Consider the following 53,646-nt stretch of genomic DNA (forward strand, 5'->3'; position numbering starts at 1 on the left):
CATCCTGCCGCCGTTGCGATTCCGTCCACCTCGGCGATCACCGGTTTGGGGCAGGCAACGATAGCCTGCATCACGCCCGAGCACATCGCCATGACCTTGGAAAAATAGGCCCGGCCACGATCCGGTCCGGCGCGGCCTGCGGTCATTTCCTTCAGGTCATGGCCGGCGGAAAACACCGGTCCATTGGCTGCCAGCACGATAACCCGCACGCTGGTATCGGACCCTGCCGTGTCAAAGGCGGTGGCAAGCGCGTCGAGCATCGCTTCGGAGAGCGGGTTGCGGCGGGCCGCGTCATTCAAGGTCAGACGCAGAATGCCGTCGGGATCCAAGTCGCGCAGAAGGATATTGCCGGTTTGCATGTGTACGGGTTCTTTCAGGGGTCACAGGATATTGATTTCGACGCTATCGGCGAGCGTGTTGGCGATGAAGCAATAGCGATGGGCACGCTCCTGCATCTGGCCCAGTTCGGTGTCGCTGACCGAGAAACCGGTGTCGAAACGCACCACCGGGTGCAGGTCGATGCGCGTTACCGACATTTGCCCCTTGGGGTTCTTGCCCAGATGCGCCACGGCATAGTCGTGATAGCTGGCCACCGGCCAGCCGGCTTTGGCACAAAGCGCCAGGAAGGTCATCATGTGACAGCTCGACAGGGCCGAGGCCAAGGCCTGTTCGGGGTTGGTGTTGGCGGGATCTCCGCCCCAGTCAGGGGCGGAGTCCACGGTGACGTCGTACTGGCTGTTGTATTGAACCACATGCGCGTTCGAATAGGCGCCGGTCTGAAAGACCGGGGTCGCCCGATGCCAGTGCAGCTGGATCGCGAGATCGGACATGTCAGGTCACTCCCTTCCGGATCCGGCGCTCAGGCAGCGGCGATTTGCTTTTTCGGGTCGTAGAACGGGCGTTCGACCACGGTGGCGCGGGCCGGGCCGGATTTGGTCACGACCTCGACTTCGGTTCCCAGCGTGGCGTGTTCGACCGCTACCATCGCCAGCGCGATGTTCCGTTCCAGACGCGGAGAGTAAACCGCCGAAGTGACCTTGCCGATCGTTTCGCCGCCCTTGTTGATCGCCCAGAAGGTGGTGTTGGGCCCGCTGAACGGGTCACAGTCGATAATCAGGCCAACTTGCTGGCGGGCAATGCCCTCGGCCTTGATGCGACGCAGCGCGGCCTTGCCGATGAACTCTGCTTCCAGGTCCAGGTTTACCAGACGATCAAAGCCCAGTTCGAACGGGTTCGTGTGAATGTCGGCATCGGCATGGTAGGATAGCATCCCGCCTTCGATCCGCCGGATTGACGAGGTGTGGCCGGGCTTCAGGCCAAAGGGCAGGCCGGCGGCCATGATCCGTTCCCACAGTGCGTCACCCATCGACCCGTCGCGCAGATAGATCTCGTAGCCAAGTTCACTGGACCATCCGGTGCGCGACACGATCAGCGGCATGCCGTCCAGGTCCAGTTCGCGTAGCCAGTAGTATTTCAGGTCCATGATGTCGTCGCCAAAGAGCGCGCGCATGATCTCGCCTGACTTGGGGCCTTGCAGTTGCAGCGGCGACACGTCCGGCTCGGAGATCGTGATCTCCATGCCGGAATGCACGGCCACACCTTGTGCCCAGAGCAGGATGTCGCTGTCTGCCAGCGAGATCCAGAAGTGGTTCTCTGCCAGACGCAGCAGGATCGGATCGTTCAGGATGCCACCATCGGCATTGGTGATCAGGATGTACTTGCACTGGCCCACGGCCATCTTGGTCAGGTCGCGCGGGGTCAGCATCTGGACAAAACGCGCCGCGTCGGGTCCGGTGATCTCGACCTGCCGCTCGACCGCAACATCGCACAGGATGGCGTCATTCACCAGGTTCCAGAAATTCTGTTCCGGGTTCCCGAAATCGCGCGGAATGTACATGTGGTTGTAGACCGAGAAACCTTTTGCACCCCAACGCACTGTGGCGTCGAAAAAGGGAGATTTGCGGATTTGGGTGCCGAAGCCGAAATCGTCTGCCTGGGTCATGTCTGTCGCCTTTTTTGCACGGGACCGGTGTGATTGGCCGGTGTGGAAAACTGACGAGTGTCTAGTCCGAGACTTGGCAGGGATGTGGTCTGAAAAACGCGTATCACTCAGTCTGAACGGACTGTTTTTGCCACCGGTTCCGGACCGTTCAGACGCGCGATGTCAGTTCGCGGCACGCGCTAACAGCATTGCGACACCGGGCGGCTGCGACTTGATTCTGCGGGTGGCGATATAGGTCATGTAGCGGTCGATCCCGAGATCCGCCGCCAGCAACTGCTCCATCAAATCCTGAAACGCGGCGAGATTGGCGGTGAACACGTGCATCACGTAGTCCATCCCGCCTCCGGTTGCGACACAATGGGTGATTTCGTCGATACCCTTGATCAGGGCCTCGAAGCGATCGAAATCGGCCTTGCGGTGATGGGTGAGCGAAACCGTGACGATCACCTGGGTAAAATCGACAACCCGGTCCAGCGCAATGTCGGCATGATAGCCCAAGATGTAGCCCGCCTCTCGGAGACGGGTCAAACGCGCCCAGCAAGGCGTGGGTGACAGGTTGACGATCTCGGCCAGTCTGGTCTTGCTAAGCTGGCCGTGTTTCTGCACCGCACTGAGGATGCGAATATCGGTTGCATCAAGGCCAGGTTTCTTCATCATTCTTGGCTTTCTTCATCAGGTGCCAAAGCATTCCCCAAGCACACCGCCGTGGCAACCGCTGAATGCCGCGGGCTTTGCGGTGATAGCTTTTCCAGCTGCGCCCGTTTCACGGTCGCGCTACAGCGATTGCGCCGCCGACCCGGCCATAATGCACGGTTCGTGTCCGGGGGCGTGCAGCCCCCGGTCCATGTGCGTCAGGCCGCGATGCTTTTCACAACGGCAAGGAAATGGGCGACTTCCTGGATGCTGTTGTAATGGCACATCGACACGCGCACGCAGCTGTCCATGCCCAGCGGGGTCAGGATGTTGCCCGAGTAGTGGTCTGCCTTTCTCAGGTGGGTGCGAATGCCCTGTTCGTTCAGCGCCCTGACCACATCCACCGAGGGCACGCCCTCGACCCGCAGCGACACGAGACCTTCGCGCGCGGGGTTGTCGGCGCCCCCCAGGATGGTCACTTTCTCCATCTCCGCCAGGCCGGACAGGTTGCCGGTGCCATGGATCATGGCATCGGTCAGGGCCTTTTCCTGGTCATGGATCGCTTCGGCCGCCGCCTTGAACTTGCCCCGTCGGTCGGTGGCATCGCTGACCTCGCCGCCCAGCCATTCGAAATAGGAAACGACGTCCGACATGGTCGCATAGGCACCGGTGTCGCGGGTGCCCATTTCCCAGTTGTATTCCGGCCCGTCGAGCAGCGCGTTATGGGGCAGGCGGGTCAACCGGTCCGAGATCCAGGCAACCCCGTAGCCATGGCGCGAGAACACTTTGTAAGGCGAGATCACGTATCCATCCACGTCATGGTCGGTCAGGTCGATGCCGCCATGGGCCGCGTGCTGAATGCCGTCGACGATGATGATGCAATCGGGGGCCACCGCGCGGATCGCGCGGCTGATGGCGGTCACATCCACGCCCATGCCCGTCACGGGCGAGGTATGTATGATCGTGGCTACCCTGGTGTCCGGGGTGATGGCGGCGGCATAGGCATCGGCCCCGATCGTGCCGGTGGCGTTGTCATGTGGGATCAGAACATGCTGCTGACCGGCGATGCGCGCCCAGCGGTCACAGGCCGAACGCGAGGCGGGGTGCTCCAGCGTCGATCCCAGAACCTTGCCCGTGCCGGTACCCAAACAGGCGTTCATGATCAGGCGGAACAGCAATTCGGTGCCGCTTTCCCCCACAAAGAACTGGCCTCCGGGGGCGTTCATGAAATCGGCCATGTCCTGCCTGGCCTTGTTGATCGTCGCCACCAGTGCATGACTGCCGGGATTGTCGCGTCCCTGGTTGTCGGGGATGGCGGCATGGATGGCAGAGCTTTCCAGGACGGATTTCAGCGTCAACGCACCACCGGCGTTTTCAAAGAAGATGCGCCGCCCCTGCACCGGGCAGCTTTCGACCTGGGCAAAACGGTCACGGATTTGCGCCAACAGGGGATCGGATATCTGGGTCATCTGAGGGGTCAGGCTCCTGAATCGGGTGCTTCGGGCAACTTAGGGGATCCCTCGTCGCATGACATCCAGAGAAGTGATGCTCATCTGCCATTTCAAGAATGGATTGCCAGCCGCGTTTTCGCGCCCCATGCTTGGCTGACATGGCTTCGGTTGAAGGAGAGATACCGATGGCACTGGAAATCATCGGCGCCGGTCTTGGGCGGACAGGCACCGACTCCCTGAGAGCAGCATTGACGATCCTCGGCTTCGGTCCCTGCCACCATATGTACGAGATCCGCGACAATCCCGAAAAGATAGAACCATGGCACGATCATTTCTGCGGCGGCGCTCCGCTGGATCTGGACGTGCTTTTCGACGGGTACCGGTCGCAGGTCGACTGGCCCGGTGCACATTTGTGGCGCGAGTCGGCCGAAAGATACCCCGATGCCAAGGTGATCCTGTCAGTTCGTGACGCCGAAGGCTGGTACAATTCCTACTCAAAGACCATCAAGGCCTTTCGCGAGACGGAGATGCCACCGGAGGCCGTACATCAGCGACGCATGCAGGAATTCATCGAAGTGTTTCTCGCAGACCGCTTCGATAGTCGCGAACGGGCCATTGCCGAATTCCATCGGCATGTCGCCGAGGTGAAATCCGCAATCCCCGCGGATCGCCTGCTGGTCTATGAGCTTGGAACGGGTTGGGAACCGCTGTGTGCGTTCCTCGGTGTCCCGGTCCCGGAGCAAGACTATCCGCATACCAACTCTTCGGCGGCCTTTCGGCAGAACAATATCGGTTTGGACGGCACCCAGAGCTAGGTCCGGGGGGCCGAGACCAGGGCCTGATAGTCGGCGGCAACCCCTCTGGCCGCTGCCTGCAACAGCTGTGCGCCGTATTCCGGGGTGGCAAGCGCCGAATGAGAGCCGACCCGGCCATCGGGAAACTCGCGCCGGTGCAGGTCGGGGGGGCCATGCCGGTCGCCGGCCCGACTGGCGATGTCCTCGGCCGTCAGCAGGCGGGGTGGGGTGGCCGCGGCACCCGGCGCCACGCGCCGGCCCAGGAATTGCGTGATCGAGATTTCCGCGGGCGTGGCATGCATGCCCTCCCACTGTCCAAAGAACGACTGGCGCAGGGCGTTGACCTCGTCGAACTCCCACCAGCTGCGGATGTGCACCGTGTCGAGAGACCGGGCAACCCGGCGCATTGGTGCCAGGTTCGCCCCATGCGCGTTCAGGACATAGACGTGTCGGAACCCCTGCGCCTGAAGCCCGCGCACGATCTCGGCGAAGAGGTCGGCAAAGAGCTGTTCGGAAATCGATACGGTGCCGGGAAACCCGGTGTTGAACGGGGCAGGGGTATAGGCCAGCGTCGGCGCCACAAAGGTCGCGACGATCTCTGCCGCCGCCTCGGCAATCGCCTGGGCACAGGTGGCGTCCGTCCCGATCAGGCCCATCGGGCCATGCTGCTCGGTCGAGCCGACCGGCAGAATGATTCCGTCATGATCGGCCAGATAGGCATCCACCTCGGGCCAGGTCGCGTGATCCAGTCGCATGTTTCCACCTGTCCGATTGAAAAGGGGGCATGGATCATGCCCCCCGTCACATTGACCTCGCGACCGCTTACGCGGCGCTCAGAGGCCCCACTTGGCCTTGGTCGCTTCGAAAAACCCCTTGGCCTGTTTCACCTTGACCCAGTTGTTGACGTAGTTGATCCAAACCTGGTCGTCCTGCGGCAACAGCATCGCGATCGGCGAGGGCGAGCGCGGTTCGGTATTGGGAACCTGCACCACGCCGTGCTTGGCCTTGAGCGTCGAGCCTTCGATGTTGGAGGTTATGAACACATCCGCGCGTCCGGCCAGAACCTCCTGGAAACCACGAGCCGGGGCCTCGACAACCTTGATGTCGGCATTGGGGAACCATTCGCGGGCCAGTGCCTCGAACGTGGTGCCCAGCGTGGTGGCTACCTTCACATTGGGCTGGTTGATGCTGTCATAGCCATCGAAATCGCCCGCCTTCGACGGGATGGTAAAGGGCATGATCTCGACCGCGATATAGCTTTCCGAGAACCCGGCGACCTTCATCCGGGGCGGGCTGATCGAGGCGGAGCCGGTCATGTGGTACTTGCCGGCAACCACGCCGTTGACCAGCGTTTTCCAGTCGGTCGGCACGAACTCGACCGTGACGCCCAGATCGTTGGCCAGTTCGTTGGCAACATCGATATCGAAGCCCTTGTAACTGTTCGTGGCCGGGTCGCGGACCGACATCGGGTTCCAGTCCCCGGTGGTGCCGAATTTCAGAACGCCGCTGTCGAGGATATCGTTCAGCGCGGATTGCGCCTGTGCCGCAGCAGCCAGGCCAAGGCTCAGAACGCCCGCCGCGGCGATTGTCATCCAGTGTTTCATGGTCGTCTCCCTGTTTCTCGCGCTTGTTTTTTTTGAACGCTTTGACACTTGAACTTGTGGCCATTCCCCTTCAGCCTCAAGAAAAATCTTCCCGCAGGGGAGGGCCGGGGAGGGGAAATGACCGATATCGCCATCGAAATGGTCAGTGTAAACAAATGGTTCAGCGATTTTCACGTGCTGAAAGATATCGACCTGACGGTGAAAAGTGGCGAGCGGGTGGTGATCTGCGGCCCAAGCGGATCGGGCAAATCCACGGTGGTCCGGTGCATCAACCGGCTTGAAACCCATCAAAAAGGCAGCATCCGCATCTATGGATCCGAGGTGACCGAGCGCCCCGAGGATCTGCGCGGCGATGTCGGCATGGTGTTCCAGCAGTTCAACCTGTTCCCGCATCTGAGCGTGCTGGAGAACCTGACGCTTGGCCCTATGAAGTCGCGTGGACTGAGCCGCAGCGAGGCCGAGGACCGGGCGCGCCGTTATCTGGAGCGGGTGAAAATCCCCGAACAGGCTGAAAAGCGCCCTGGCCAGTTGTCCGGTGGCCAGCAACAGCGTGTCGCCATTGCCCGCAGCCTGTGCATGGAGCCCAAGGTGATGCTGTTCGACGAGCCGACTTCGGCCTTGGACCCGGAAATGATCTCGGAGGTGCTGGACGTGATGGTCGAACTTGCCGAGGAGGGCATGACCATGATCGTGGTGACGCATGAGATGGGCTTTGCCCGCAAGGTCGCCGACAAGATGGTGTTCATGGATGCGGGCGAGATCGTTGAAACCGGGGCGCCGGCCGAGTTCTTTGGCAACCCGAAATCGCGCCGCTGCCAGACCTTCCTTAGCCAGATACTGAGCCACTGATGCGCCTTCTTCTTCCCCTTGTCGCGCTGGCCCTGCTGTCGGGCTGTTCCTCGTCCACGACCTGGGGCTGGTATGTGATCAACCCCTGGACACCGTCGGGCTGGGTCAACATCAAGTTCCTGATCGGCGGCATGGGGGCGACGATCCTGATCTCGGTCATCGCGGCGGTGCTCTCCATCGTCCTGGGGCTGCTCGTCGCGCTGCCCGGCCTGTCGTCGCGCTGGTATGTCCGGCTGATCAACCGCGTTTATGTCGAGTTCGTCCGGGCGATCCCGCTCTTGCCCATGCTGTTCTGGGTGTTCTACGGCCTGCCGATCATCTTCCGCTCGATGGGGCTGGATATCCCGATCGACCCGTTCTGGGGCGCGATCATAACGCTGGCGATCTCGGACAGCGCGTTTACCGCCGAGATCTATCGGGCCGGGATCCAGTCCATCGCGCGGGGGCAGACCGAGGCGGCCCAGACCATCGGGCTGAACTATCTCCAGACCATGCGCTATGTGATCCTGCCGCAGGCGATCCGGCGCATCCTGCCACCGCTTGCCAACCAGTTCATCTATATCGTCAAGATGTCGGCCTTTGCCTCGGTGATCGGCATGCAGGAACTGACCCGGCGGGCCAACGAACTGGTGGTGACAGAGTATCGGCCGCTGGAAATCTATTCGTTGCTGATCCTCGAATATCTGGTTCTGGTGCTGGTGATCAGCGCGGGCGTGCGGTGGCTGGAACGCCGCATGGGGTCGGACGAAAGGGGATAGGAATGGATTGGGAAGCCTTCATGGACGGGATCGTTGCGGATATCGCGGTGCTGAACCCCGAGATACCCGAGACGGTCAAGGGGTTCGGAATCATGGGCGCCGCCGCCAAGAAATCCGGCGCGCTCGACGAAAAGACCAAGGAGATCATGGCGCTGGGCATCGCCATCGCAACCCGCTGCGACAGTTGCATCGGGTTCCATGTGAAATCCCTGATCCGCCTTGGCCTGACCCGGCCTGAACTGTGCGAGGCGCTGGCCATGGCGACCTATATGGGCGGCGGGCCGTCCTATGCCTATTCCGCCAAGGCGCTCAAGGCCTATGACACGTTCAAGGGAGGCAGCTGATGCAATCGGACCGTTTCATCCGCAACACCTGGTATGTCGCCGGGCGCAGCGAGGATTTCACCGACCGGCTCAAACCGCTCAGGCTGCTGGATGAGGCGATCGTGTTCTACCGGAAAACCGATGGAACCCCGGCCGCGCTGGAGGATGCCTGCCCGCACCGGAAACTGCCGCTGTCGATGGGCAATCTCAAGGGCGATACGGTGGAATGCGGCTATCACGGGCTGACCTTCGATTGCTCGGGGGCCTGTGTCTCGGCCCCGACCCAGGGCGACCCGATCCCCAAACGCGCCCGCGTGCGCAGCTATCCGGTTGCGGATCGCTATGGGTTTCTCTGGATCTGGATGGGCGACCGGGAACCGGGACCGATCATAGAGATCCCCAATTTCGACAATCCCGCCTGGGGCCGGACCGAGCGCGGCGCGCTCGATATCGCCTGCAACTATCTCTACGTGATTGACAACCTGCTTGATCCCAGCCACGTCGCCTGGGTCCATGTCACCAGCTTTGCCGGGGCAGGGACCGACAGCCGCCCGCTGGATATCGAAGAGCTGGACGACGGGGTCATCGTCTCGCGCTGGATCATGGCGGAACCGGCGCCGCCCTATTACCGGGCGATGCTGGCCTTTGGCGACAATACCGACCGCAAGCAGCATTACGAATGCCGCCTGCCGTCCACCGCGATCAACATGAGCGTCTACACCCGCGCGGGCACCGGCGGGCCCGACGCCATCCTGCCCAATGATGCCTATCTGAACATCTCCTATAACTTCATCACCCCGGTCGATGCCGACAATTCGCTGTATTTCTGGTTTCAGCACCGCAACACCGATCCGGGCGACGAGGCCATCAACAAGCGGATGTTCGAAGGCGCGACCATGGCGTTCAACGAGGACAAGGCGGTGCTGGAGGCGGTGCATGAGGGCATGAAAAACCGCAAGACGCCTTATATGAACCTCGGTCTGGATGCCGGTGCGATGCGGTTCCGGTCCAAGGTGGACAAGGTGATTGCCGCCGAGACCTCAGACGAAGCTTAAGGCCCCGTCCGGCCCAAGCCCGCAGTCTTGCGCGGGCGCGTCGTAAGCGGCGCGCAGCTCCGGGTGACGGTCGAGGATCTCGGTTGCCCCCGGAATGGCCTCGGGCACCAGCCGACCGGCCTGCCACAGGGCGATACCGTCGACGGTGACGGTCGGGTCGAGGATGTTGAGCGAGATCTCACCCGGCGCATAGGCGCCGCAGGTATGCACGTGCAACAGCCGCGGGTTGCCAAAGGCGCTGCCGCTCCAGCGTTCGAAACTGTCCCGCGCCGGGTCCCGGAACGCACAACCGGGATGGATGCCGCAATGCCAGGAATGGACGAAATAGGGGTCGATACCGTATCTTTCACCGATCCCGCGATAATGCGCCCTGGCGCGGGCCACATCCGATGCGGAACCGGAAAACCCGGTGATCCGGTTGCCTTCGATTTCGACGAACAGCACGTGCTCAAGCGGGCAGGCATAGGGTTGATAAAAGCGCGATCCCGTTCCCACCAGGAACCCGCGTTGTGCGATCCGGCCGCTGAAGCTTACGGCAGGCACCGGGGAATGCACCGACAGCGGAAACCGGATCGTGTTGGTGTCCTTGGGCTTTGCGTCAATCGGCGCGACATGGCCGGTGAAATCGGTTCCGGCAGGGCAGGTGACCGTTATGCTCCGGGCCTGTCCCATCGCGTTGTCGATACGGTCGCGCAGTTGCACCATCGCCGCGTGGTCCAGCCGACCAAAACCCGATCCCAGCATGATCCCATCCAGCGCATAGCACACGATGGCGCGTATGGCGCCCGGCAGGTCCTGAAACCTGAGCTGATCGCCCAGCCGCGCCAGAAACACGGTCAGATCCGCCGCCCGCATCGCGGTGACCAGCGCCTCGTCCGGCGCGGTCGCGGTTTCCGTGAACGGGGCCTGAACGACCGTGGCACGGATCCCGAGACTTGCCGCCGCTTGCGTCAGCCCATCCACGATGCATTCGCGGTAATACCCCAGCCCCGGCGGCTCGCGCACGATCAAGACCGAGTCCCCAGCCAACAGGCCGCCGCACCGGGTCAGCAGGTTGACCGCTCCGGCGTGCAGGTTTTCCTTATGGTCAAGCATATTGGCCTCTTGCATGCGAAGATGCTAGCAAGGGCTGCTGGCGATGAACAGCGGCAAGGGAGATACGAGATGAGCGCTTGGATCGAGATGATCGGGGATGACGCGGCGGATGGGCGCCTGAAAGAGCTGCTCGACCGGGCGCGCACGCCCCATGGCACGGTCGATACCGTGATGCGGGTGCATTCGCTGCGCCCCGAAACGATGAACGGTCATGTCACCTTGTATCGCTCGGTCCTGCATTCCGACGACAATACCTTGCCGTTCTGGTTTCTCGAAGTCGTGGCCAGCTATACCTCGATCCTGAACGACTGTACCTATTCGCTGACCCATCATTTCATGAACGTGCGCAACCTGCTCCGGGATCAGCCGCGATCCGACCGCATTTTCATCGCGCTCAAGGCGCAGCGCCCCGAGGACGTGTTCGAGGGCAAGGAACTGGCCCTGTTGCGCTATGCCGCCAAGCTGACCACCGGGGTCGGCAGGATGGTCAGATCGGATTTCGAGGCGCTGAAACTGGCAGGCTGCGACGATGGCGAGATCCTGGAGGTGAACCAGGTCTGCGCCTATTTCAACTATTCGAACCGCTTGCTGAACGGTCTGGGTTGTACGACCGACGGCGATGTCATCGGCTATTACAAGGGCGACGAGGGCTAGGCCCGCCGCCGGTCAGACCATCATCTCCTTGGTCGCGGTCAGCTTCAGCTCGGGGTAATCGCGGATCACCCGGTCGATATCCCATTGCAGCCGCGTCAGATAGACAACGTCGCCGTCATGGTCATGGGCGATATGCTGCTTGTTGGCGTTGATGAACTTGTCCATCGCCGCCTTGTCGCCTGCGACCCAGCGGGCGCTGGTGAATTGCGAGCCGTCGAACCGTACCGGCAGGCCGTATTCCAGCTCGATCCGGCTGGCCAGCACCTCGAATTGCAGCGCGCCAACGACGCCCACGATAAACCCCGAGCCGATCATCGGCTTGAACACTTTGGCGGCGCCTTCCTCGGCAAACTGCATCAGCGCCTTTTCCAGGTGCTTGGCCTTCATCGGGTCGCCCGCGCGTACGCCCTGCAACAGTTCCGGAGCGAACGAGGGGATGCCGGTCACCCGCAGCGCCTCGCCCTCGGTCAGGGTGTCGCCGATGCGCAATTGCCCGTGGTTGGGGATGCCGATGATATCGCCGGCCCAGGCCTCGTCCGCCAGTTCCCGGTCCGAGGCAAGGAACAGTACCGGGTTCGACACCGCCATCGGTTTCTTGGTGCGCACATGGGTCAGCTTCATGCCGCGCTTGAAATGGCCCGAGGCCATGCGGACAAAGGCAACCCGGTCACGATGCTTGGGGTCCATGTTCGCCTGAACCTTGAAGACGAACCCGGAAACCTTTGTTTCCTCTGGTGAAATCTTCCTTGGCTCGGCGCTTTGCGCCTGGGGTTCCGGACCGTAATTGCCGATCCCGTCCATCAGTTCCTTGACCCCGAACGAGTTGATCGCCGAGCCGAACCAGATCGGTGTCATATGGCCTTCAAGCACTGCCTGCGGATCGAGCGCGGGCAAAAGCTCGCGGGCCATTTCCAGCTCTTCGTGCAGCTTCTCCAGCAGATGCGCGGGCACGTGCTGCGCCAGCTTGGGGTCGTCAAGCCCATTGATTTCAATGCTTTCTGCAACCTTGTTACGGTCGGCGCGGTCCATCAGTTCCAGCCGGTCGCGCAGGATGTCGTAACAGCCGATGAAATCGCGGCCCTGGCCGATGGGCCAGCTTGCGGGCGTCACGTCGATCGCCAGCATCTCCTGGATCTCGTCGATGATCTCGAACGTGTCGCGGCTTTCGCGGTCCATCTTGTTGCAGAAGGTCAGGATCGGCAGGTCGCGCAGGCGGCAGACCTCGAACAGTTTCTGCGTCTGGCTCTCGACCCCCTTGGCGCCGTCGATCACCATCACCGCCGCATCCACCGCCGTCAGCGTGCGATAGGTGTCCTCGGAAAAGTCCGAGTGGCCGGGCGTGTCGACAAGATTGAACCGGAACGTCTTGTAATCGAATGACATTGCCGAGGCTGAGACCGAGATGCCCCGGTCCTTTTCCATCTGCATGAAGTCCGAGCGCGTGCGCCGTGCCTCGCCCTTGGCGCGCACCTGTCCGGCCATCTGGATCGCGCCGCCGAACAGCAGGAACTTTTCGGTCAGCGTGGTCTTGCCCGCATCGGGATGCGAGATGATGGCGAAGGTGCGGCGCCGCGCGATCTCGGGCGGCAAAGCAGGGCGGTTCGAGGCGATATCCAACATGCAGGCGCGTATATCAGGTTGCGCCGCCCTTGCAAGAATGCGCGTTTATGAGGGTTTGCGGAAATCCTGATGACAGGATTTGCAGGTGCCGCCGATCCGGGCGAGCGCCGGTTTCAGATCGGCCTCGGTCTCGATTGCCGCCGCCGCCTCGGCGGCGGCCAGTGTCAGTGCCTCGGACCTCTGGCCGAAGGTGTCGAAATCCTGCCAGATCGCGGGCAGCGCCTCGGATTTCGGGTCGTGCTCTTCGGCCATGAACAGGGCCGGCACGCTGGCGGCGTGGGCGGCAATGGCGGCGGCGGCGGCCCGGGCCTGATCGGCATCGAACGCAGCCTCGCCCTTGGCCATGGCGCCCAGGATCTTGGTATTGTCGGCGATCTGCATCATCGCGTGCATCCGCGCCTTGACCGCCGGGTTGCTGACGCCGCTATGGGCCAGCGCCGCGCTTGCGGCAAACAGGGCGACAACAAGGGGGAAGGGGCGCAACGGCATGAGGCTTCTCCTGTTCACGGGTCGCGGCAGGATAAGCAGAGAGGGCAACAGGTCAAGACGCAGGGGGCGTCGTGGCGGTCGCGATGCCGTGAGCGACCCGGCCAGACAGATCAACGCTGGCGTGACGCTCAGCGTTTGGTCGAGGCGCGTTTCAAGAGGTCGATTGCATCGGGCCGGTCGAGCAGCGCCTTGGCCACATCCATTCCGTGTCCCTCGCCACTTGCATGCTGATCCAGCAGCGGGCTGACCTGTTCCAGCATCTCTTGCGGCAGGGCGGGCCGGGTGCGCGGGTCGAGCAGCATGGTTTCGGCCGCGATCCCCTCGGCATAGATGATGTGATGGCGGTCGAACAGCAACTGGAAATAGTCGACAAAACCGCCCTCTTGCACGAACACGGTATCGCCATTGACCAGATGCCGGGCCTTGACCAGCAGTTCCGGCCGGCCGACGCCGATCTCGTCACGGCGCTGATAGACAAAGAGCCGGTGATCGGGGCTGACCACCAAGTCATTTTCATTGTTCAGCGTGCCGGCGCGGATCACGATGGGGGCAAATTCGCCCATTGCCCGCACCGTGGTCTGACCGATCCAGCGCACCTCGCGCACACCGTCGTCACGGGTTAGCACCCGGTCGCCGACCTTCAGGTCCTCGATGCGGACCTGCGCGCCTGACCCCAGCGTGATATGGGTGCCGCGGGTGAACGAGACACAGGCGACCTGGGCGAATTTCTGGCCTGCGCGGTCGCGGTCAACGCCCACCAGCGTATAGTCGGTCTTGGGCAGCAGAGGTGCCAGCGGCAACAGGTAGAGCTCGGCGATATGGCCGGTCGTGTCGAGTTCGACCAGCACGATGGCGTCGGTGGTATGGCCGTCGGGACTCATCAGGCTCAGCGCGCAATCCAGATGCAGCGCGGCGCCCGGCTGCCCGGTCTCGGTGTCCCCGGCGATCCGGAACCCGCCGTCCTCCATGGCCTCGATCCCCAGCCGCCAGGTCCGCGCGTCTGTCGCCATGCCATAGACATCGTCCAGCATCAGCTCGTCCATCGGGGCAACCGCATCGCCCAGATTGGCGCCATTGGTCACCGAGAAATCCTCGGCAAGGTAAACGGGAACGGATTGGATCGGGGCGTATCGGGTCACGGAGATGGTCCGGATGTTGGTTAACAGGGTACCGGTTGAAAGAAGTCTAGCACCCGGTTGGACGCTTCAACAGAGCATGCACCGAAAATGTGGCGTGGATCCGCCGCTCGGGTGGTGAAGTGCGGGCAAATGATGTTAGCTCCGAACAACAGAGCATGAGGGGAGAACGCGATATGGATCTGGGGATTTCCGGCAAGCGGGCGCTGGTCTGCGCCTCGTCCAAGGGGTTGGGCCTGGGCTGTGCCAAGGCGCTGGCGGCGGCAGGTGTCGATCTGGTGATGAACGCGCGCGGCGCCGACGCGCTGGAGGCGGCAGCCGAGGCGATTCGCGGCGCGCATGGGGTGACTGTGACCACCGTCGCCTGCGACGTCACCTCCGAGGCGGGGCAGGCGCAGGTGATCGAGGCGGCCCAGGGTGTCGATATCCTGGTCACCAATGCGGGCGGCCCGCCGCCGGGCCTGTGGTCGGACTGGGACCGCGACGATTTCATCCGCGCGCTGGACGCCAACATGTTGACGCCCATCGCCTTCATGAAGGCGCTGTTGCCCGGCATGATCGACAAGGGCTGGGGCCGGGTGGTCAACATCACCTCGCAATCGGTGCGCGCGCCGATCCCGGCGCTGGGCCTGTCCAACGCCGCCCGCACCGGTCTGACCGGCTATGTCGCGGGCACCTCGCGGCAGGTGGCGCCACATGGCGTGACGATCAACAACCTGCTGCCCGGCATCCATGCCACCGACCGCGCCAATGCGCTGGACGGCCCGGTGGCAGAGCAAAAGGGCATCTCGCTTGACGCCGCGCGGGCCGAGCGCGCCGCCACCATTCCCGCCCGGCGCTATGGCACGCCCGAGGAATTCGGCGCCGCCTGCGCCTTTCTCTGCTCGCAGCATGCGGGGTTCATCGTCGGCCAGAACCTGCTGCTGGATGGCGGCGGCACCAATCTGACGATGTAAGGCATGACACAGGGATTTTCGCTCAAGGATCAGCTGTTCAACGCGGACAAGGTGGCCTATCTGGCCGGGTTGTTCGACGGTCCCGGCTTTGACGCGCCCGGGTTCCGGGCCCGGGTCATGACACGGCTGCCCGAACTGGAACTGAAGGCGCGCATCGATTGGATTGCGGCCTGCCTGGCCGACATGGTGCCGGGCGAATTGCCCGAGGTGGCGCCGGTGATCCTGCGCGCGCTGCCGCCGCCACTGGATCCGACGCTGTCAGATGATGATTTCGGCGATTTCATCTTTGCCCCGCTGGGGGAATGGGTCGCGGCGGTGGGGATAGAGCATCCCGACCTTGCGTTTGATGTGCTGGCAGAGCTGACGCAGCGGTTTTCGATGGAATGGGCGATCCGCCCGTTCCTGAACCGCTGGCCGGATCAGGTGCTGGCGCGGATGGAGCTGTGGTGCGATCACGACAGCTATCACGTGCGCCGGCTCGTCAGCGAAGGCACCCGCCCGCGGCTGCCCTGGGGGTTGGGCGTGTCACTGGATCTGGAGGCGGCGCTGCCGTTGCTTGACCGGTTGCACGGCGATCCCACCCGCTATGTCACCCGCTCGGTTGCCAATCACCTCAACGATATTTCCAAGAAGGTCCCCGATCTGGTGCTGACCCGGCTGGCGGACTGGCGCGAGGCGGCGCGGCAACGGCCCGAGGAGCTCAGCTGGATGACCGGTCACGCGCTGCGCGGCCTGGTCAAGGCAGGGCACCCGGGCGCCATGGCGGCACTGGGCTATGATCCAGACGCCGCACTTGACGTGGCGCTGAACCTGCCCGGAGAGGCCCGGATCGGCGACGCGGTCGAGATCGGCGTGACCCTGAGCGGCGCGTTGGACGTGCCGGTGCTGGTCGACTATATCGTGCATTTCCAGCGCCCCGGCGGCAAGAGCTCGGCCAAGGTTCACAAGTTGAAACAGGGGCGCCTGAGCGGTGGGCGTCTGCATCTGTCCAAGCGGCACAAGCTGAAGGGAGATGCCAGCACCTTTACCCTGGTGCCCGGACCCCACCGGGTCGAGGTGCAGGTCAATGGGCGGGTACGCGCCGCCGGAAGCTTTGCCCTGCTTGAGTGAGCGGGCAGGGGGCGCTGCCCCCGTCCTGCGGACTCCCCCGGAGTATTTTGGGCGAAATGAAGAGCGATCACGCTTGGTTCAGAGAGGGTGCGGCGCCGTTGTCTATGGTTGCGGTGCGGGTTAGGTCAGGGATGGATGGACAGGAGGGTGTGACATGACTCACGAAGCGGTTCAGAGCTATTATGGAGAGGTGCTGCAAAGCAGCGCCGATTTGCAGACCAATGCATGTTGTACCCCCGACGCGGTGCCTGCGCATCTGAAGCCGGTGTTGGGCAAGCTGCATGACGAGGTGATGGCGCGCTATTACGGTTGCGGGCTGATCGCGCCGCTGGCGCTGGAGGGCGCGCGCATCCTCGATCTGGGCTGTGGTGCCGGGCGCGATGTCTATGCGCTGTCGGCGCTGGTGGGCGAAAGCGGCGCGGTGGTCGGCGTCGACATGACGCCCGCACAGCTGGAGGTGGCGCGGTCCCATCAGGCCTATCATGCCGAGGTATTCGGTCACGGCGCGCCCAATACCGCGTTTCACCAGGGCTATATCGAAAAGCTGGACGAGCTGCCGCTGGAGCCTGGCTCGTTCGACATCATCGTGTCGAACTGCGTGCTCAATCTTGCTACCGACAAGGCGGCGGTGCTGCGTGGTGCGCAAAGACTGTTGAAGCCGGGGGGCGAGATGTATTTCTCGGATGTCTACGCCGACCGGCGCATCCCCGAGGCGCTGGCGCGCGACGAGGTGCTTTATGGCGAATGCCTGTCGGGCGCGCTTTACTGGAACGATTTCCTGAGCCTGGCGCGCGGCGCGGGATTTGGCGATCCGCGCATGGTCGAAAGCCGGTTGCTGACCATCGAGAACCCAGAGCTGGAGCGCCGCGTCGGCCCGATCCGCTTTCTGTCGGCGACCTACCGGCTGTTCAACCTTGCCGGGCTGGAGCCTGATTGCGAGGATTACGGACAGGCGGTGATCTACAGGGGCACGGTGCCGCATGCGCCGCATGAGTTCGTGCTGGATGATCATCACGTCATCGAGACCGGCAAGGTGTTTCCGGTTTGCGGCAACACATGGCGGATGCTGGCCGAGACACGGTTTGCGCCGCATTTCCAGTTCATCGGCGATTTCTCGACCCATTACGGCATCTTTGCCGGATGCGGTGGCGCATCGCCGTTCAATGGGCTTGAGGCCGCGGCGCCCGCGGTATCCGGGGGCTGCTGCTGACGCGTCCCGCCTTGCGCAGCGGGGGCGGGGTTGTTATCCCCGGACCAACTCCCGACCAAAAGGCTTGGGATAGGCAGTGAGGCCCGGCAGGTGAACGCAGGACAGACACCTCCACGATTGGAGATCCGCAATCTGGTGCGCGTCTTTGACGGGCGCCGGGTCGTCGATGACGTGTCGCTGCACATTCGCGCGGGGCAGGTGACCTGTCTGCTGGGCCCGTCGGGTTGCGGCAAGTCCACCACCCTGCGGATGATCGCCGGGGTCGAGATGCAGGACAGCGGCGAGATCTACGTGGACGGCAAGCTGATCTGCGACACCGTGTTCCGTGTCCCGCCAGAGCGGCGCGCGATCGGGCTGATGTTCCAGGATTTCGCGCTGTTTCCCCATCTGAGCGTGGCGGGGAACGTCGCTTTTGGCCTGAAAGGCAGCCGCGAAGAGAAGCGCGCCCGGGTCGAGGAACTGCTGGCGCGGGTGTCGCTGAGCGGTCATATCGACAGCTATCCGCATCAGCTTTCGGGGGGTGAACAGCAGCGGGTGGCGCTGGCGCGCGCGCTGGCGCCGCGGCCGCGCATCATGTTGATGGACGAGCCGTTCTCGGGGCTCGACAACCGGTTGCGCGACGGCATCCGCGACGACACGCTGGCGCTGCTCAAGGAAGAGGATGCGGCGGTGCTGCTGGTCACGCATGAGCCGGAAGAGGCGATGCGCATGGCTGACGAGATCGCGCTGATGCGTGGTGGTCGGATCGTGCAGCAGGGCGCGCCATATAACGTCTATACCCGGCCCGCGGACCGGGCGGCGGTTGCCTTCTTCAGCGATATCAACGTTCTGCGGGCAACTGTCACCGGCGCACTGGCGCAGACGCCCTTTGGCCAGTTCCTCGCTCCGGGTATCCCGGACCGCACCGAGGTCGATATCGTGTTCCGGCCGCAGCATGTGAAGCTGGATTTCGACCGGGGTGGCAAAGGACCGCTGCCGACGCCCAGCGACGGCGTCGCCGCGCGCGGGGTGGTCGAACGGGCACGGTTTCTGGGCAGCGAGAGCCTTGTGGAGTTTCGCATGGATTTCGACGGGTCGCTGCTGAAGGCTACGGTGCCCAATGTGTTCATCCCTGAAACAGGGCGGGTGATGTGGCTGACCATCCGGCGCGACCGCTGTTTCGTGTTCCCGGCGGATCGCAGGCGCTGAGCGCGTGCCCCGGGCGGTGGCAAAAAATGTCCCATTTTTTGTGCCAGAATTTCGGCGAAATTCTGGGCGTTCGCCGCGAGCTGAACGGGTTTCCTCGTAAGGGGTTTTTATAGCAGGCAGGGCACAGGTGCCGCAGGCGTGCAACAGTCCGTCGGCGCGCGCTTGCCGCGCGGTGGAGGGGCGTCTATCAAGGGCCAAACAGGGCGGGGCGACATGCGCATACTCATCACCAATGACGACGGGATCAACGCGCCGGGGCTGGCGGCGCTGGAGCAGGTGGCCGAGGAACTGGCGGGGCCGGAGGGCGAGGTCTGGATCGTTGCGCCTGCGTTCGAGCAATCCGGTGTCGGCCATTGCATCAGCTATACCCATCCGATGCTCATCGCGCGCCTGGGCGAGCGCCGCTTTGCCGCCGAAGGCTCTCCCGCCGACTGCGTTCTGGCCGGCCTGCATGACGTGATGAAAGAGGCGCTGCCCGATCTCGTGCTGTCCGGTGTGAACCGGGGCAACAATGCCGCCGAGAACGCGCTCTATTCCGGTACCCTGGGGGGCGCGATGGAGGCGGCGCTGCAGGGCTTGCCCGCCATTGCGCTCTCGCAATTCTTTGGCCCGCGCAACTATGGCCGCACCGACCCTTTCGAGATTGCCCGAAGCCATGGGGCGCAGGTGATACGGCGTATCCTCGACACCTGGCCTGACGAACGGCCGGATTACCGGCTATTCTACAACGTCAATTTCCCGCCCGTCCCCGCGGCCGAGGTCAAGGGAATCCAAGCCGCGCGCCAGGGCTTTCGCGAGGGTACGCGGTTTTCCGCCGAGCCGCATCTGTCGCCCGCGGGCAAACGGTTCCTTTGGATCAAGGGCGGCGACCAGCAGCAGCGTACCGCGCCGGGCACCGATGCGGCGGCCAATCTTGACGGTTATGTCTCGGTCACGCCGATGCGCGCGGACCTGACCGCCGACGATGCGCTGGAGGCCTTGCAGGCAACTTTATGAGCGGCCCCGATCCCGAAACCAAGATGCAGTTCCTTTTCGCGCTCCGCTCCAAGGGGGTGACCGACAAACGGGTGCTGGCGGCGATGGAAGAGGTGGATCGCGGCCTGTTCGTGCGGGGCCTGTTCTCGGGACGCGCCTATGAGGATATGCCCCTGCCCATCGCCTGCGGCCAGACCATCAGCCAGCCCTCGGTGGTGGGGCTGATGACACAGGCGCTTGAGGTTACGCCGCGCGACAAGGTGCTCGAGGTCGGCACCGGATCGGGCTACCAGGCGGCGATCTTGGCGAAACTGGCGCGTCGGGTCTATACGGTCGACCGCCACGCCCGGCTGGTGCGTGCCGCGCAATTGGTGTTTCAGCAATTACAGTTGGTCAATATCACCACCATGACCGCCGACGGTTCTTTCGGTCTGCCAGATCAGGCGCCCTTCGACCGGATCATCGTTACTGCTGCGGCAGAAGATGCGCCCGGCCCGCTCTTGGCGCAGCTCAAGATCGGGGGTATCATGGTTTTGCCCGTGGGGCAGTCGGACACGGTTCAGACCTTGATCCGGGTGCGCCGTACCGAACAGGGTTTCGACTATGATGAACTTCGTCCGGTTCGGTTCGTACCACTGCTCGAGGGGCTGGGCAAGGATGGCTGACGGGGATGTCCCGTGCCTGACAGGATTGAACGACGCAAACCCCTGGACCACATGGGGGGGCGACTTTGAGGATTGCAAAATGAGCCGATTGTTCCGAACTCTGCCACGCCCGATGATGGGCCTGTCCGCGCTGGCCATGCTGGCCGCCTGCGAGGCGCCTTTGGACTATGATCTACGGGGACAAATCGGGGCTTTCAACACAACCGAGGCAGCGCAAACCGCCCGAACCACCGCGCGACCGCAACCGGACCCGCGCGGGGTGATTTCCTATCCCAATTATCAGGTGGCTGTGGCTAAGCGCGGCGATACGGTGACGACGCTTTCAGACCGGGTCGGTTTGCCGGTCGGAGAGGTGGCTCGGTTCAACGGGCTGCAACCGGCCGACGGGTTGCGCGAGGGCGAGGTGCTGGCGCTTCCACGCCGTGTCGCAGAGCCGACCGGGCAGGGTAGCAATGTGGATATCGCCAGCCTCGCCGGCAGTGCCATCGACCAGGCGCCAGAGACCACCCCCGTCGAAACCACGGCGCTGGAGCCGGCCAAACCGGTGGCCCAACCCGCGCCGAAACCGAAAGCGCCCGAGCCGGTGCGGCACAAGGTGGCGCGCGGCGAAACAGCATATACCATCTCGCGGCTCTATCAGGTGCCGGTCAAGGCGCTAGGTGAATGGAACGGACTCGGCCCCGATTTTGCGATCCGCGAGGGTCAATACTTGCTGATCCCGATCAAGGATCAGCCGGCTCCGAGTACTGCGGCCAAACCAGCTGCGACCGCTGCAACCACCACCGCCGCGGTCAGTGCCCCCGGAGTCGGTTCGCCGACGCCAACCCCGCCCAGTGCGACCAAGCCGCTGCCCGAGGAAAAGGTGCCCGCCGCCAAACCGCAAGAACCTGATGTATCGGTTGGTCAGCCCACCGCGAGTAGCTCTGCGCGCCTCGCCTTCCCGGTAAAAGGCAAGATTGTGCGCCCGTATTCAAAGGGTAAGAATGACGGGATCGACATTGCTGGCGCTGCGGGCAGTCCGGTCAGCGCCGCCGAGGCGGGTACAGTGGCGGCGATCACCGCCGATGCCGACCAGGTGCCGATCGTGGTGATCCGCCATGCCGACAACCTGCTGACGGTCTATGCCAATGTGGACGGGATCGAAATCAACAAGGGCGATACCGTCAAACGCGGGCAAAAGATCGCCCGCTTGCGCGACGGCGAGAACGCCTATGTGCATTTCGAGGTGCGCAAGGGGTTCGACAGTTTCGATCCCGAACCCTATCTGAAATGACGGTTACGGGCCCTGCGGCCCGTGCCTCCGGCGGGAGTATTTTCGACCAGAAAGAAGCGGCAGAGAGTCCCGCCCCTTCATTTCGCTGAAAAAACTCCGGGGGAGTCCGCAGGACGGGGGCAGCGCCCCCTGCCGCGCTCAGGGCTGGTAGTCGGCCAGGGTCTTGCCCGGCTCGTCGCGGAAGAGTTCGGGCAGGGGGCTGAGCGTTTCGATCAGGTCGATGCGGAACACGCGGAAGCCCGCGCGCAGTTCACACCAGGCGGTGAGCGTCCAGACCCGGCCCCAATACTCCATGTGCAGCGGGCGAATGGTGCGTTCGGTCAGTTCCCCGTCGATCCGACGATAGACGAGCCGCAGCTTCTGGCGCGCCTTGATCGCGGCGCGGATCGGCGCCATATGCGCCAGCCCGCGGGCGGCATCGGCAAAAGGGTAGACCGCGAATTTCCAGGCATCGGCCTCGGCCACGGTCTGGGTGGGCAGCACCGCGTCGATCTTTTCCGCCAGGCGCTGGGCGGCGGCTTTCAACTCGGGATCGGCGGCCTCGGCCACGATGGCCATGCCGAGGTTCAGCGCCTCGAGTTCCTCGGGCGTCAGGTTCAGCGGCGGCAAGGTGATCTGCTCGCGCACCATGTAACCCACGCCGCGCTCGCCCTCGACCGGAATGCCCGAGGCGGCCAGCGTGTCCATGTCGCGATAGATGGTGCGGACAGAAACCTCGAGCCGCGCGGCGATGTCGCGCGCGCGGTGCAGCTTCCCGTCGCGCAGGATCTGGATGATGTCGAACAGGCGGTCGGTGCGGCGCATGGCCTACCCTTCGCGCGGGCCGGGGGCGCTGGTCAAGGCGCAAACGAGCGCCCTGACCCAGGCGTCTACATCTGCCAGAGCACGGTTTCATGCCGCATGGAAACGCTGTCGGGCGCGATTGCACCCATCAGCGCTGCGGCGCAATCGGCGCTTTCAAACGCCTTGGCCGCGGCTGTGGCAGCCGCTGCGTCGGACCAGACGACATAGTCGGTCCAGCGGCCATCGGCGCCCAGGCTGAGCCTGCGATGCTGAAAGCCGGGCAGCCCGCGCACGAAGCGTTCGGTCTCCTGGCTCAGGGTGACGAATTCGGCCTCGGTCACACCGGGCGCCAGTGCGAAGGTGACGATTTCCGCGGTTTGTTTCATGGTCTGCTTACCTTGTGTCCATGTTGCGATGGGCTGGATCTAGCCCCCTGCAACTGACATAAACCTGTCAGTTGATTGTGGCCGCCCCGGCGTTTTGTCGTTTTTTCGGGTTTTGCGTGGCTTGCCGGACCCTGTCCCGCTTTGCCGCGACAGATCAGAAGAGTAGACCGGGGCAGAGACATTTGCGCGGGCCGGCAGGCCCCAACGAGATCAAGGAGAGATCACATGCTCAACAATATCGGTCTTCCCGGCCTTCTGCTTATCGCCGTTGTGGTGCTGGTCCTGTTCGGACGCGGCAAAATCAGCTCGCTCATGGGCGAGGTCGGCAAGGGCATCACCGCCTTCAAGAAGGGTGTGAACGACGGCACCAAGGAGCTGGAGGACGACGCGGCCCAGGTGGCCAAGGACGTCACCCCCGAGGCCGACAAGGACAAGGCATAACCGCGCATGTTCGATCTGGGCTGGAGCGAGCTTCTGGTGATCGGCGTCGTGGCGCTGATCGTCGTGGGGCCAAAGGACCTGCCGGTATTGTTCCGCAATATCGGGCGCTGGGTCGGCAAGGCCCGCGGGCTGGCACGTGAATTCAGCCGGGCCATGAACGACGCCGCCGACGAGGCGGGGGTCAAGGATATCTCCAAGGGGCTGAAAGCGGCGACCAACCCGGTCAGCACCGCGATGGACGGGGTGCGCAAGGCGGCCACCGATTTCAAGACCGATCTGGACCCCACCAAATACGACCCTGACAGCGAAACCGGCAAGCTGGCGACCGAGCGGGCCGAGCAGGCAAAGAAGATACAGGCCGCCACCGCGCGCGTCGCTGCCGAGCGGCGTCTGCGCGAGGCCACGGCCGAGCTTGAAAAGGCGCAAGAGGCCGAGGCGGCGTTGAAACCCGGAACCGAGACATGAGCAAGACAGACGAGATCGACGATACCTCTGCGCCGCTGATCGAGCATCTGGCCGAGTTGCGCACCCGGCTGATCCGGGCGGTTCTGGCCTTTATCGTGGGGATCGTGCTGGCCTTTACGGTGGCCGAGCCGATATTGCAGTTCCTCTTGGCGCCGATCGAGGCAACGCTGCGCGACCTGGGCGATCCGTCGCCCACGCTGCAATATACCTCGCCGCAGGAATATCTGTTCACGCTGTTCCGCATTTCGATGGTGTTCGGCTTTGCACTGTCCTTTCCCGTGATCGGCTATCAGCTGTGGCGCTTTGTGGCGCCGGGGCTGTACCGGTCCGAAAAGGGCGCGTTCCTGCCGTTCCTGATCGCCTCGCCCTTCATGTTCCTGCTGGGGGCGTCGTTCGCGCAATTCGTGGTGACGCCGCTGGCGATGCAGTTCTTTCTGGGCTTTGCCGATGTCAGTTCGATCTTTGCCAACCTGCTGACGGGGGGCGGGGGCACGGTGCCCTCGGATGTGGCGGTGGTTCCCGAAACCTCGGAAGGGGTCAAGATCACCTTCTTCGGCAAGGTCAACGAATCTCTTGATATCACGCTGAAATTCATCATGGCCTTCGGCCTTTGCTTTCAGCTGCCCGTTCTGTTGACGCTGATGGGCAAGGCCGGACTGGTCAGCGCCGAGGGGCTGGGCAGCGTGCGCAAATACGCCATGGTTGCGATCCTGACCCTGGCCGCGTTGGTGACCCCGCCCGATGTGGTGACGCAGATCATTCTGTTCACCGTGGTCTATGGGCTTTACGAGATCTCGATCTTCCTAGTGGCTCGCGTCGAGAAGAAGCGCGAGGCGCAGCTGCGGGCCGATGGCTATTTCGACGACGACGAGGAAGAGTTCGACGACCCGCTGATGGCCGAATTCGACGAAGAGGAAGCCGCGCAAGAGCGCAAGGAATAACTCCGCAGTTCAGGTTTCAACTGGCGCCCGGGCATCTGCCCGGGCGTTTTCGACATGCCATCTTGCCGCCCGTGCAGGAACATGGTTTCTGTCCCGGACGCAAATGGAGGCGACGATGACAGAAGACGCGCTGAACCGTATCGCCGACGCTTTGGAGCGCATGGCGCCCGCGCCTTTGCGCGCGCCCGATTTCAGCAGCGCGCCAGCCTTTGTTTGGCACGTTTCCCCCGACCGGCTGGAACCGGTGGCCCAAGTCAATCGGGTCGATCTCGACCTGTTGGTGGGTATCAACCGCTCGCGTGATACGCTGCTCGACAACACCCGTCGGTTTGCCTCTGGCCACGGCGCCAACAACGCCCTGCTCTGGGGTGCCCGTGGCATGGGAAAATCCAGTCTGGTCAAGGCAGTGCATGGCGCACTTCAGGCTGAGTTTCAGGAACTGAAACTGGTGGAACTGCAGCGCGAGGACCTGCCCTCGGTTGCGCGCCTGCTCAACCACCTGCGTGTAGCGCCGCAGCGCTTCATCCTGTTCTGCGACGATCTCAGCTTCAGCCATGATGACCAGCATTACAAATCGCTCAAGGCGGTGCTGGATGGCGGCATCGAGGGGCGACCTGAAAACGTGGTCTTCTATGCCACCTCGAACCGGCGCCACCTGATGCCGCGCGACATGATCGAGAACGAGCGTTCCAACGCCATCAATCCCTCCGAGGCGGTCGAGGAAAAGGTCTCGCTCAGCGATCGCTTCGGTCTCTGGCTGGGGTTCCATCCCTGCGATCAGGATGAATACCTGGCGATGATCGACCGATACTGCGCCGCCTATGGGGTAAAGGTCGCCCCCGATACCCTGCGCGCCGAGGCGATCGAATGGCAGGCGACCCGCGGCGCCCGCTCGGGCCGGGTGGCGTGGCAGTTCTTCACCGATCTGGCGGGCCGTCAGGGCATCGCGCTGCGCTGATCCCTTTCATTCCGCCGCAAATACTCCCGCCGGAGGCGGACCCGTCCGCGCGGCTCAGAGCAACGCCACGATCCGCGTTGCCTCGTCCGCACACGGGGTCAGCGCCGCGCGGTCCTCGCCCGGATGGAATCGGGCGCGCAGCGCGGTCGCCATCGGCGCCGGTTCCACGATGGTGACGCGCGGACCAGTGCGTTCGGTCTCTGCCGCCCAGCTTCGGGCCAGCGACATCTGCGCCGCCTTGCTGGCCCCATAAGCGCCATAGAACTTGGCACCGGCCTTGGGGTCGTCAAAGAACACCACCTGTCCGGCCTCGCCCAGCAGCGGTGCCACATAGGGGATCAGGACCGAGGTCGCGGTGGCGTTCACCGCAATGGATTTGGTCCAGTCCTTGGGGTCGACGAAGACTGCCGGGCTCAGGGGCGCTGCGTGAATCGCGGTGTGCAGCCACAGGTCGAGCCGCCCCCAACGGTCGTGGATGCCACGGCAGAGCGTTGCCATGGCGGCCGGATCGGTGATGTCCATCGGCGCCAGCGTGGCGCTGCCACCGCGCGCCTTGATCCGGTCATCGAGTTCCTCCAGCGCGCCCGACGTACGGGCGACGGCGATGATGTGATGGGTGGGCGCCAGCGCTTCGGCCAAGGCCGCGCCCAGGCCGCGCGAGGCACCGGTGATCAGGGCCAGTTTGGTCTCTTGTGTCATGGCTGCGGTTTGACGGTGGCAGGCGGTCGCGTCAAGGGGGGATCAGCCTCCGGCGATATCGACCCGCCGGGTCCGGCCGCCATGCCGCAACACCACACCCTCGGCGTCGATGCCAAGCACCTCACCCGCGCGTGTGCGGTCACCGGGAGAGACTTCCTCGACCTTGCCACCCGGCAGCCGCACCAGAGCGCGCAGATCACCCGAGGGGCCGAACACGCCCAGCACGGTCAGGGTGTTCGCACGGATTTTCGCCGCCTGGGTGGCGGCCTCTTCGACGATTCCATTTGCCATGATCTGTTCTGCCCGTTTGTTCGACAGCGCGCTCTATCAGGAGAGCGCCTTGGGCGAAAGCCGCCAATCCATGTCCCGGCAGTATCCCGCCGGTGCGGTGGCCAAGAAAATTCGGCGAATTTTCTTGGGGCGTTGCGCCCGGCCTATTCGGCGGCTTTCAGCGAAAAGCCCTTTTCGATCATGTCCGAGGGCCGCACCGGGTATTCGCCCGAGAAACAGGCGTCGCAATATTGCGGACAGGCGCTGTCACGGCCATTTGTCTCGCCCACGGCGCGATAAAGCCCGTTGAGCGAAATGAATTTCAGGCTGTCCACCCCCAGATGGGTGCGCATCTCGTCCTCGGTCATGGTGGCGGCCAGCAGTTTCTCGCGCTCGGGCGTGTCGACGCCATAGAAACAGGGCCAGGCGGTGGGCGGGCTGGCGATGCGGAAATGCACCTCCTTGGCACCGGCATCCAGGATCATGTCCTTGATCTTGCGGCTGGTGGTGCCGCGCACCACCGAATCGTCGACCAGGATCACCCGCTTGCCGCGGATCAGAGCGCGGTTCACGTTCAGCTTCAGCCGCACGCCCATGTTGCGGATCTGCTCGGTGGGCTCGATGAAGGTGCGGCCCATATACTGGTTGCGGATGATCCCCATCGCATAGGGAATGCCGCTTTCCAGCGAAAAGCCGATCGCCGCCGGGGTGCCGCTGTCGGGCACCGGGCAGACCAGATCGGCTTCGACCGGGCTTTCCTTGGCCAGTTCGCGGCCGATCGCCTCGCGCGTCTCATAAACGCTGCGCCCGCCCAGGATCGAATCGGGGCGCGAGAAATAGACATGTTCGAAGATGCAGAACTTGGACGGCTGCGGGCGGAAGGGGAAATGGCTTTCGACGCCGCCGTCGGTGATCACCACCATCTCGCCCGGTTCGATCTCGCGGATGAACTCGGCACCGATGATGTCCAGCGCGCAGGTCTCGGAACTGAGACACCAGCCGTCGCCGATCCGGCCCAGCACCAGCGGCCGCACGCCCAGCGGGTCACGGACGCCGATGAGCTTGGTCCGGGTCATCGCCACCACCGAAAACGCGCCCTCGACCCGGCGCAGCGCATCCTCCATCCGCTCGGGGATATTGCGCTGCAACGAGCGGGCCATCAGGTGGATGATGCATTCGCTGTCCGACGAGGACTGAAAGATCGAGCCACGCTCGATTAGCTCGCGCCGCAGCGCATTGGCATTGGTGATGTTGCCGTTATGGGCAATCGCCGCGCCGCCCATGGCAAACTCGCCGAAAAAGGGCTGCACGTCGCGGATCTGGGTCTGACCTTTGGAGCCGGCGGTGGAGTAGCGCACATGGCCGATGCCGAGCGGGCCGGGCAGGGTCTCCATCACCGATTGCGAGGTGAAGTTGTCGCGGACATAGCCAAAGCGGCGGGCCGAGTTGAACCCCTGTTCCGGGTCATGGGTGACGATACCGCCCGCCTCTTGCCCCCGGTGTTGCAGCGCATGCAGGCCGAGCGCCACGAAACTGGCGGCGTCCTGAACGCCGATCACCCCGAATATTCCGCATTCCTCGCGCAGCTTGTCGTCGTCAAAGGGGTGGGCAATGGGAAAGCGCGGGGCGGGCATCTGCGGGCTTTGCACGGGGGCAGCTCCGATTCCGTTTCAGGTCACGCCCCACATACTGCCTCTGGCCCCGGCTGTCACGAAAGGATCATAAATTCTTTCGTGACAGGCCGCGGCAAAACGGGTGCTTGCCCTTTCTGATCACGCCGCCAGGTCGGGAGCCAGATTGCCACCGCTGCGCAGCATCAGCAGGGCGCGGGTCTGACCATAGTCGAGGCGATGGAAATGGCGGGCGGGGGTCTCGCCGGGCATCAGGATGCGGGCCCCGGTCTGGGCCCAGACAACCTCTTCCTCGGCAAAGCGCAGGGCATGGGCGGGCAGCGGCGCGGCGGGTCGCTTGTGAATGCCCGCGAACCCGGCCAGCGCAGCCACCGGGGCCAGCACGGTGGGCAGGCCGAACAGGCGGCGGCAGTCGGGACCGTTCAGGGCCAGGAAATGCCCCTCGGGCAACAGCAGGTCCGAGCAGGTGCCCAGCGTGCCGCCGGGAATACACCAGAGCGGCACGGGCGCGGCAGTCACCGCATGGGCAGCGGTGACCTTGCAGAACCCGCCGTCGATGGTGGCCACCCGGTCACCGGCGCGAATGTCCTCGATTGCGGACCAGCCGGTTTCGGTTTCCAGCAGGGTTCCGGCAGGCAGGCCGGGAACCGCGGGCGTCAGGGCAGGGGTTACGGCGGCAAAGCGGGCAAAGGCAGTATCATGAGAGAGCAGCATCGGGGGTCCTCCTGTCGCTGACGTCTGTTCTGGACTGCCGCCAGAATGGGGTCCGAATTCCGCCGAATTTTCGACACGATTAAGGCCAAATCCGAGAACCGTTGCCAGCACCGGAACAGTCATGCCTCAGCTGCGGGATTCCCCCAAGCCCGAGAACGTGGGGTAAGGTCCTGTTAACCAAGAGAAAGCCCGCGCGGCGGGGCCGGGCGGGCTTTCGAATGCGATTCGTGGCGGCCGCGCGGTTACTGGGCGCAGGTGCCGACCAGTCCCTCGTATTGCTGGGTGACCCAGCCCAGCGCGGCCTCGGGGTTCTGCTGCTCGATCTTGCCGGTCATGCGGGCAAAGACCTGGGCCGAGCGGCTTTCATCGACGATGGTGAAATTCTGCCCGGTCATGACCGTGTCGTAGACAAAGAAGGCAATCGCCACCAGCAGCACACCGCGCGCCACGCCAAAGATGAAGCCCAACCCCTGGTCCAGCCCGCCCAAAGCGGAACGCTGTACCAGCGAAGAGAACAGCGGCGTGAAGAAGCTGACCACCACCAGCGCCAGTGCAAACACGGCGGCGAAGGCGGCGATCACCGACAATTCGCAACTGTCGGTCAGAAACTCGCCCACCACCGGCAATTCGCGGATAAGCGGCATCGCCTTGGGCGCAAACAGAAAGGCAAGTACCGCAGCCGCGATCCAGCCGGCGATGGCCATGGCCTCGCGTACGAAGCCGCGCGCATAGGCCAACAGCGCCGAAAGCACGATGATCAGGGCAACGACCCCGTCGATGATGGTGAAACCTTCCATGGCCCTCGCCTGTCCGTTCCTTGCTGCCCTTTGGGGGCGGTGTTATCCGGCTCCGAAGAACTCGCCGACAAAGCCGACCAGATCGGTGGGTCGGGTCATCGCCAGCCCCTCAAGGGTGCCGGTCTTGCCGCCCGCCGGAGCGATGGCTGAGGTGAAACCAAGTTTTTGCGCTTCTTTCAACCTGTTTTCCGTCTGGCTTGCGGGTCGAAGCGCGCCCGAGAGGGAAATTTCGCCGAAAATCACCGTATCGGCGGGCAGCGCGCGGTCCTCGCGCGCGCTGAGAAGCGCGGCGGCAACCGCCAGATCGGCAGCGGGCTCCGAGATTTTCAGCCCGCCCGCCACGTTCAGATAGACATCGAGCCCGGCAAAGGGGATGCCGCAACGCGCCTCGAGCACGGCGAGGATCATCGCCAGCCGCCCGCCATCCCAGCCCACCACGGTGCGGCGCGGCTGGCTGTGGGGTGAGGGTGCGACAAGGGCCTGCAACTCGACCAGCACGGGGCGGGTGCCCTCGATCCCGGCAAAGACCACCGAGCCGGGGCTGGGGGCGCCGCGCTCGCTGAGGAACAGGGCCGAGGGGTTGGTGACCTCAGAGAGCCCCGCGCCGGTCATCTCGAACACGCCGATCTCGTCCGCCGCGCCGAACCGGTTTTTGACGCTGCGCAGGATGCGGAACTGATGGCCGCGCTCGCCCTCGAAATAGAGCACGGTGTCGACCATGTGTTCGACCACGCGGGGGCCGGCGATCTGGCCCTCCTTGGTGACATGGCCCACCATGATCACCGAAATGCCGGTGCGCTTGGCAAAGGTTGTCAGCTCATGCGCCGAGGCGCGCACCTGGCTGACGCTGCCCGGCGCGCTGTCTACATTGTCGGCCCACATGGTCTGGATCGAATCGATGATCACCAGTCCGGGTTTCTCGGCCTCGAGCGTGGTGAGGATGTCGCGCAGGTTGGTCTCGGCGGCCAGTTGCACCGGCGCATCCGCCAACCCCAGCCGACGGGCGCGCATGCGCACCTGCGCGCTGGCCTCTTCGCCCGAGACATAGAGGGTTTTCAGACCCTTGCGGGCAAAAGCGGCTACCGCCTGCAATAAAAGCGTGGATTTGCCGATACCCGGATCGCCGCCCACCAGAATCGCCGAGGCGGGCACCAGACCGCCGCCCAGCACCCGGTCCAGCTCGTCTATCCCCGACAGCGCGCGGGGCGGCGGGGTCTCTTCCGAGGCGAGATCGGTGAGGGCGACGGCCCGGCCTCGCCTGGTGCCGAGCGATGTCTTGGCCGGACCCACCGACAGGCCCGCATCCTGGGAGATGGTGTTCCATTCGCCGCAGCCTTCGCAGCGGCCCGACCATTTGGTGAAGGACGCTCCGCAGGCGGAGCAGGAGAAAGAGGGTTTTGCCATACGCGCTTAGTGCCCTGTCTTTGGCGACACCTCAAGAGCGGAGCGCTCCCGCCCCCCGTCGGGCGCCCCTGGCGGGACGCCCGCGGGCGTTGGGCCGGGCGCCGCTGTCGAGGCGGTTTCTTGCGAGGCTCTGCCTCGCGCTCCGGGATATTTGGGGCAAGAGGAAGGGGTTATGGTGTTTGTTTTTGCCGGCGTTCGGTCAGCAGGCCCAGCGTGATGGACGCGAGGATGCAGCCGGTGAAGAGATAGAGGCCCCAGGCGACCTCGATGGTGGCATAGGAGATGCCCTTGGCCAGGGTGATGTAGAGCGCGATCAGGAAGATATCGGCCATGGCGAGCTTGCCCAGCACGTGCAGCGCGGGCTGTGCCCGGGGATCGAGCAGTTCCCACTGGATCAGGGCGGTGCCGATGGTCTTGATATACGGGGCGAAGAGCGCGAATGCGGTGACGATCAGCGCCAGCGCCACGTCCGAGGCCCAGAGGCTTTGCAGCCCGGTGATCACGCTGATTTCGCTGAGGCCGAAGATCGGCAGCAGCCCTGCGCGCATCAGCGGCGCGAACCAGGCGATGGGATAGAGGATCAGCAGCGAGAGGGTGGCGAGGCGGAGGGTCATCGGAATGTCTCGTTGTTTGCGACGACCGACCTAATCAGCCATCCACATGGCCACAAGCCTTGAGCGGTGTGAAACCTGCTATCATGAACGGGGAAAAGGGGAGGTGGTCATGTCAGATTTTGTTTCGTTCCGGTCTGTTGTCGACCCGTCGGATTGCGATTTTCTGGGTCACATGAATGTGTCGCGCTATTTCGCGGCCTGTTCCGATGCCGTGTTCGCGGTGCAATCAGAAATGGGCATGACCGCCGAGGACATGCGAAGCGGGCGGCGTCTGTCCTTTGCGGTGGTGCATGCGGACAGCAGCTTTTTGTCTGAACTGGCGGCTGGTGACGCGATCTACATGCGGACCAGCGTGGTCGAATGCGGTGGCAAGTCGGTGACCTTTCGCCACCGTTTGTTTCGGGCGGGGGATGGCAAGGAGGCCTTTCAGAGCGTTTTCAAATGCGTGCTGCTCAACCTCGACACCCGGCGGGCAGAGATGCTGCCCGATGAGATACGGATCAAGGCGCAGGAATGGGTCGAGGAGGGATGTACCGGGATGCCCGGAGCCTAGCAGCGCGCACCGAAACACTTGCCGCGGGGCGCTCGGCTCAGCGCACTGCCTCGATCGGGCCTTCGGCCCGGCCATGGATGAACTGATCCAGATAGGGGTCGCCGCTGTCGTCCATCTGCGCCACCGGGCCGGTCCATTGGATCACGCCGCCATGCAGCATCGCCACGTTGTCGGCAATCGCGCGCACGCTGGTCATGTCATGGGTGATGGTCATCGCGGTGGCGCCCATCTCGGTCACGATCTCTCGGATCAGCTCGTTGATCACGCCGGCCATGATCGGGTCGAGGCCCGTGGTGGGCTCGTCAAAGAAGATGATCTCGGGCTCGGCGGCGATGGCGCGCGCAAGGCCCACACGTTTCTGCATGCCGCCGGAGAGTTCCGCCGGAAAGCGGTCGGCCACGTCGGGTTTCAGCCCGACACGGCGCAGTTTCTCGATGGCGATTTCGCGGGCTTCGGCCTGGGGACGCTTCAGCGAGCCGCGTAGCAGGCGAAAGGCGACGTTCTGCCAGACCGGCAGCGAGTCGAACAGCGCGCCGCCCTGGAACAGCATCCCGAACCGGGCCAGGAACGCATCGCGGTCGCTGGTATCGGCGGCATCCTTGCCATCGACATAGATCTTGCCGCTGTCGGGCTTGATCAGCCCCAGCACGCATTTCAGCGCCACCGACTTGCCGGTGCCCGAGCCGCCGATGATCACCATCGAGGTGCCGCGCGGTACATGCAGGTTCATCCCCTGCAACACGCGATTGGGGCCAAAGGCCTTGTGGACATTCTCCATCCGGATCATATCGAGAAGAACACCCCCGTGAGAACAAAGTTGGCCGCCAGGATCAGCACGGCGGCCGCCTCGACCGAGCCCTTGGTGGCGCGACCCACGCCCTGGGCGCCGCGGCCGGAGTTCATGCCGTAATAGCAGCCCATGACCGCCGCGATGACGCCGAACACCGCCCCCTTGACCAGCGACGAGACCACGTCGCGGGTTTCCAGGAAATCGACGGTGTTTTGCAGATAGGCGGCGGCGTTGAAGCCGAGGTTCTGCACCGCCACCGTATAGCCGCCCATGATGCCGATGATATCGCCGATACCCACCAGCAGCGGGACCGTGATCAGCGCCGCCAGCACCCGCGGCGCGGTCAGGTATTTCATCGGATGGGTCGAGAGTGTCACCAGCGCGTCGATCTGCTCGGTCACCTTCATCGTGGCGATCTCGGCCGCGATCGAGGAGGTGACGCGGGCGGCGATCATCAGCCCCACCAGCACCGGACCCAATTCGCGTACCATGCCGATGGCGACGATCTGCGGCACCACGGCCTCGGCGTTGAACCGGGCGCCACCGGCATAGATCTGCAAGGCCAGCGCGCCGCCGGTAAAGATGGCAGTCAGGCCAACCACCGGCAGCGACAGCCAGCCGATATTCAGCAGCGCAACCGCCAGTTCACGCGGGTAGTAAGGCGGGCGCAGGATATGACTGACCGCGTCGAGCGCAAACAGCGTTACCCGGCCAAAGCTGGCCAGAACAGACAGGACCAGCCGGCCCAGCCGAGCCAGGAGTGCAAGCGGGCTCATTCCGCGATGCTCTGCGGCAACAGGTCGGGGCGGCGCTGCAACTTGTCACGGATCGATTCGACGGCGCGCTCGGCGCTGGCCGAGCGGCTGACATAGCTGCGGCGATAGCGTCGGCCCATCGAAGTCAGGATTTCATAGCCGATGGTGCCGGCGGCCTCGGCCAGATCATCAACGGTCTGAAGCCGGTTGAGCAGTTGCAGGCTGGCGGGTTCGTGGTCCAGTGCGCTGACATCGACAGTGATCAGATCCATCGAGATCCGGCCCACCACCGGGCAGGCGACCTTGCCAGCATAGAGCGAGATGCCACGCCCCATCGCGCGGTGCAGCCCGTCCGCATAGCCCGCCGCCACCGTGGCGATACGGCTGGCGCGCGGGGCGGTCCAGCTGTTGCCATAGCCCACCGTTTCGCCCTGAGCCACGTCGCGCACCTGGATCACCGGCAGGTCGAGGGTTACGACCGCCTTGGCCTCGTCGAACGGTTCGCCCCCATAGAGGCCGACGCCGGGGCGGCAGAGGTCAAAGTGATAATCCGGCCCCAGCAGGATACCACCCGTGGCCGCCAGTGAGCGCGGAACTTTAATTCCGTCCGTCATCTCTTTGAAAACGCGCAATTGTTTGCGGTTCATATCATGGTCTGGTTCATCGGCGCAGGCCAGGTGCGACATGATCAGAACCGGGTTCTGGCGCAGCGCGATCTCGCGCAGCTGAGCCCAGTCTTCGGGTTCCAGCCCCAGCCGGTTCATTCCGGTGTCAAGCTGGATGCCAAAGCGGTGGCCCGGCAACTGCTCCACATGGCGGAGCATCTGATCGACCGAGTTGATCATCGGGGTCAGCCGGTTGGCGCGCAGGATGCCCGCGTCGCCCTCCATATGGCCCGAGAAGACACCGATCATCGGTTCGGGACCGACCGCCTTGCGCACCGCGGCGCCTTCCTCGGCGGCGGCGACAAAGAACTTGCGGGCCCCGGCACGGGCCAGGCGGGCGGCGACACGGCCAGACCCAAGGCCATAGCCATCGGCCTTGACCACGGCAGCGGTCTCGGTGGCGGTGCGGGCATCCAGCGCCCGCCAGTTGTCGGCAAGCGCGTCGAGGTCGATGGTCAGATGTGCGGTACTCATGCCCCGTTCATGCCATGGGGGACGCGGGGGTCAAGGGGAATTGGCGGTTGCGCACGCGGGTTTGTGGGCGTCATAGGCGGCTTCAAGCTCGGATCTGAGGAAATCGCCAAAAACCAGCGGCGGAAATTTCGGCGCGCCGGTTCCCGGAAGCGGTTCAATCACCGTATTCACATGCGGATCGTAGAAGAACGCGCAACTGAACCGTTCGTGTCCCGAACGGTTGATCACCCGGTGCGGGGTCGATTTGAGCCGTCCGTTCGACATCCGGAGCAGCATGTCACCCACATTGACCACCAGCGCGCCGGGGCGATGGGGCACGTCGACCCACTGGCCCGCCGGGGTGCGCACCTGAAGCCCGCCGACACTGTCCTGCGCCAGCAGGGTGAGGCAGCCGAAATCGGTATGAGGAGCAGAGCCGTAGAGATCGTCCGGGCTGGCCGGGGGCTGCGGTGGGTAATGCAGCAGGCGCAGCCAGACGGTCGGGCGGTCAAAGGCCGACAGAATGGACAGGTCAGTGACACCAGCAGCCGCGAGCGCGATGGTCGTCAAACGGCGACCAAGCGCGCTCATCGCTGCGCTGTAGCGTTCCAGGACATCGCGGAACCCGTCCAGGTCCGGCCAGCGGTTCGGCCCCGACAGATACTCCTCCGGGATCGCCACCGGGTCCTCTCGCATCATCATGAAACTGGCCGACTGGTTCGGCTTGGTCACGGTGGCAAGGGTCGAGTTCACGTCGGTCGAACTGTTGATCGGGATATAGCCGCGATGGCTGCGGTCGACCGCGATGGCCATCTTCTGCTCAAGCGGCAAGGCATGAAACCGGCGCGCGGCCTCGAACAGCGCTTCGGTCAGGGCGGGGTCGATGCCGTGACCGGTGACATACCCGAAACCTGTGGTGCCATAAGCCGCAAGGAAATCCGCGGCGCTCTCTGTGTCGGGACGATCACCCAGATGGATGACGGGAATCTCGGTGAATTCGGTCATGTCCTTCTCGCGTTGCGGGACCGGGAAACAGCTGGGTCGCAGGTTCTGTCCGTTTCGATTTGTCGACTTGCCGTCTCTCTCGCGGCGCACACCATGGATCGGGCCGGGAAAGATGTTTGGCTGGTGCGCCACAAGCCCTTGGTTTTGCGTCTATTCTCCAGGCATTTGCTGGTGACGCGGCACGGGGGGGCGATACCCGTGGACGCGCCCTCAGTATTCCGCGATTTCGCCGCCCTGTTGCCAGGGCTTCACGAGATTTCCAAATCGGGTGAACTGCGCCTCGAAGCTCAGTTCGACCGTGCCGATGGGGCCGTGACGCTGTTTGCCCACGATCACCTCCGCCTTGCCGTGCAACCGTTCCATCGCGGTTTTCCACTCTTCCATCCGGTCCAGCTCGTGATCGCCCGGCTTTTCGCGTTCCTTGTAATATTCCTCGCGGAACACGAACATCACCACGTCGGCATCCTGCTCGATCGAGCCCGATTCCCGCAGGTCGCTGAGCTGTGGCCGCTTGTCGTCGCGGTTCTCTACCTGACGGGACAGCTGGGACAGCGCGATGACCGGAATGTTCAGCTCCTTGGCGATGGCCTTCATCCCCATCGAGATCTCGGCGATCTCGTTCACCCGGTTGTCAGCCATCCCCCGGCACAGCTGGAGATAGTCGATCACCAACAGGTCCAGCCCATGTGTCCGCTTCAGCCGCCGCGCGCGTGCGGCCAGCTGGCTGATCGGCAGGGCGGGCGTGTCGTCGATGAACAGCGGGCAGGCCTCCAGATCCTTGGCGGCGTTGACGAAGCGTCGGAACTCGTCCTCGGTCATGTCGCCCTGGCGGATCTTGTGGCTGGAGATTTCCGAAGCCTCGGCCAGAACCCGGCCCGCCAGCTGCTCGGCGCTCATTTCCAGGCTGAAGAAGCCCACCACGCCGCCATCCACCGCGCCCTCGGTGCCGTCATGGCGCTGGCCACGCTTATAGGCCTTGGCCACGTTGAACGCGATGTTGGTCGCCAGCGAGGTTTTCCCCATCGACGGACGCCCGGCCAGGATGATCAGGTCGGATGGGTGCAACCCGCCCAGCTGCTTGTCCAGATCGACCAGCCCGGTCGAGATGCCAGCCATGCCGCCGCCGCGCTGATAGGCCTGGTTGGTGACATTGACTGCCTCGGTTACAGCCTTGAGAAAGCTCTTGAATCCGCTGTCGGTCTGGCCCTGTTCGGACAGCTTGTAGAGCTTCTGTTCGGCCTCGACGATCTGCTCCTTGGGCTCGCTGGCCACATCGACGCGCGCCGCCTTGTCCGAGATGTCGCGGCCCAGCCGGATCAACTCGCGCCGGATCGCCAGATCATAGATCATCTGCGCATAGTCGCGCACGGCAAAGGCGCTGATCGAGGCACCGGCGAGATTGACCAGATAGGCGGCCCCGCCCAGTTCCGCCAGCCCCGCATCCTCGGCCATGAAGGATTTCAGCGTCACCGGCGAAGCCAGCGCGTTCTTGGCGATGCGGGCGGCGGCCACCTCCCAGATACGGGCATGCACCGGGTCATAGAAATGTTCGGGTCCGATGATTTGGGCGACCCGGTCATAAAGGTCGTTATTGGTCAGGATCGCGCCCAAGAGCTGCTGTTCGGCCTCGACCGAATGCGGCATGGTGTCCGGGTTTTGGACTTCGGCAGTTGCCTGTCCGATTGTGGTGATCTCGTTCATGTCTGCTCTACCGCCTCTTGGGTCAGAGGTCATAGCCGAGCGTCGCGAGTCGGCCAAGTTGTATGTTTTCTGGGGATATGCTGTGCATATCTCCGCACCCCCCGTATCTTGAAGGAGCGGCGGGGGGTACGTCAATATCTGGTGGAGCGGCGGCGCCTTTCAGCCAAGAGACGCCCGGGTGCCGTCGCGTCGGGTGTCAGCGTTTGTTGGCGGCCTGCCAGGCGCGCGGATCCTTGAGAAAGGCCTCGACCCCGCTCAGCGTGACCTCGTCAAAGGCCCCTTGTGCGCGGGCCTCGGCCAGCACATCCCACCATGTGCAAAGGTAATGCAGCGCAACCCCGTGATCGCCCAGCGTCTTTTCCGTCTCGGGGAAGATGTCGTAGTAAAAGATCACCGCCGTATGGCCGCAGCTCGCGCCCGTCTCGCGGATCGCATCGACGAACGAGAGCTTGGAGCCGCCATCGGTGGTCAGATCCTCGACCAGCAGAACCCGCTGGCCCTCGCTCATGGCGCCCTCGATGCGGGCGTTGCGGCCATAACCTTTCGGTTTCTTCCTCACATAGGTCATCGGCAGCGCCATCCGCTCGGCCACCAGCGCGGCAAAGGGGATGCCCGCCGTCTCGCCGCCAGCGATATTGTCGAAGGCCTCAAACCCTGCGTTCCGCATCACGGTGACAGTCAGGAAATCCATCAGGGTAGAGCGGATACGCGGAAACGAGATCAGCTTGCGGCAGTCGATATAGCTGGGCGAGGGCAGGCCCGAGGCCAGGATATAAGGTTCTTCGGTGTTGAAATTCACCGCGCCGATTTCCAGCAGCATGCGGGCAGTCAGAAGGGCGATTTCTTCGCGGGTCGGGTAGGCAGCAGGGATCATGGTCAGGTTCCGTTTTTCATGGGCGGGACCAGAATTTTGTGGAAAATTCTGGGGCAAATTCTTCGTTGAAGAATTTGTTACCCGGTCACCCTCCAATGCAGCGGGAAGCCGGGATCGAAGACGGTGACGGTGTGGTCCGCGACGGGCAGGGTCTTGGGGATGTCGAGCGGGTCAAGCTTGCTGAGTGTGATCGTGTCGGCATTGATAGGCAGGCCATAAAAGGCGGGACCGTTCAGCGAGGTAAAGCCTTCCAGCTTGTCCAATGCTCCCGCCTGTTCGAATACATGGGCAAGGCAGGAGAGTGCTATGGGCGCAGTGAAGCAGCCTGCGGCACAGCATTCTGCCTCCTTGGCATGGGTGGGATGAGGTGCGCTGTCGGTGCCGAGGAAATAGCGCGCATCGCCCGAGGTGGCGGCAGCGACCAGCGCCTCGCGGTGCTGGCGGCGCTTGAGGATCGGCAGGCAATAGTAGTGCGGGCGCATACCGCCCACCAGCATGTCGTTGCGGTCGAACATCAGGTGCTGGACGGTGATCGTCGCCCCCAGGCCCTCGGGGTTGGCCGCCACGTAATCGGCACCGTCCTTTGTGGTGATGTGCTCCATGATCACGCGCAGCCCCGGCGTCGTGCGGCGGATCGGGTCCAGCACCCGGTCGATGAACACCGCCTCGCGGTCGAAGATGTCGATCTCGCGATCCGTGACCTCGCCATGCACGCAGAGCGGACAGCCGATTTCGGCCATGCGTTCGAGTACCGGGCGCACCTTGTCAAAGTCCTTCACGCCGCTCGCGGAATTGGTGGTGGCGCCCGCCGGGTAGAGCTTGACCGAGGTGATCAGCCCGCTTGCATGGGCCGTCGCCAGATCGTCGGGATCCGTGTCTTCGGTCAGATAGAGCGTCATCAGCGGTTCGAACGTCATGCCCTCGGGCAGCGCCGCCAGGATCCGTTCGCGATAGGCGGCCGCCTGCGCCCCGGTCACCACCGGCGGCACCAGGTTCGGCATGACGATGGCGCGGGCGAAATGGCGCGCGGTTTCAGGCAGGACGGCGGCCAGCATGGCGCCGTCGCGCAGATGCAGGTGCCAGTCGTCGGGGCGGCGGATCGTAAGGCTTTGGGTCATGCCGCCCCGCTAGCACAGGTGCGGCATTCGGGAAAGGGGGCGAGGCAATTTGCGCGGTTCTCAGGTGCGCGGTCGCGCGGCAGTCTTGAGGCTCTGGGGGACAATATGCGCCGGACTCTGACACTCGATCATATTTACGACGCCGATCCCGATCGGCTGTTTCGCCTCGTCACTGATCTGGACACGCTGGATGCGGTAATTCATCCCTGGATGCGGCTGGATCATCTGCCCTCGGGGCCAGTGCATCAGGGGCAGGTAATCGATGTTGACCTGTCGCTGCTGGGTCTTTTTCCGTCACAGCCCTATCGGATGGAGGTCACCCTGTTCGACGCCACCACCCGACGCATGATATCCGAGGAAACGGGCCATGGTCTGCGGTGTCTGGTGCACGCTTTACAGGTTCTGCCAGCCGGCGCGGGCGCGCGACTGGTCGACCGGATCGAGGTCGAGGCGGGTTGGCTGACACCGCTGCTCTTGTTCTGGCTTCGGGTCACCCATGCCTGGCGTCATCATGTGCGCAAGCGGCTGTTGCGGACTCAGGCCTGACCGGGGGGCGGCGCGAACTTCCCTGCGCGCGCGTCCTCTTCCAGCTCTTCCAGCCGCCGCCGAAACCGGCGCGCGGGCATCCGGGCGATCACGTTTCGGCAAAGTACCATGTTCAGATAGGGCCGGTTCTGCCGGTCAAGAACGGCCACCAGCCCCTTGAGATAGCGCGGATAGGAGCGGCGGGCGCGATAGACCTGAAAGAAGCTTTTGGCATTCAGCTTGCCGGTGCCGGCCATCAGCAGGATTCGATAGAGCAGGTTCATATCCAACAAGCGCGCCTGCAACTCGGCCCCCATATAGCGCATGCGTAGGCGGGTGACATTGTCGCGGGCAAACAGTGTCGCGTGCATCGCGTCGAGCGATTCGACCGGATCGTAAAGGATGAAGGCATGTTCCGCCGCATCCAGCATGTCGGGTGCATAGCCATAGCGGTCGGTGAACGAGACCCGGCGCATCTCGGTAAACCGGTCGTCCCATTCGGTCATGCGCGCATCCAGCGTTGCCTGCGGCTGCACTGCCACCACGGTGGCGCCGGGGGCGGCCACGGAAAACGCCGCCGCCGCATATCCGCAAGGCCCGGCACCGTAAAAGACCACGCGTTCGAAATCCTCGAAGAAGCCGTCATCAATCAGACGGTCGAAGAAGCCATAGACCTTGGGGTCGCGAAACCAGGTATCGCCGTCGGAGATGATGCACAGATGCGACCAGCCCTTGGACTTGACCAGTTCGAAGCCAAAGGGCTGATGGGTTTCCGAAATCGAGCGAATGCCCTCGGCGGTTTCAAAGGTCACGAGCAGCGTCGGTTCACGGTCGATGAAGGTTGCAAAGTGGCGCGGGCCCAGTTCCTGGGCCATGCCGTCGGCCTCGGCCTGTTCCAGAAGCTTTTGCTTCCACACCTCACGACGGAATCCGGCGATGGATTCGTCGATGCTCGTCTTTGCGTCCTGCATAACTGGTCCTCGATACTCCGGCCTCGTGGCGGGCTGGTTTCGAAGTCAGGATCTAGACGGGAATTGAGGCTAAATTGGGCAAATCTCAGGCCGGTTTCGGGTCGTTTTCCGGACCTTCTCCGGCGGATTCCAGGCGGCCCAGATTGGCGAACCCCACCAGCGTGCGGGCCGAGGCGGCGCTGATCAGGCGCGAAGGCGGCGTCATGAGGAGCCGCGCGAACAGCGCCCGATAGGGTTCCTGCTTCATCAGGTCGGTAAAGCGTTTCTGACGCCATTCCACCGCGCGCTTGTGCAGCCGCGCCAGTTTCGCATCGGCCAGCAGGGCCTGGCGCAACGCAGTGCTGCGTTCGTCATATCGCAGGATCGAGTCGTCGCTATCGGTGTTGAAATTGCGCTCGACCCAGTAATCGACATCCAGCATGTGCTCGGAATGCACCGCGCGGCCGCGATCGGCCTTGAGCACGTAGCTTTCCATCGCGCCCAGCGGATAGTGGTTGAGTTGCGCCAGCCCGTAATTGGGGCGGCCATAGCTGGAGAATATCCGGTTCTCGCGGAACATATCGTCCAGTGCACGGCCATGCCCGTCATACCAGTGCGAGCTTTCCAGCCGCTCGGGCACCGGGTTGCGCGGGCGGTGCACCCCCAGTTTGCGATAGGTGCCGTCGTTGCGGTAGAGCGTCTTGAACATCGAGGCACGCCAGGGCCAGAACATGATCTCGGGGGCGCAGCGGGTGAATTGCCCGGTCACCGGCGCATCCACGTAACGCGGTGTGTCGGAATTGCCGAACAGCCGCCAGGTCAGCGTGATCGCAGTGGCGCGCGGCAGCGCCTCGAACAGGGCCGACAGGCTGCCGTCGCCCACATGGATGTTGACGAATTCATCCACGTCCAGCGGCAGGATCCAGTCGGCCTGTTTCACCAGCCGGTGTTTCGAGGCCGCCTTGAGTGCCGTGAACTGGATGCCCCCCTTGTCATAGGGGCCATCATTGCGCAGATGAACCAGCACGCCCATCTCGGCCAGCCGATCCAGCATCTGGTCGGTGCCGTCCTGGCAGTCATTTGAAAAGACTAGGAAATCCGTGAACCCCACCGCCTGGTGATGGGCCAGCCATTCGAGCAGAAACGCTGCTTCGTTGCGAACCGTCAGAACCGCCAGACTGCGCATGCGCCCTCACCAATCGCTGCGAAACACCGCGACCTTACCCTGTGACCAGCGCGGGAAGAAGACCAGACCGGCGCGGCGCATTGCCTCGAATACGCGGGCGACGCCCTCTTTGCCCACCCATTGCGGATGCAGTTCGATCAGCACTGCGCGTAGACCGGACAGGTCAAGCTGCGGCAGCAGGTCCACCTCGGCCCCCTCGATATCGCAGACCAGCACGCTGGGCCGGATATCGGCCAACGCCTTGGCAGCGCCGCGCACGGGCACCTGCACCTTTTCCACCGTGTCGTCATCAGCGGGCAGCGGCGCAAGCGAGCTGTCCAGGATCGAGGTGCGCTGATAAAATGTGCGCCGCCCGGGTTTGTCCCCCAGCAGCGCGTGGTGGATATGGGCGTTGGTGACGCCATTGGCGGCATGCACCGCTTCGATATAGGGGATCAGGCGCGGATTGGCCTCGAAACAGTGCACCTCGGCGGCGCGGGTCTTGGTGGCGATCAGGGTCGACATGAAGCCGATACCGGCGCCCAACTCCATCACCACGTCGCCCTCTTTCATCATCCGATAGGCGGCACGCGCCTCCTTGGCCTCGTACCCGTCGGTGCGCAGCAACAGGCGCACCCGTTTCGGCAGGATGTCGGTATCGAGTGGAAAACGCATCCCGCGCGAGGTCAGGAACTTGCCGTCATGGGTCTGTGATCCGTCTGCCATGGCTCAGCTCTCCACATCCAGCGCCAGCGCATAGGCGACCCGTTCGGTGCCGGTCAGCTGTACTTCCAGCGCCTGTTTGTATAGGGCCTCGAACTCGGGCATGCCATGCAGTTCGGCGGCCTTGGCCCGGTGCCAGTCAAGCCCCGCCGCATGCAGGTCGCGCAGGGTGTCATCCTGCATCAGCCGGTCATATTCGGCGCGCATCCGGGGCAGGTTGCGCTTGATCGTGACATCGCGGTGGTCGTTCCAGTCCATCCGGATCCAATAGTTCAGCCCGATCGAGCGATCCACATGCAGCGCCCGGCCGCGCTGGCGCTTGACCAGGAAACTCTCGGCGCTGCGCAGGGCGTAATGGTTGAGCTGGAGCAGGTCATAGCCGATGGATTTCTTGGAGTTGCGCCAGCCCGATTTCAGCGCCTCGCCGGTCATGTCCTGGCCCGAGCCATTGACCCATTTCACCTGTGCTTCAAAGGCTTCGTCCAGCTTGTTGGGGCGATGACAACTGATCTTCTCATAGGCGCCGATATTGCGGAACATGGTCTTGAAGCCCCAGACCGTATGCGGCTTGGGGCAGTATTTGGGCGCACAGGCATCGAACTGGTCGATGACGAATTCGTCCTTCAGTTCGGTCACGCCGTTATGGCCGAACAGACGCCAGGTCATCGCGACATTGGTGGCCTCGGGTACGGCGGCAAAGAAATCGTCCAGCGTGCCGTTGCCGCAACGGATATTGATGAACTCGTCGACGTCGATATGGATGATCCAGTCGCTGTTTTTCAGCACCGGTTCCTTCAAGGCCTGGTTCAGTGCGTGCTGCTGGGGCGAGTTGCCTTTCCACTTGTCGTTGTTGCGGTGCTGAAGTACGCCAAGCTCTTGTAACCGGTCGAGAATTTCGCTGGTGCCGTCAGAGCAATCGTTGGTGTAGATCAGGAAATTGTCGACCCCGATGGCGCGGTGATAGGCCACCCATTCGAGGATATAGGGGGCCTCGTTCTTCATGCAGCCGACGATGATATTGCCGGTCTTGCCCTTGGCCAGCTTGCGCGGCTTGGCGGGAGAAAAGGCAGCGGCCAGCTGCTCCTCATCCACCGCGCCGATGCGGTTATGCGGCGCATAGGAGGATTTGCGCAGCTTCTCGAAATTCTGTACCGCCAGCGGCGGCATCAGCCGGCGGGCGGTCTCGCTTAGGCTGTTGTCGCTTTCGGCCTCAACCTGCGGGGCGATGGCGGCTGTGGTCCCGGGGGTCTCGCCCGTGACCTGCTCGGCACGGGTGGCCAGCTGTTCGGCGCTCAGCTTGTCGATCCGCCAGCGCGCCGCCAGCAGGTATTGCGAGGCGCGAAAGCCGCGCTCGGGATCGGCCTCGGCCCAGTCGGCGGCGGGCGGCGGGGTGAACTGCTCCTCGTTCAGGCCGGGATGGTCTAGCATCAGGGCGCTGTTGGCGGCCTCGAACCGGGCCGATATCGCGGCCAGCCCATCCGGCGCCGGAGGCGGGCCGTCTATGGCCAACTCGTCCAGCAGGCTGCGCCACAGTTGCCGTGTCACAACCTTGTCGCCATTGGCCATATAGCGCAGCAGCAATTCATTGAACCGGCGCTGGCGCGACAGGGCGGCGGCCGAGGGCAGGGGGGTGGCCAAGGTCGGCTCGGCCCGCCCGATGCCGCGCGTGATGCCGAACATCTCGCGCACCAGCTCGGTCGCGCCGGGGCTGGCCAGATCGGCAGGATCGTGAGAAAACAGCCGCACCGCTCCGGTGCCAAACCCCTCTTCCCACAGAGCCACCAGCCCGACGAGGTCGAGCCAGAAGGCTGGCCCCTGCGTCTCCTCGAACATGCCCCGGATCGGGTCGATGTCGGGCATCGCGGCGATGGCCGCCCGCCACCAGCCGGGCGCGCCGATCAACTCCAGCTCTTGCTCCAACGGCGCGGCGCGGCCTTCCGTAACCTGGGCGGCATAGTGATCCAGCAACATGCGCGCAGGGTCGCTCACCGTGGCGACCACTTGGATGTCATCGGAGAGAGGTGCAAGCAGGTCGCGCAGCCGCGCCACTTCGGATGGGCGGTGTATCGAACTTGCCATCTGTGCCGCCGACAGGATCAGCGTGTCTGGGCGGGTGGCGGCGATCTCGGCGCGCAGCCCTTCGATCATCGCATCGCGCAGCACCGCCTGTGCTTCGGGCGCGGCATAGCCACGGTTATAGCGGAACGGGTCCACATGGTCGGGGTCTGTCACCGCCATATACAGCCGCATGTGGTTGCGGTTGCCTGGGCTGCGGGCAAACAGCACGCCCTGCGATTTCAGCCCTTCGCGTTTGTCCGACAGGATCGACTGGATGCGGTCCGCACCCGTTGTTTCGGGACCGATATGAAGGACGATACGCATCAGCTGGTCTGATCCTCACTCGGGGTCGCGTCTGGCTCGGACACCGTTTCTGTGACGGTCTCTGCGCCGGTTTCGGGGTTCTCGTTCACGGTGCCCCACCAACGGATCGGCAGGCCGAGAAAGGCACCGATCCGGGCCGGGGCTTCGGGGTCGAGAATGTCATATTCCAGAAAGCGCGGATCGCCCGCGAAGACCCGGCGGCAGAAACGGTTGTGCCCGTCGATCCAGCGCACGATATCCGCCGGTGTCCGACCGTATTTGCCCGGCAGACCCGGCACGTCGAAGATGCGCAGCCGCTTGCGGCCCAGATTGGTCCAGCGGATCATGCTGTTGGCCTGCGCCTCGGGGTCGCGATAGGACAGGATGAATCTCGCCCCCGGATGCCGTTCGATGATCGCCTCGAGCAGGCCCCAATCGGTTTGCGGCCAGCGGTTCAGCTCGCCGCCCACCACGTTGATCTCGCTTAGCGCGTCGAACTCATCAAGCAGATGCAGCGGGTCGCCGGTTTCGAAATAGCCGCGATACATCAGATCGCCCAGGAAATGGCGCGCCACCTCTGGGTTTGTCGACTGGAACTTGCGCACCTTCCAGTCCGCCACTTTCAGCCCCGAGGCGCGCAATGCCACTCCCAGCGTGGTGGTGCCCGATTTGGGCAGGCCCAGATTGATCACCCTGAGCCTGGCCATCAGAGTATCCCCATCTCTTGCAGCAATGCCTCTTCGCCCGGTGGTAGGGTCGAGGCGGCGCGCAGCTGCGCCTGCATCTCGCGATAGGCGGGCTGGTTCAGCAGGGCGGCACATTTCTCGCGGTGCAGGCGCACCGCCTCGTCATGCAGCGCGCCGATCTCGCGATGAGCCTTGATCCGCTCCAAGGCATCCTCCAGCGCGGGCAGGTAGCGTGCGATACTGGTATCCTGCCAGGCCGGGTCGTTCCGCTCGCGCCAATAGGTGTCGTCAAAGGCCCTGTTTTCGCGGTTCACATCGCCCCGGTCGTTCTTGACCAGGTAGCTGTCCAGCGAGCGCAGCGCATAGTGGTTGAGCGTCGCGAAGTCGCGCGCGCCCTTGGCCGGAAACTTGCGGATGCGGCGCGGATTGGCCGCGACCAGGAACTTGTGCGGCACCTGCCGGCCCGACCCATCGGCCCAGGCCAGCCCCTTCTTCTTGTCCTGCTTCTTGCTGAAAAAGGGCCGGTGCGCGCCGAAATACTGCAAGGGAAAGTCGCGCCGGGTCAGCGATTTGACCTCGATCGCGGTCTCGCCGCACCAGATGTCGGGATTGTGAGAGCGGGTGAACTGCGCGATCACAGGCCGGTCCTCGAACCCGTCGATGCCGTCATTGGCGAAGAACTGGAAATGCACCGAGATCGCCGCCGGGTCGCCACAGGCGGCGATCAGCGCGGGGATTGTGTTGTCGCCCACATGGATGTTCAGGAACTCGTCGACATCGGCGATCCAGACCCAGTCGGCGGCCTGAACCACGGTGCGATGGGCGGCATCCTTCAGCGCCTCCATCTGGTAATTGCGCCCCTCTGCCGGGTTGGGCAGATGCACCACGTTGCCACACAGATCGGCCAACTCGGTGCCACCAGCGGCCAGCGCGTCCAGCAGCCGGTCGGTGCCATCGGAACAGTCATTGGAATAGAACAGGAAATCGGTGACCCCGATCAACCGGTTGAACGCGATCCATTCCAGCAGGAATGGCCCCTCGTTCTTGACGCAGGTCACCGCCGTTATCCGCATGCACTTGCCCCGGTTGCCCTGGAATAGATTGCTGTCATCGCCTGTTTGCGGGCGGTTTTCCCGCCCTCCGATTGTTTCCAATGTCATGACATTTGCGCGTACAAGCGTCAACAGACCCCTAAGAGTTAGACTATCGTCGCAGTCCTTGTGTCGCAAAACCGCCCCTCTGCCGCTTGACGCGGGCGCGCCGGTGATGCCCCATTGGGAGCAACACACGGAACGGGGACAGACATGACACAGGCGCCATCCATAGACGCGGTGCAACAGATGCTGGGCGAACAGGGATACGTCTGCGGTCGGGCGCTGGCCACGGTCGTGTTCCTCTCGCTGCGCCTCGGGCGGCCGCTCTTTCTCGAGGGCGAGGCCGGGGTGGGCAAGACCGAGATCGCCAAGGCCATCGCCGCCGCCCTGGGCCGCCGCCTGATCCGCCTGCAATGCTACGAGGGGCTCGATGCCGCCTCGGCCGTCTACGACTGGAATTTTCCCGCCCAGATGGTCGCCATCCGCACCGCCGAGGCCGCTGGCGGCGCCGACCGCGGTGCGCTCCAGACGGAGCTTTTTTCGGATGACTTCCTCATCGAACGCCCACTTCTGCAAGCCATGCGGCCGGATCCGGCGGGCGCTCCGGTATTGCTGATCGACGAGCTCGACCGCACCGACGAACCGTTCGAGGCGTTCCTTTTGGAGGCCCTCTCGGATTTCCAGGTCACCATCCCCGAGCTTGGCACCATCAAGGCGACCGAGCCGCCCATCGTCATCCTCACCTCGAACCGCACGCGCGAGGTGCATGACGCGCTGAAACGCCGCTGCCTCTATCACTGGGTCGATTATCCTGATTTCGATCGCGAGATGGAAATCCTGCATGCCCGCGCGCCCGAGGCCGCCGAGACCCTCAGCCGCCAGGTGGTGGCCTTCGTCCAGACCCTGCGCACCGAGGATCTGTTCAAGAAACCGGGCGTGGCGGAAACCATCGACTGGGCCAAGTGCCTGCTGGCGCTCGACGTGATCGACCTGAGCCCCGAGGTGATCGCCGACACGCTGGGCGCGATCCTGAAATACCAGGACGATATCCAGAAACTGCAAGGGTCCGAGGCCAAACGCATCCTCGACCAGGCCAAGGCCTCGCTGGAACCCGCCTGATGCTTCTTTCTGGTCCGAAATACTCCGGGGGTGCGGGGGCAGAGCCCCCGCGAAGGCCGCATGCCTGAATACGCCCCGCTTGCCCTGCCGGAAAATCCGCGTCTGGCCCAGAACATCACCCATTTCGCCCGCGCCCTGCGCAAGGCGGGATTGCCGATCGGGCCGGGCCGCGTCATCGACGCGGTGCGCGCGGTCGAGGCGGCCGGATTTACCGAGAAACGCGATTTCTACTGGACGCTTCACGCCTGTTTCGTGAACCGCCCCGAACACCGCGCCGTCTTTGCCCAGGTCTTCCGCCTCTACTGGCGCGACCCGCGCTATCTCGAACACATGATGTCGATGATGCTGCCCGCCATTCGCGGCGTGCAGGAGGAACGCAGCGCCCAGGCGGCCGAGAAACGCGCCGCCGAGGCGCTACTCGACGGGAACCAGCCCGAAATGCCGGAACCCGAACCCGAAAAGGAGGGCGAAGAAACCCTGATAGAGGTCGACGCCTCGCTCACCATGTCCGCCGAGGAAAAGCTCAAGACACTCGATTTCGAGCAGATGAGCACCGAGGAGGTCGCCCGCGCCAAGCGCATGCTGGCCCGCCTGACGCTGCCGGTGAAACCGATCCCGTCACGTCGCAGGCAGGCGGCGGTGCTGGGACCCCGCATCGACCGCGCCCGCACCCTGCGCGCTGCCATGCGCCAGGGTGGCGAGCTGCGCGATATTGCCCGGGCCGAACCACGCCCACGTTGGCCAAATCTCGTGGTGCTTTGCGATATTTCCGGTTCGATGAGTCAATACAGTCGGATGGTCCTGCATTTTCTCCATGCCGTATCCAATGCCAAGGGGCAAGGCTGGGCCAAGGTGCATGCCTTTACCTTTGGCACGCGGCTGACCAATGTCACACGGCACTTGCGTCAGCGCGATGTCGACGCCGCGCTGAAATCCGCCGGGGCCGAGGCGCAGGACTGGGAGGGCGGTACCCGCATCGGCGCCTGCCTTCATGCCTTCAACCGCGACTGGTCGCGCCGGGTGATGGGGCAGGGCGCGGTGGTGCTGTTGATCACCGACGGGCTCGACCGTGACGACCCCGACGCGCTTGCCGCCGAGATGGAGCGTCTGCATTTGTCCTCGCGCCGCCTGATCTGGCTGAACCCGCTGTTGCGCTGGTCCGAGTTCGCCCCCAAGGCGCGCGGCATCCGCGCCATGCTGCCCCATGTCGACAGTTTCCGCGCGGGCCATTCCATCGCCTCGCTCGAAGAACTGGCCGAGGTGATCTCGCGCCCCGACGATGTGGGCGAAAAGGCGCGGTTGCTGGCCCGGCTGGAGGAATGACCTCGGGTTGAATTGATCGTTCGCGTTCCGGGTGTATAGTTCCTCGGATTTGAATGGAGCGGCCATGGTTTTGAATTGCGTCGATTGCGAGGATCCGCCCGGCGGCAAGGCCTGTTGCGAACCCGGCCAGACCCCGATGTGTTTCATAAAGGATGGCAAGGCCCAATCCGTTTGCATGTCGCTGTCCAGCGATATTACCGGGGATTTGGAACGGTTCGCCGCGGCGTTGAAAGCGACGTTGCGCGCGCTGGCGGGGCCCGCCTATTTTGACGATATCGAACGGAACTTTCACCTTGCCGGCGGGCGCGCGACCTTTGTCAGTGCGAATGGCCGGGTAAAGATGACGGCCCTGAACCCGGAGAGCGATCGCGGCGGTGGCGGCGCCGAGGATCACGTTCGGGGGATGTAGCGTGTTCAGTTACGAGAATCTGAAACGATTTGTCCTGTTGTTGCTGATGCTGCGCCGGAAATTTCCGGGCAGGGGATATGTGGCCTTTGCGCGGATCGGGCTGGTCATGATCGGGCTGGGCCTTCCCGGTGTGCTCGATCTTGTCACCTCGGGCGCGGTCGGGCTTGGGCTGATCACGCAGCCACCGGCCGATGATCGTCTGGCTATCGCCCAACTTGCGCTCATTGCTTGTGGCGTGGGCGTCATTCTGGTGACGCTCTGGCTGTATGACCGGTACCTCGGACGGGTGCCGCGCGGCCTCGAAAACGAGGGGTGTTTCAACCTGAACATTCAGCCGGACACGCCGCTGGGGCCGCTTATCCAAAAGACGGCCCAAAGCCTGGGCAAGGTCGTCGACCTGTCCGGCATCCCGGAGGCGTATTGGCGCCTCCCCATTCTGAGCGGGCCCATGTTCAACGACGATTTCGGCAGTTTTCTGGCAAATATCGACCGGCGGACCACGCCCCCCGGTCTGATGCGCTGGTCGGAGGAGGCAGAGGTCTATCGGATCTGGATCGAGGATCCGGCAGGTGTCATCGCGGGGCGCGGCTGATGGTGGCGCGCGCCGGATGAGCGCGACGCGGGACAGTGACCGCGCCTTCTGGGTGGCGCATCCACATGCCACCGGGTCGGGCGGCGCGATAGAGCCGGACGCGGCGATGCAAGGCCACGACCCGGCGCTGGCGCTGGCCGGGCATGTCGTCGCTGTCAACCGGCCCTATCTGGATCAGCACCGGTTTCAGCCGCGGATCGCCCGCTGTCAGACCTGGCTGCTGCCTGCCTCGCCCCGGATCAATGCCCGCGCCATCCAGCATGGCGCCCGGCGCGCGGTCTTTCTGCATGGCGGGCTGCTGCGGAGCCTGTGGAACGCGCTTCATATGCTGCTGGCGGGGTCGTGCTTTCTGGCCGACCGCTTCGGCTGGCAGGCCGTCGATCTGAGCCCGCCACCGCCCGCGCCGGGCGGCGTGCGGCTGTTTCCGCAGGTGACCGGCGGCGATGGGACCGACCCGCTGTCCTATCTCAAGGAGGCCTATGGCCGCGCGGTGGAATTCGTCTATTTCCACGAGATCGCACATCACGGGCGCGACCATATCGCCCGGCTGCGCGCGATGGGCGGGCAGGGCTTTGTCGACGAGGGGCTGGCAATGGCCGGTGGGTCCGGGGCGGTGGCAGACCTGTTGCGGCTGCTTGAATTCGATGCCGATCTGAACGCGGTCGACATGTGCCTGAACGCCACTGGCTTTGCCATCTGGGCCGAGGGAGAGACGCCGCGCTTTGCCGATCCCGACTACATGACCAGCGAGCTGTTTCTGCACCTGACCGGCATGGTCACCCTGTTCATGCTGCTCGACCGGGCCGCCCCCAACGCCCCCGCGCAGTATGATGGCGGGCATCCCCCGGCGCTGCATCGGGCGATCCGGCTGTCGGTGGGGCTGGCCGATACGGTGCAGGCGGCAACGGGGCTGAGCCGCGCACAGGTCGATCCGTTTCTCGATCACGCCTGGTCCGAGGTGGTGAGCCTGGCCGGGCGGCTGGGGTATCCGCCGGGCCTGTGGACCGGACGGCAGGATCAGATCGCCCGCATCGGCCTGCTGGACGACATCGCCGACCGCGCCAACGCGCTCAGCCGCGAGATCGACGCCGAACTGGGACAAAAGCCCGCCGCACGCGGCCCGGCCTGAACCCGGGGCCGCCGATGCGGCCAATTTGATCTATGTCATGCCGAAACTCGAATATGTCATGTATTCGTGATGCAGAATATGAATCTGCAAGGGGGAGTGCCATGACACTCAACTGGAAAATCGGCGGGCTGCTTCTGGGGCTGGTCTTCTTTGCCGCCGTGCTGCTGGTCAAGCCCATCGGGGTCTCGACCCAGTTTGTCATTCTTGACGGGATCGTTGCCGACGCGGTGATGCCGGACCTCGTGACCAAGACCGAAGAGGGCTATACCTCGACCAATGCCTATCTGGCCAAATCGGGCGGCAAATATGCCAAGTCGGTGGCCAATCCGCTCAACTATTCCTTTGTCTTCGTACTGGCGATGATGCTGGGCGGGTTCCTGTCGGTGATGGCGCGCGGCGGTCTTGATCGGGCCGAGCGGGCAATCCCCGCGCTCTGGCGGGCCAATTTCGGTGACAGCGCGGTCAAGCGCTATGCAGTGGCCTTTATGGGTGGTTTCATCGTGCTCTATGGCGCGCGTCTGGCCGGGGGGTGCACCTCGGGCCACATGATGTCTGGCATGATGCAGACGGCGCTCAGCGGTTACATCTTTGCCGCCGGGGCCTTTGCCGCCGCCATTCCCGTTTCCATCCTGATGTTTCGCAAGGAGGTCTGAGCCATGACGTCGATCATTCTCGCAATCGTGATCGGGGCGGCCTTTGGCGCCGTGCTGGACCGGGTCGGCGCCGCCAACCCGAATGTGATCAACCGCATGCTGAACCTGACCGACCTGCGTCTGGCCAAGGCGATCCTGCTGGCGATCGGCACCGGATCGGCGCTGATGTTCGGCGGCCAGATGCTGGGCCTGGTCGATGTGGGCCATATGTCGGTCAAGACGGCCTATGTCGGTGTCTTTCTGGGTGGCCTGATGCTTGGCGCGGGCTGGGCTGCGGCGGGCTATTGCCCCGGCACCGGCGTTGTCGCGGCGGCCTCGGGGCGCAAGGACGCGTGGTTCTTCATCGCTGGCGGTCTGCTGGGGGCGGCGGCCTATATGGTGACCTATCCGGCGTGGAAGGCCAGCGGCCTGCTTGACAAGATCGCCGGGGGCGCGGTGACGCTGGGCACCGTACCGGGGTCGAAATACGAGGGCATGACGGCGCTGCCGGGCGACATTCTGGGTCTGGTGCTGGGGCTGGGCTTTGTGGCGCTGGCCTTTGCCCTGCCGGATCGGCTGATGGGGGCGGGCGAGCCGCGCACGGCTCCGGCCGAATAGGCGCGGTTTCATATCCCGGTGCATGGCTCTCGCGCAAATTCCCTGGCCATGCATCCGCGGCCCGGCGTTTGTGTTCGCGCCGGGCCGCATTTCGTTTGTCGTCACAATTGCTTCGCCCCTACTTTCGCACCATTGAATTGGCCGCGCCGCACGCCATACTGATCGGGTGGAGGCATGCATGGAACGATTTGACAACGCACCCGAGATCGCGCTGGCCTGGCACCGGCAGGGGCTGGGCGCGGCGCTGGCCACGGTGGTCGAAACCTGGGGCAGCGCCCCGCGCCGGGTGGGCGCGCAACTGGCGATCGGCGGCGATGGCCGGATCGAGGGATCGGTCTCGGGCGGTTGTGTCGAGGGCGCGGTGATCGTCGAGGCGCTGGAAGCGCTGGAGGACGGTGAGGCGCGGCTGCTGGAATTCGGGGTCAGCGACGAGGACGCCTTTGCCGTGGGTCTGGCCTGTGGC

60 protein-coding genes (1 of these 60 only partly in view) are annotated in these 53,646 nt (G+C 64.0%); 27 read left to right on the plus strand and 33 right to left on the minus strand.

Going from position 1 to position 53,646, the window contains the following annotated elements:
• From AC2FNY_RS14090 to AC2FNY_RS14110, 5 genes are all read right to left on the minus strand, one after another.
• Positions 1-359: enoyl-CoA hydratase-related protein (locus AC2FNY_RS14090; protein ID WP_496802854.1), on the minus strand; the 359-nt coding region annotated here is incomplete at its 3' end.
• Between the two features lie 21 nt (positions 360-380).
• Positions 381-830: an OsmC family protein gene (locus AC2FNY_RS14095; protein ID WP_234215960.1), complete on the minus strand. Its 450-nt coding sequence runs from the start codon at positions 828-830 to the stop codon at positions 381-383.
• 29 nt (positions 831-859) lie between these two features.
• Positions 860-2,002, minus strand: coding sequence for a glycine cleavage T C-terminal barrel domain-containing protein (locus AC2FNY_RS14100; protein WP_496802855.1), 1,143 nt, complete (start codon positions 2,000-2,002; stop codon positions 860-862).
• A gap of 162 nt (positions 2,003-2,164) precedes the next feature.
• Positions 2,165-2,656 (minus strand): Lrp/AsnC family transcriptional regulator, encoded by a 492-nt coding sequence (locus AC2FNY_RS14105; protein ID WP_234137003.1) that lies wholly within the window; start codon positions 2,654-2,656, stop codon positions 2,165-2,167.
• 197 nt (positions 2,657-2,853) lie between these two features.
• Complete coding sequence (locus AC2FNY_RS14110; protein WP_496802856.1) at positions 2,854-4,104, minus strand: aminotransferase class V-fold PLP-dependent enzyme; 1,251 nt, start codon at positions 4,102-4,104, stop codon at positions 2,854-2,856.
• A gap of 167 nt (positions 4,105-4,271) precedes the next feature.
• Here AC2FNY_RS14110 and AC2FNY_RS14115 point away from each other — a divergent pair, with 167 nt between their 5' ends.
• A complete protein-coding gene (locus tag AC2FNY_RS14115) occupies positions 4,272-4,901 on the plus strand; it encodes a sulfotransferase family protein (RefSeq protein WP_496802857.1) in 630 nt (209 codons plus the stop codon).
• Here AC2FNY_RS14115 and AC2FNY_RS14120 read toward each other — a convergent pair.
• Positions 4,898-5,635, minus strand: coding sequence for a creatininase family protein (locus AC2FNY_RS14120; protein WP_496802858.1), 738 nt, complete (start codon positions 5,633-5,635; stop codon positions 4,898-4,900). The two genes, AC2FNY_RS14115 and AC2FNY_RS14120, sit on opposite strands and share 4 nt — an antisense overlap.
• Positions 5,636-5,713: 78 nt before the next feature.
• Positions 5,714-6,484, minus strand: coding sequence for a transporter substrate-binding domain-containing protein (locus AC2FNY_RS14125; protein WP_234143553.1), 771 nt, complete (start codon positions 6,482-6,484; stop codon positions 5,714-5,716).
• A 117-nt stretch (positions 6,485-6,601) separates the two neighbouring features.
• Between AC2FNY_RS14125 and AC2FNY_RS14130 the strand changes: the two genes are divergently transcribed.
• The 4 genes from AC2FNY_RS14130 to AC2FNY_RS14145 are packed head-to-tail and all read left to right on the plus strand — an operon-like array spanning position 6,602 to position 9,469.
• A complete protein-coding gene (locus tag AC2FNY_RS14130; protein WP_496802859.1) occupies positions 6,602-7,333 on the plus strand; it encodes an amino acid ABC transporter ATP-binding protein in 732 nt (243 codons plus the stop codon).
• The gene (locus AC2FNY_RS14135; RefSeq protein ID WP_496802860.1) at positions 7,333-8,091 is read left to right on the plus strand and encodes an amino acid ABC transporter permease; all 759 of its coding nucleotides are present in this window, start codon (positions 7,333-7,335) and stop codon (positions 8,089-8,091) included. The genes AC2FNY_RS14130 and AC2FNY_RS14135 overlap by 1 nt, the downstream gene beginning before the upstream one ends.
• A gap of 2 nt (positions 8,092-8,093) precedes the next feature.
• Positions 8,094-8,435 carry a carboxymuconolactone decarboxylase family protein gene (locus AC2FNY_RS14140; protein WP_234143556.1) on the plus strand — a complete coding sequence of 114 codons (342 nt, stop codon included), beginning with the start codon at positions 8,094-8,096 and terminating at the stop codon, positions 8,433-8,435.
• Positions 8,435-9,469 (plus strand): aromatic ring-hydroxylating dioxygenase subunit alpha, encoded by a 1,035-nt coding sequence (locus AC2FNY_RS14145; RefSeq protein WP_496802861.1) that lies wholly within the window; start codon positions 8,435-8,437, stop codon positions 9,467-9,469. The genes AC2FNY_RS14140 and AC2FNY_RS14145 overlap by 1 nt, the downstream gene beginning before the upstream one ends.
• Here the strand turns inward: AC2FNY_RS14145 and AC2FNY_RS14150 are convergent.
• On the minus strand, positions 9,455-10,564 hold the full coding sequence (locus AC2FNY_RS14150; RefSeq protein ID WP_496802862.1) for a hypothetical protein: 1,110 nt from the start codon (positions 10,562-10,564) through the stop codon (positions 9,455-9,457). The genes AC2FNY_RS14145 and AC2FNY_RS14150 overlap by 15 nt on opposite strands.
• A gap of 69 nt (positions 10,565-10,633) precedes the next feature.
• On the opposite strand from AC2FNY_RS14150, the gene AC2FNY_RS14155 reads away from it, so the two are divergent.
• Positions 10,634-11,218, plus strand: coding sequence for a carboxymuconolactone decarboxylase family protein (locus AC2FNY_RS14155; protein WP_234136177.1), 585 nt, complete (start codon positions 10,634-10,636; stop codon positions 11,216-11,218).
• Positions 11,219-11,230: 12 nt separating this feature from the next.
• On the opposite strand, the gene AC2FNY_RS14160 is transcribed toward AC2FNY_RS14155, so the two are convergent.
• The 3 genes from AC2FNY_RS14160 to AC2FNY_RS14170 form a co-directional block, all read right to left on the minus strand.
• Complete coding sequence (locus AC2FNY_RS14160) at positions 11,231-12,838, minus strand: peptide chain release factor 3 (protein ID WP_496802863.1); 1,608 nt, start codon at positions 12,836-12,838, stop codon at positions 11,231-11,233.
• A gap of 45 nt (positions 12,839-12,883) precedes the next feature.
• Positions 12,884-13,327: a c-type cytochrome gene (locus AC2FNY_RS14165; protein ID WP_496802864.1), complete on the minus strand. Its 444-nt coding sequence runs from the start codon at positions 13,325-13,327 to the stop codon at positions 12,884-12,886.
• Between the two features lie 128 nt (positions 13,328-13,455).
• Positions 13,456-14,472, minus strand: a complete 1,017-nt coding sequence (locus tag AC2FNY_RS14170) for a Hint domain-containing protein (RefSeq protein WP_234143610.1) — start codon at positions 14,470-14,472, stop codon at positions 13,456-13,458.
• A gap of 167 nt (positions 14,473-14,639) precedes the next feature.
• On the opposite strand from AC2FNY_RS14170, the gene AC2FNY_RS14175 reads away from it, so the two are divergent.
• From AC2FNY_RS14175 to AC2FNY_RS14205, 7 genes are all read left to right on the plus strand, one after another.
• The gene (locus AC2FNY_RS14175) at positions 14,640-15,419 is read left to right on the plus strand and encodes an SDR family oxidoreductase (RefSeq protein WP_234166166.1); all 780 of its coding nucleotides are present in this window, start codon (positions 14,640-14,642) and stop codon (positions 15,417-15,419) included.
• A 3-nt stretch (positions 15,420-15,422) separates the two neighbouring features.
• A complete protein-coding gene (locus AC2FNY_RS14180) occupies positions 15,423-16,529 on the plus strand; it encodes a YhaZ family DNA alkylation repair protein (protein WP_496802865.1) in 1,107 nt (368 codons plus the stop codon).
• A gap of 154 nt (positions 16,530-16,683) precedes the next feature.
• Entirely contained in the window at positions 16,684-17,739 is a 1,056-nt protein-coding gene (locus AC2FNY_RS14185) for a methyltransferase domain-containing protein (RefSeq protein ID WP_496802866.1), read from the plus strand.
• A 90-nt stretch (positions 17,740-17,829) separates the two neighbouring features.
• Positions 17,830-18,927 (plus strand): ABC transporter ATP-binding protein, encoded by a 1,098-nt coding sequence (locus AC2FNY_RS14190; RefSeq protein WP_234143564.1) that lies wholly within the window; start codon positions 17,830-17,832, stop codon positions 18,925-18,927.
• Between the two features lie 213 nt (positions 18,928-19,140).
• Positions 19,141-19,923: a 5'/3'-nucleotidase SurE gene (gene surE / locus AC2FNY_RS14195; RefSeq protein WP_234166169.1), complete on the plus strand. Its 783-nt coding sequence runs from the start codon at positions 19,141-19,143 to the stop codon at positions 19,921-19,923.
• Positions 19,920-20,567: a protein-L-isoaspartate(D-aspartate) O-methyltransferase gene (locus AC2FNY_RS14200; protein WP_234166170.1), complete on the plus strand. Its 648-nt coding sequence runs from the start codon at positions 19,920-19,922 to the stop codon at positions 20,565-20,567. Before surE ends, AC2FNY_RS14200 begins: the two co-directional genes overlap by 4 nt.
• A 79-nt stretch (positions 20,568-20,646) precedes the next feature.
• A complete protein-coding gene (locus AC2FNY_RS14205; RefSeq protein ID WP_234136185.1) occupies positions 20,647-21,840 on the plus strand; it encodes a peptidoglycan DD-metalloendopeptidase family protein in 1,194 nt (397 codons plus the stop codon).
• Between the two features lie 138 nt (positions 21,841-21,978).
• On the opposite strand, the gene AC2FNY_RS14210 is transcribed toward AC2FNY_RS14205, so the two are convergent.
• Entirely contained in the window at positions 21,979-22,644 is a 666-nt protein-coding gene (locus tag AC2FNY_RS14210; RefSeq protein ID WP_234176094.1) for a helix-turn-helix transcriptional regulator, read from the minus strand.
• A gap of 65 nt (positions 22,645-22,709) precedes the next feature.
• Positions 22,710-23,009: a hypothetical protein gene (locus AC2FNY_RS14215; protein ID WP_234215953.1), complete on the minus strand. Its 300-nt coding sequence runs from the start codon at positions 23,007-23,009 to the stop codon at positions 22,710-22,712.
• A 225-nt stretch (positions 23,010-23,234) separates the two neighbouring features.
• Between AC2FNY_RS14215 and AC2FNY_RS14220 the strand changes: the two genes are divergently transcribed.
• From AC2FNY_RS14220 to AC2FNY_RS14235, 4 genes are all read left to right on the plus strand, one after another.
• Positions 23,235-23,450 carry a twin-arginine translocase TatA/TatE family subunit gene (locus tag AC2FNY_RS14220; protein ID WP_234143568.1) on the plus strand — a complete coding sequence of 72 codons (216 nt, stop codon included), beginning with the start codon at positions 23,235-23,237 and terminating at the stop codon, positions 23,448-23,450.
• 6 nt (positions 23,451-23,456) lie between these two features.
• Positions 23,457-23,915, plus strand: coding sequence for a Sec-independent protein translocase protein TatB (gene tatB / locus AC2FNY_RS14225; protein ID WP_234136189.1), 459 nt, complete (start codon positions 23,457-23,459; stop codon positions 23,913-23,915).
• Entirely contained in the window at positions 23,912-24,856 is a 945-nt protein-coding gene (gene tatC, locus AC2FNY_RS14230) for a twin-arginine translocase subunit TatC (protein ID WP_234136190.1), read from the plus strand. Before tatB ends, tatC begins: the two co-directional genes overlap by 4 nt.
• 115 nt (positions 24,857-24,971) lie before the next feature.
• Positions 24,972-25,814: an ATP-binding protein gene (locus AC2FNY_RS14235; RefSeq protein WP_234136191.1), complete on the plus strand. Its 843-nt coding sequence runs from the start codon at positions 24,972-24,974 to the stop codon at positions 25,812-25,814.
• A 54-nt stretch (positions 25,815-25,868) separates the two neighbouring features.
• On the opposite strand, the gene AC2FNY_RS14240 is transcribed toward AC2FNY_RS14235, so the two are convergent.
• The 7 genes from AC2FNY_RS14240 to AC2FNY_RS14270 form a co-directional block, all read right to left on the minus strand.
• Positions 25,869-26,513, minus strand: coding sequence for an SDR family NAD(P)-dependent oxidoreductase (locus tag AC2FNY_RS14240; RefSeq protein WP_234136192.1), 645 nt, complete (start codon positions 26,511-26,513; stop codon positions 25,869-25,871).
• 42 nt (positions 26,514-26,555) lie between these two features.
• Positions 26,556-26,804: a hypothetical protein gene (locus tag AC2FNY_RS14245; protein ID WP_234136193.1), complete on the minus strand. Its 249-nt coding sequence runs from the start codon at positions 26,802-26,804 to the stop codon at positions 26,556-26,558.
• A gap of 143 nt (positions 26,805-26,947) precedes the next feature.
• Positions 26,948-28,417 carry an amidophosphoribosyltransferase gene (gene purF / locus AC2FNY_RS14250; RefSeq protein WP_234167767.1) on the minus strand — a complete coding sequence of 490 codons (1,470 nt, stop codon included), beginning with the start codon at positions 28,415-28,417 and terminating at the stop codon, positions 26,948-26,950.
• A 138-nt stretch (positions 28,418-28,555) separates the two neighbouring features.
• Positions 28,556-29,128 (minus strand): Hint domain-containing protein, encoded by a 573-nt coding sequence (locus AC2FNY_RS14255; RefSeq protein WP_496802867.1) that lies wholly within the window; start codon positions 29,126-29,128, stop codon positions 28,556-28,558.
• Between the two features lie 242 nt (positions 29,129-29,370).
• Positions 29,371-29,925 (minus strand): CvpA family protein, encoded by a 555-nt coding sequence (locus AC2FNY_RS14260; protein ID WP_234136195.1) that lies wholly within the window; start codon positions 29,923-29,925, stop codon positions 29,371-29,373.
• Positions 29,926-29,967: 42 nt separating this feature from the next.
• Positions 29,968-31,329 carry a DNA repair protein RadA gene (radA, locus tag AC2FNY_RS14265; RefSeq protein ID WP_496802868.1) on the minus strand — a complete coding sequence of 454 codons (1,362 nt, stop codon included), beginning with the start codon at positions 31,327-31,329 and terminating at the stop codon, positions 29,968-29,970.
• A gap of 170 nt (positions 31,330-31,499) precedes the next feature.
• Positions 31,500-31,943 carry a paraquat-inducible protein A gene (locus tag AC2FNY_RS14270; protein ID WP_496802869.1) on the minus strand — a complete coding sequence of 148 codons (444 nt, stop codon included), beginning with the start codon at positions 31,941-31,943 and terminating at the stop codon, positions 31,500-31,502.
• 109 nt (positions 31,944-32,052) lie between these two features.
• Here AC2FNY_RS14270 and AC2FNY_RS14275 point away from each other — a divergent pair, with 109 nt between their 5' ends.
• On the plus strand, positions 32,053-32,496 hold the full coding sequence (locus AC2FNY_RS14275; RefSeq protein WP_234136198.1) for a thioesterase family protein: 444 nt from the start codon (positions 32,053-32,055) through the stop codon (positions 32,494-32,496).
• A gap of 37 nt (positions 32,497-32,533) precedes the next feature.
• On the opposite strand, the gene AC2FNY_RS14280 is transcribed toward AC2FNY_RS14275, so the two are convergent.
• The 7 genes from AC2FNY_RS14280 to pyrC all read right to left on the minus strand — a co-directional run bounded on the left by AC2FNY_RS14280 (position 32,534) and on the right by pyrC (position 39,857).
• Positions 32,534-33,283, minus strand: coding sequence for an ABC transporter ATP-binding protein (locus tag AC2FNY_RS14280; protein WP_234143577.1), 750 nt, complete (start codon positions 33,281-33,283; stop codon positions 32,534-32,536).
• Positions 33,280-34,062 carry an MlaE family ABC transporter permease gene (locus tag AC2FNY_RS14285; protein WP_234136200.1) on the minus strand — a complete coding sequence of 261 codons (783 nt, stop codon included), beginning with the start codon at positions 34,060-34,062 and terminating at the stop codon, positions 33,280-33,282. The genes AC2FNY_RS14280 and AC2FNY_RS14285 overlap by 4 nt, the downstream gene beginning before the upstream one ends.
• Positions 34,059-35,180, minus strand: coding sequence for an alanine racemase (alr, locus tag AC2FNY_RS14290; protein WP_496802870.1), 1,122 nt, complete (start codon positions 35,178-35,180; stop codon positions 34,059-34,061). The genes AC2FNY_RS14285 and alr overlap by 4 nt, the downstream gene beginning before the upstream one ends.
• A 30-nt stretch (positions 35,181-35,210) precedes the next feature.
• A complete protein-coding gene (locus tag AC2FNY_RS14295; protein WP_496802871.1) occupies positions 35,211-36,164 on the minus strand; it encodes an isopenicillin N synthase family dioxygenase in 954 nt (317 codons plus the stop codon).
• 210 nt (positions 36,165-36,374) lie between these two features.
• The gene (locus AC2FNY_RS14300; protein ID WP_234136203.1) at positions 36,375-37,865 is read right to left on the minus strand and encodes a replicative DNA helicase; all 1,491 of its coding nucleotides are present in this window, start codon (positions 37,863-37,865) and stop codon (positions 36,375-36,377) included.
• A gap of 196 nt (positions 37,866-38,061) precedes the next feature.
• Positions 38,062-38,739: an orotate phosphoribosyltransferase gene (locus AC2FNY_RS14305; RefSeq protein ID WP_496802872.1), complete on the minus strand. Its 678-nt coding sequence runs from the start codon at positions 38,737-38,739 to the stop codon at positions 38,062-38,064.
• 77 nt (positions 38,740-38,816) lie between these two features.
• A complete protein-coding gene (gene pyrC, locus AC2FNY_RS14310) occupies positions 38,817-39,857 on the minus strand; it encodes a dihydroorotase (RefSeq protein ID WP_496802873.1) in 1,041 nt (346 codons plus the stop codon).
• A 105-nt stretch (positions 39,858-39,962) separates the two neighbouring features.
• Between pyrC and AC2FNY_RS14315 the strand changes: the two genes are divergently transcribed.
• The gene (locus AC2FNY_RS14315) at positions 39,963-40,403 is read left to right on the plus strand and encodes a hypothetical protein (RefSeq protein ID WP_234136206.1); all 441 of its coding nucleotides are present in this window, start codon (positions 39,963-39,965) and stop codon (positions 40,401-40,403) included.
• Here the strand turns inward: AC2FNY_RS14315 and AC2FNY_RS14320 are convergent.
• The 6 genes from AC2FNY_RS14320 to AC2FNY_RS14345 all read right to left on the minus strand — a co-directional run bounded on the left by AC2FNY_RS14320 (position 40,394) and on the right by AC2FNY_RS14345 (position 47,340).
• Positions 40,394-41,353, minus strand: coding sequence for a phosphoadenosine phosphosulfate reductase (locus AC2FNY_RS14320; protein WP_234162350.1), 960 nt, complete (start codon positions 41,351-41,353; stop codon positions 40,394-40,396). The two genes, AC2FNY_RS14315 and AC2FNY_RS14320, sit on opposite strands and share 10 nt — an antisense overlap.
• An 85-nt stretch (positions 41,354-41,438) precedes the next feature.
• Positions 41,439-42,518, minus strand: coding sequence for a glycosyltransferase family 2 protein (locus tag AC2FNY_RS14325; RefSeq protein ID WP_496802874.1), 1,080 nt, complete (start codon positions 42,516-42,518; stop codon positions 41,439-41,441).
• A gap of 6 nt (positions 42,519-42,524) precedes the next feature.
• Positions 42,525-43,223 carry an FkbM family methyltransferase gene (locus AC2FNY_RS14330; RefSeq protein WP_496802875.1) on the minus strand — a complete coding sequence of 233 codons (699 nt, stop codon included), beginning with the start codon at positions 43,221-43,223 and terminating at the stop codon, positions 42,525-42,527.
• 3 nt (positions 43,224-43,226) lie between these two features.
• Positions 43,227-45,602, minus strand: coding sequence for a glycosyltransferase family 2 protein (locus tag AC2FNY_RS14335; protein WP_496802876.1), 2,376 nt, complete (start codon positions 45,600-45,602; stop codon positions 43,227-43,229).
• Complete coding sequence (locus tag AC2FNY_RS14340) at positions 45,602-46,288, minus strand: sulfotransferase (protein WP_234136211.1); 687 nt, start codon at positions 46,286-46,288, stop codon at positions 45,602-45,604. The genes AC2FNY_RS14335 and AC2FNY_RS14340 overlap by 1 nt, the downstream gene beginning before the upstream one ends.
• Positions 46,288-47,340 (minus strand): glycosyltransferase family 2 protein, encoded by a 1,053-nt coding sequence (locus AC2FNY_RS14345; RefSeq protein ID WP_496802920.1) that lies wholly within the window; start codon positions 47,338-47,340, stop codon positions 46,288-46,290. The genes AC2FNY_RS14340 and AC2FNY_RS14345 overlap by 1 nt, the downstream gene beginning before the upstream one ends.
• Positions 47,341-47,571: 231 nt before the next feature.
• Between AC2FNY_RS14345 and AC2FNY_RS14350 the strand changes: the two genes are divergently transcribed.
• The 8 genes from AC2FNY_RS14350 to AC2FNY_RS14385 form a co-directional block, all read left to right on the plus strand.
• Positions 47,572-48,480 (plus strand): AAA family ATPase, encoded by a 909-nt coding sequence (locus AC2FNY_RS14350; protein WP_496802877.1) that lies wholly within the window; start codon positions 47,572-47,574, stop codon positions 48,478-48,480.
• Between the two features lie 60 nt (positions 48,481-48,540).
• Positions 48,541-49,803, plus strand: a complete 1,263-nt coding sequence (locus AC2FNY_RS14355; protein ID WP_496802878.1) for a vWA domain-containing protein — start codon at positions 48,541-48,543, stop codon at positions 49,801-49,803.
• Positions 49,804-49,867: 64 nt separating this feature from the next.
• Positions 49,868-50,212 (plus strand): hypothetical protein, encoded by a 345-nt coding sequence (locus AC2FNY_RS14360; protein ID WP_496802879.1) that lies wholly within the window; start codon positions 49,868-49,870, stop codon positions 50,210-50,212.
• 1 nt (position 50,213) lies between these two features.
• Entirely contained in the window at positions 50,214-50,804 is a 591-nt protein-coding gene (locus AC2FNY_RS14365) for a hypothetical protein (RefSeq protein WP_496802880.1), read from the plus strand.
• Between the two features lie 16 nt (positions 50,805-50,820).
• The gene (locus AC2FNY_RS14370) at positions 50,821-51,933 is read left to right on the plus strand and encodes a hypothetical protein (RefSeq protein ID WP_496802881.1); all 1,113 of its coding nucleotides are present in this window, start codon (positions 50,821-50,823) and stop codon (positions 51,931-51,933) included.
• A 101-nt stretch (positions 51,934-52,034) separates the two neighbouring features.
• Positions 52,035-52,586: a YeeE/YedE thiosulfate transporter family protein gene (locus AC2FNY_RS14375; protein WP_234143594.1), complete on the plus strand. Its 552-nt coding sequence runs from the start codon at positions 52,035-52,037 to the stop codon at positions 52,584-52,586.
• Positions 52,587-52,589: 3 nt separating this feature from the next.
• Positions 52,590-53,183: a YeeE/YedE thiosulfate transporter family protein gene (locus AC2FNY_RS14380; protein WP_496802882.1), complete on the plus strand. Its 594-nt coding sequence runs from the start codon at positions 52,590-52,592 to the stop codon at positions 53,181-53,183.
• Between the two features lie 178 nt (positions 53,184-53,361).
• Positions 53,362-53,646, plus strand: partial view of an XdhC family protein gene (locus AC2FNY_RS14385; RefSeq protein WP_234143595.1) — the beginning only. 684 nt of this gene lie beyond the right edge of the window; 285 of the gene's 969 nt are visible here — the first part of the coding sequence; its start codon is at positions 53,362-53,364; its stop codon lies beyond the right edge, outside the window.

It is taken from the genome of Ruegeria sp. BHSC223, from assembly GCF_059613025.1.

Excerpts from the sequence above, each read along its gene's own strand:
- AC2FNY_RS14095 (WP_234215960.1), bottom strand. The coding sequence starts at position 830 with ATGTCCGATCTCGCGATCCAGCTGCACTGGCATCGGGCGACCCCGGTC.
- AC2FNY_RS14100 (WP_496802855.1), bottom strand. The coding sequence starts at position 2,002 with ATGACCCAGGCAGACGATTTCGGCTTCGGCACCCAAATCCGCAAATCT.
- AC2FNY_RS14105 (WP_234137003.1), bottom strand. The coding sequence starts at position 2,656 with ATGAAGAAACCTGGCCTTGATGCAACCGATATTCGCATCCTCAGTGCG.
- AC2FNY_RS14110 (WP_496802856.1), bottom strand. The coding sequence starts at position 4,104 with ATGACCCAGATATCCGATCCCCTGTTGGCGCAAATCCGTGACCGTTTT.
- AC2FNY_RS14115 (WP_496802857.1), top strand. The coding sequence starts at position 4,272 with ATGGCACTGGAAATCATCGGCGCCGGTCTTGGGCGGACAGGCACCGAC.
- AC2FNY_RS14120 (WP_496802858.1), bottom strand. The coding sequence starts at position 5,635 with ATGCGACTGGATCACGCGACCTGGCCCGAGGTGGATGCCTATCTGGCC.
- AC2FNY_RS14125 (WP_234143553.1), bottom strand. The coding sequence starts at position 6,484 with ATGAAACACTGGATGACAATCGCCGCGGCGGGCGTTCTGAGCCTTGGC.
- AC2FNY_RS14130 (WP_496802859.1), top strand. The coding sequence starts at position 6,602 with ATGACCGATATCGCCATCGAAATGGTCAGTGTAAACAAATGGTTCAGC.
- AC2FNY_RS14135 (WP_496802860.1), top strand. The coding sequence starts at position 7,333 with ATGCGCCTTCTTCTTCCCCTTGTCGCGCTGGCCCTGCTGTCGGGCTGT.
- AC2FNY_RS14140 (WP_234143556.1), top strand. The coding sequence starts at position 8,094 with ATGGATTGGGAAGCCTTCATGGACGGGATCGTTGCGGATATCGCGGTG.
- AC2FNY_RS14145 (WP_496802861.1), top strand. The coding sequence starts at position 8,435 with ATGCAATCGGACCGTTTCATCCGCAACACCTGGTATGTCGCCGGGCGC.
- AC2FNY_RS14150 (WP_496802862.1), bottom strand. The coding sequence starts at position 10,564 with ATGCTTGACCATAAGGAAAACCTGCACGCCGGAGCGGTCAACCTGCTG.
- AC2FNY_RS14155 (WP_234136177.1), top strand. The coding sequence starts at position 10,634 with ATGAGCGCTTGGATCGAGATGATCGGGGATGACGCGGCGGATGGGCGC.
- AC2FNY_RS14160 (WP_496802863.1), bottom strand. The coding sequence starts at position 12,838 with ATGTTGGATATCGCCTCGAACCGCCCTGCTTTGCCGCCCGAGATCGCG.
- AC2FNY_RS14165 (WP_496802864.1), bottom strand. The coding sequence starts at position 13,327 with ATGCCGTTGCGCCCCTTCCCCCTTGTTGTCGCCCTGTTTGCCGCAAGC.
- AC2FNY_RS14175 (WP_234166166.1), top strand. The coding sequence starts at position 14,640 with ATGGATCTGGGGATTTCCGGCAAGCGGGCGCTGGTCTGCGCCTCGTCC.
- AC2FNY_RS14180 (WP_496802865.1), top strand. The coding sequence starts at position 15,423 with ATGACACAGGGATTTTCGCTCAAGGATCAGCTGTTCAACGCGGACAAG.
- AC2FNY_RS14185 (WP_496802866.1), top strand. The coding sequence starts at position 16,684 with ATGACTCACGAAGCGGTTCAGAGCTATTATGGAGAGGTGCTGCAAAGC.
- surE (WP_234166169.1), top strand. The coding sequence starts at position 19,141 with ATGCGCATACTCATCACCAATGACGACGGGATCAACGCGCCGGGGCTG.
- AC2FNY_RS14200 (WP_234166170.1), top strand. The coding sequence starts at position 19,920 with ATGAGCGGCCCCGATCCCGAAACCAAGATGCAGTTCCTTTTCGCGCTC.
- AC2FNY_RS14205 (WP_234136185.1), top strand. The coding sequence starts at position 20,647 with ATGAGCCGATTGTTCCGAACTCTGCCACGCCCGATGATGGGCCTGTCC.
- AC2FNY_RS14210 (WP_234176094.1), bottom strand. The coding sequence starts at position 22,644 with ATGCGCCGCACCGACCGCCTGTTCGACATCATCCAGATCCTGCGCGAC.
- AC2FNY_RS14215 (WP_234215953.1), bottom strand. The coding sequence starts at position 23,009 with ATGAAACAAACCGCGGAAATCGTCACCTTCGCACTGGCGCCCGGTGTG.
- AC2FNY_RS14220 (WP_234143568.1), top strand. The coding sequence starts at position 23,235 with ATGCTCAACAATATCGGTCTTCCCGGCCTTCTGCTTATCGCCGTTGTG.
- tatB (WP_234136189.1), top strand. The coding sequence starts at position 23,457 with ATGTTCGATCTGGGCTGGAGCGAGCTTCTGGTGATCGGCGTCGTGGCG.
- tatC (WP_234136190.1), top strand. The coding sequence starts at position 23,912 with ATGAGCAAGACAGACGAGATCGACGATACCTCTGCGCCGCTGATCGAG.
- AC2FNY_RS14235 (WP_234136191.1), top strand. The coding sequence starts at position 24,972 with ATGACAGAAGACGCGCTGAACCGTATCGCCGACGCTTTGGAGCGCATG.
- AC2FNY_RS14240 (WP_234136192.1), bottom strand. The coding sequence starts at position 26,513 with ATGACACAAGAGACCAAACTGGCCCTGATCACCGGTGCCTCGCGCGGC.
- AC2FNY_RS14245 (WP_234136193.1), bottom strand. The coding sequence starts at position 26,804 with ATGGCAAATGGAATCGTCGAAGAGGCCGCCACCCAGGCGGCGAAAATC.
- purF (WP_234167767.1), bottom strand. The coding sequence starts at position 28,417 with ATGCCCGCCCCGCGCTTTCCCATTGCCCACCCCTTTGACGACGACAAG.
- AC2FNY_RS14255 (WP_496802867.1), bottom strand. The coding sequence starts at position 29,128 with ATGCTGCTCTCTCATGATACTGCCTTTGCCCGCTTTGCCGCCGTAACC.
- AC2FNY_RS14260 (WP_234136195.1), bottom strand. The coding sequence starts at position 29,925 with ATGGAAGGTTTCACCATCATCGACGGGGTCGTTGCCCTGATCATCGTG.
- radA (WP_496802868.1), bottom strand. The coding sequence starts at position 31,329 with ATGGCAAAACCCTCTTTCTCCTGCTCCGCCTGCGGAGCGTCCTTCACC.
- AC2FNY_RS14270 (WP_496802869.1), bottom strand. The coding sequence starts at position 31,943 with ATGACCCTCCGCCTCGCCACCCTCTCGCTGCTGATCCTCTATCCCATC.
- AC2FNY_RS14275 (WP_234136198.1), top strand. The coding sequence starts at position 32,053 with ATGTCAGATTTTGTTTCGTTCCGGTCTGTTGTCGACCCGTCGGATTGC.
- AC2FNY_RS14280 (WP_234143577.1), bottom strand. The coding sequence starts at position 33,283 with ATGATCCGGATGGAGAATGTCCACAAGGCCTTTGGCCCCAATCGCGTG.
- AC2FNY_RS14285 (WP_234136200.1), bottom strand. The coding sequence starts at position 34,062 with ATGAGCCCGCTTGCACTCCTGGCTCGGCTGGGCCGGCTGGTCCTGTCT.
- alr (WP_496802870.1), bottom strand. The coding sequence starts at position 35,180 with ATGAGTACCGCACATCTGACCATCGACCTCGACGCGCTTGCCGACAAC.
- AC2FNY_RS14295 (WP_496802871.1), bottom strand. The coding sequence starts at position 36,164 with ATGACCGAATTCACCGAGATTCCCGTCATCCATCTGGGTGATCGTCCC.
- AC2FNY_RS14300 (WP_234136203.1), bottom strand. The coding sequence starts at position 37,865 with ATGAACGAGATCACCACAATCGGACAGGCAACTGCCGAAGTCCAAAAC.
- AC2FNY_RS14305 (WP_496802872.1), bottom strand. The coding sequence starts at position 38,739 with ATGATCCCTGCTGCCTACCCGACCCGCGAAGAAATCGCCCTTCTGACT.
- pyrC (WP_496802873.1), bottom strand. The coding sequence starts at position 39,857 with ATGACCCAAAGCCTTACGATCCGCCGCCCCGACGACTGGCACCTGCAT.
- AC2FNY_RS14315 (WP_234136206.1), top strand. The coding sequence starts at position 39,963 with ATGCGCCGGACTCTGACACTCGATCATATTTACGACGCCGATCCCGAT.
- AC2FNY_RS14320 (WP_234162350.1), bottom strand. The coding sequence starts at position 41,353 with ATGCAGGACGCAAAGACGAGCATCGACGAATCCATCGCCGGATTCCGT.
- AC2FNY_RS14325 (WP_496802874.1), bottom strand. The coding sequence starts at position 42,518 with ATGCGCAGTCTGGCGGTTCTGACGGTTCGCAACGAAGCAGCGTTTCTG.
- AC2FNY_RS14330 (WP_496802875.1), bottom strand. The coding sequence starts at position 43,223 with ATGGCAGACGGATCACAGACCCATGACGGCAAGTTCCTGACCTCGCGC.
- AC2FNY_RS14335 (WP_496802876.1), bottom strand. The coding sequence starts at position 45,602 with ATGCGTATCGTCCTTCATATCGGTCCCGAAACAACGGGTGCGGACCGC.
- AC2FNY_RS14340 (WP_234136211.1), bottom strand. The coding sequence starts at position 46,288 with ATGGCCAGGCTCAGGGTGATCAATCTGGGCCTGCCCAAATCGGGCACC.
- AC2FNY_RS14345 (WP_496802920.1), bottom strand. The coding sequence starts at position 47,340 with ATGCGGATAACGGCGGTGACCTGCGTCAAGAACGAGGGGCCATTCCTG.
- AC2FNY_RS14350 (WP_496802877.1), top strand. The coding sequence starts at position 47,572 with ATGACACAGGCGCCATCCATAGACGCGGTGCAACAGATGCTGGGCGAA.
- AC2FNY_RS14355 (WP_496802878.1), top strand. The coding sequence starts at position 48,541 with ATGCCTGAATACGCCCCGCTTGCCCTGCCGGAAAATCCGCGTCTGGCC.
- AC2FNY_RS14360 (WP_496802879.1), top strand. The coding sequence starts at position 49,868 with ATGGTTTTGAATTGCGTCGATTGCGAGGATCCGCCCGGCGGCAAGGCC.
- AC2FNY_RS14370 (WP_496802881.1), top strand. The coding sequence starts at position 50,821 with ATGAGCGCGACGCGGGACAGTGACCGCGCCTTCTGGGTGGCGCATCCA.
- AC2FNY_RS14375 (WP_234143594.1), top strand. The coding sequence starts at position 52,035 with ATGACACTCAACTGGAAAATCGGCGGGCTGCTTCTGGGGCTGGTCTTC.
- AC2FNY_RS14380 (WP_496802882.1), top strand. The coding sequence starts at position 52,590 with ATGACGTCGATCATTCTCGCAATCGTGATCGGGGCGGCCTTTGGCGCC.